Annotated in this window: 46 protein-coding genes and 6 tRNA genes; 39 read left to right on the top strand and 13 right to left on the bottom strand. The window is 41.9% G+C overall.

The features are described from left to right. Positions 1-137 precede the first annotated feature (137 nt). The 3 genes from BIZ38_RS16965 to BIZ38_RS16955 all read right to left on the bottom strand — a co-directional run bounded on the left by BIZ38_RS16965 (position 138) and on the right by BIZ38_RS16955 (position 2,924). Positions 138-1,943: a DEAD/DEAH box helicase gene (locus tag BIZ38_RS16965; protein ID WP_187490803.1), complete on the bottom strand. Its 1,806-nt coding sequence runs from the start codon at positions 1,941-1,943 to the stop codon at positions 138-140. Positions 1,944-2,090: 147 nt separating this feature from the next. Further along, positions 2,091-2,354, bottom strand: a complete 264-nt coding sequence (locus BIZ38_RS16960; protein WP_054553185.1) for a GrxA family glutaredoxin — start codon at positions 2,352-2,354, stop codon at positions 2,091-2,093. Between the two features lie 111 nt (positions 2,355-2,465). Beyond that, the gene (locus BIZ38_RS16955; RefSeq protein WP_262387621.1) at positions 2,466-2,924 is read right to left on the bottom strand and encodes a TlpA family protein disulfide reductase; all 459 of its coding nucleotides are present in this window, start codon (positions 2,922-2,924) and stop codon (positions 2,466-2,468) included. A 329-nt stretch (positions 2,925-3,253) separates the two neighbouring features. Between BIZ38_RS16955 and BIZ38_RS16950 the strand changes: the two genes are divergently transcribed. Beyond that, complete coding sequence (locus BIZ38_RS16950; protein WP_054562102.1) at positions 3,254-3,700, top strand: Hsp20 family protein; 447 nt, start codon at positions 3,254-3,256, stop codon at positions 3,698-3,700. A 39-nt stretch (positions 3,701-3,739) separates the two neighbouring features. Here BIZ38_RS16950 and BIZ38_RS16945 read toward each other — a convergent pair whose 3' ends face one another. The 4 genes from BIZ38_RS16945 to BIZ38_RS16930 form a co-directional block, all read right to left on the bottom strand. Then, positions 3,740-4,264, bottom strand: a complete 525-nt coding sequence (locus BIZ38_RS16945; RefSeq protein ID WP_187490801.1) for a hypothetical protein — start codon at positions 4,262-4,264, stop codon at positions 3,740-3,742. Then, on the bottom strand, positions 4,261-5,427 hold the full coding sequence (locus BIZ38_RS16940; RefSeq protein WP_262387620.1) for a peptidylprolyl isomerase: 1,167 nt from the start codon (positions 5,425-5,427) through the stop codon (positions 4,261-4,263). The genes BIZ38_RS16945 and BIZ38_RS16940 overlap by 4 nt, the downstream gene beginning before the upstream one ends. Positions 5,428-5,444: 17 nt before the next feature. After that, a complete protein-coding gene (locus tag BIZ38_RS16935; protein WP_187490800.1) occupies positions 5,445-6,458 on the bottom strand; it encodes a phospholipase in 1,014 nt (337 codons plus the stop codon). Positions 6,459-6,575: 117 nt separating this feature from the next. Further along, on the bottom strand, positions 6,576-8,126 hold the full coding sequence (locus tag BIZ38_RS16930) for a cryptochrome/photolyase family protein (protein WP_138598990.1): 1,551 nt from the start codon (positions 8,124-8,126) through the stop codon (positions 6,576-6,578). Positions 8,127-8,231: 105 nt separating this feature from the next. On the opposite strand from BIZ38_RS16930, the gene BIZ38_RS16925 reads away from it, so the two are divergent. After that, positions 8,232-9,023, top strand: a complete 792-nt coding sequence (locus BIZ38_RS16925) for a DUF4124 domain-containing protein (RefSeq protein ID WP_187490799.1) — start codon at positions 8,232-8,234, stop codon at positions 9,021-9,023. Here BIZ38_RS16925 and BIZ38_RS16920 read toward each other — a convergent pair. Beyond that, the gene (locus tag BIZ38_RS16920) at positions 9,014-9,478 is read right to left on the bottom strand and encodes a hypothetical protein (protein ID WP_187490798.1); all 465 of its coding nucleotides are present in this window, start codon (positions 9,476-9,478) and stop codon (positions 9,014-9,016) included. The genes BIZ38_RS16925 and BIZ38_RS16920 overlap by 10 nt on opposite strands. A 243-nt stretch (positions 9,479-9,721) precedes the next feature. Between BIZ38_RS16920 and BIZ38_RS16915 the strand changes: the two genes are divergently transcribed. From BIZ38_RS16915 to purF, 22 genes are all read left to right on the top strand, one after another. Next, a tRNA-Met gene (locus tag BIZ38_RS16915) sits at positions 9,722-9,798 on the top strand. Between the two features lie 289 nt (positions 9,799-10,087). Then, a complete protein-coding gene (rimP, locus tag BIZ38_RS16910) occupies positions 10,088-10,543 on the top strand; it encodes a ribosome maturation factor RimP (protein WP_054553177.1) in 456 nt (151 codons plus the stop codon). 38 nt (positions 10,544-10,581) lie between these two features. Further along, complete coding sequence (gene nusA / locus BIZ38_RS16905; protein WP_054553176.1) at positions 10,582-12,081, top strand: transcription termination factor NusA; 1,500 nt, start codon at positions 10,582-10,584, stop codon at positions 12,079-12,081. A 25-nt stretch (positions 12,082-12,106) separates the two neighbouring features. Further along, positions 12,107-14,764, top strand: coding sequence for a translation initiation factor IF-2 (infB, locus tag BIZ38_RS16900; protein WP_054553175.1), 2,658 nt, complete (start codon positions 12,107-12,109; stop codon positions 14,762-14,764). 110 nt (positions 14,765-14,874) lie between these two features. Next, positions 14,875-15,279, top strand: coding sequence for a 30S ribosome-binding factor RbfA (gene rbfA / locus BIZ38_RS16895; protein WP_054553174.1), 405 nt, complete (start codon positions 14,875-14,877; stop codon positions 15,277-15,279). Then, complete coding sequence (truB, locus tag BIZ38_RS16890; RefSeq protein ID WP_187490797.1) at positions 15,279-16,223, top strand: tRNA pseudouridine(55) synthase TruB; 945 nt, start codon at positions 15,279-15,281, stop codon at positions 16,221-16,223. The genes rbfA and truB overlap by 1 nt, the downstream gene beginning before the upstream one ends. Positions 16,224-16,333: 110 nt before the next feature. Then, complete coding sequence (gene rpsO / locus BIZ38_RS16885) at positions 16,334-16,603, top strand: 30S ribosomal protein S15 (protein WP_054553172.1); 270 nt, start codon at positions 16,334-16,336, stop codon at positions 16,601-16,603. 242 nt (positions 16,604-16,845) lie between these two features. Beyond that, a complete protein-coding gene (gene pnp / locus BIZ38_RS16880) occupies positions 16,846-18,975 on the top strand; it encodes a polyribonucleotide nucleotidyltransferase (RefSeq protein WP_054562096.1) in 2,130 nt (709 codons plus the stop codon). 128 nt (positions 18,976-19,103) lie between these two features. Continuing rightward, positions 19,104-19,982, top strand: a complete 879-nt coding sequence (gene nlpI / locus BIZ38_RS16875) for a lipoprotein NlpI (protein WP_054553170.1) — start codon at positions 19,104-19,106, stop codon at positions 19,980-19,982. Further along, complete coding sequence (locus BIZ38_RS16870) at positions 19,966-21,168, top strand: hypothetical protein (RefSeq protein WP_187490796.1); 1,203 nt, start codon at positions 19,966-19,968, stop codon at positions 21,166-21,168. Before nlpI ends, BIZ38_RS16870 begins: the two co-directional genes overlap by 17 nt. Before the next feature lie 210 nt (positions 21,169-21,378). Beyond that, complete coding sequence (locus tag BIZ38_RS16865; protein WP_054553168.1) at positions 21,379-24,171, top strand: monovalent cation/H+ antiporter subunit A; 2,793 nt, start codon at positions 21,379-21,381, stop codon at positions 24,169-24,171. Next, on the top strand, positions 24,171-24,515 hold the full coding sequence (locus tag BIZ38_RS16860; RefSeq protein WP_054553167.1) for a Na+/H+ antiporter subunit C: 345 nt from the start codon (positions 24,171-24,173) through the stop codon (positions 24,513-24,515). The genes BIZ38_RS16865 and BIZ38_RS16860 overlap by 1 nt, the downstream gene beginning before the upstream one ends. After that, positions 24,512-26,029, top strand: a complete 1,518-nt coding sequence (locus tag BIZ38_RS16855; RefSeq protein ID WP_138598983.1) for a monovalent cation/H+ antiporter subunit D — start codon at positions 24,512-24,514, stop codon at positions 26,027-26,029. Before BIZ38_RS16860 ends, BIZ38_RS16855 begins: the two co-directional genes overlap by 4 nt. Then, complete coding sequence (locus tag BIZ38_RS16850; RefSeq protein WP_054553165.1) at positions 26,029-26,565, top strand: Na+/H+ antiporter subunit E; 537 nt, start codon at positions 26,029-26,031, stop codon at positions 26,563-26,565. Before BIZ38_RS16855 ends, BIZ38_RS16850 begins: the two co-directional genes overlap by 1 nt. Then, positions 26,559-26,828: a K+/H+ antiporter subunit F gene (locus BIZ38_RS16845; protein ID WP_054553164.1), complete on the top strand. Its 270-nt coding sequence runs from the start codon at positions 26,559-26,561 to the stop codon at positions 26,826-26,828. Before BIZ38_RS16850 ends, BIZ38_RS16845 begins: the two co-directional genes overlap by 7 nt. An 8-nt stretch (positions 26,829-26,836) precedes the next feature. Continuing rightward, a complete protein-coding gene (locus BIZ38_RS16840; RefSeq protein ID WP_054553163.1) occupies positions 26,837-27,169 on the top strand; it encodes a Na+/H+ antiporter subunit G in 333 nt (110 codons plus the stop codon). A gap of 141 nt (positions 27,170-27,310) precedes the next feature. Beyond that, positions 27,311-28,105, top strand: coding sequence for a tRNA pseudouridine(38-40) synthase TruA (gene truA, locus BIZ38_RS16835; protein WP_138619867.1), 795 nt, complete (start codon positions 27,311-27,313; stop codon positions 28,103-28,105). 158 nt (positions 28,106-28,263) lie between these two features. Next, on the top strand, positions 28,264-29,139 hold the full coding sequence (gene accD / locus BIZ38_RS16830; protein ID WP_054553161.1) for an acetyl-CoA carboxylase, carboxyltransferase subunit beta: 876 nt from the start codon (positions 28,264-28,266) through the stop codon (positions 29,137-29,139). Between the two features lie 25 nt (positions 29,140-29,164). Beyond that, the gene (folC, locus tag BIZ38_RS16825) at positions 29,165-30,430 is read left to right on the top strand and encodes a bifunctional tetrahydrofolate synthase/dihydrofolate synthase (protein ID WP_054553160.1); all 1,266 of its coding nucleotides are present in this window, start codon (positions 29,165-29,167) and stop codon (positions 30,428-30,430) included. 11 nt (positions 30,431-30,441) lie between these two features. Further along, complete coding sequence (locus BIZ38_RS16820; protein ID WP_187490795.1) at positions 30,442-31,095, top strand: SPOR domain-containing protein; 654 nt, start codon at positions 30,442-30,444, stop codon at positions 31,093-31,095. Positions 31,096-31,156: 61 nt separating this feature from the next. Next, positions 31,157-31,651 carry a CvpA family protein gene (locus BIZ38_RS16815; RefSeq protein WP_036969851.1) on the top strand — a complete coding sequence of 165 codons (495 nt, stop codon included), beginning with the start codon at positions 31,157-31,159 and terminating at the stop codon, positions 31,649-31,651. Positions 31,652-31,669: 18 nt separating this feature from the next. Then, the gene (gene purF / locus BIZ38_RS16810) at positions 31,670-33,196 is read left to right on the top strand and encodes an amidophosphoribosyltransferase (RefSeq protein ID WP_054553158.1); all 1,527 of its coding nucleotides are present in this window, start codon (positions 31,670-31,672) and stop codon (positions 33,194-33,196) included. A gap of 82 nt (positions 33,197-33,278) precedes the next feature. Here the strand turns inward: purF and BIZ38_RS16805 are convergent, their stop codons facing one another. Continuing rightward, positions 33,279-33,878 (bottom strand): Yip1 family protein, encoded by a 600-nt coding sequence (locus tag BIZ38_RS16805; protein ID WP_187490794.1) that lies wholly within the window; start codon positions 33,876-33,878, stop codon positions 33,279-33,281. Between the two features lie 230 nt (positions 33,879-34,108). Here BIZ38_RS16805 and miaE point away from each other — a divergent pair, with 230 nt between their 5' ends. After that, on the top strand, positions 34,109-34,867 hold the full coding sequence (gene miaE / locus BIZ38_RS16800; protein ID WP_138599049.1) for a tRNA isopentenyl-2-thiomethyl-A-37 hydroxylase MiaE: 759 nt from the start codon (positions 34,109-34,111) through the stop codon (positions 34,865-34,867). Between the two features lie 72 nt (positions 34,868-34,939). Here the strand turns inward: miaE and BIZ38_RS16795 are convergent, their stop codons facing one another. From BIZ38_RS16795 to BIZ38_RS16785, 3 genes are read right to left on the bottom strand one after another with little or no spacing between them, the layout of a single operon-like run. Then, positions 34,940-35,731, bottom strand: coding sequence for a transporter substrate-binding domain-containing protein (locus BIZ38_RS16795; protein ID WP_138619870.1), 792 nt, complete (start codon positions 35,729-35,731; stop codon positions 34,940-34,942). 51 nt (positions 35,732-35,782) lie between these two features. Further along, positions 35,783-36,517, bottom strand: coding sequence for a UDP-2,3-diacylglucosamine diphosphatase (locus BIZ38_RS16790; protein ID WP_187490793.1), 735 nt, complete (start codon positions 36,515-36,517; stop codon positions 35,783-35,785). Positions 36,518-36,572: 55 nt separating this feature from the next. Next, positions 36,573-37,064 carry a peptidylprolyl isomerase gene (locus BIZ38_RS16785; RefSeq protein WP_054553154.1) on the bottom strand — a complete coding sequence of 164 codons (492 nt, stop codon included), beginning with the start codon at positions 37,062-37,064 and terminating at the stop codon, positions 36,573-36,575. A 177-nt stretch (positions 37,065-37,241) separates the two neighbouring features. On the opposite strand from BIZ38_RS16785, the gene cysS reads away from it, so the two are divergent. Then, positions 37,242-38,621, top strand: coding sequence for a cysteine--tRNA ligase (gene cysS, locus BIZ38_RS16780; RefSeq protein WP_054553153.1), 1,380 nt, complete (start codon positions 37,242-37,244; stop codon positions 38,619-38,621). A gap of 137 nt (positions 38,622-38,758) precedes the next feature. Then, positions 38,759-39,643, top strand: a complete 885-nt coding sequence (locus BIZ38_RS16775; protein ID WP_054553152.1) for a DMT family transporter — start codon at positions 38,759-38,761, stop codon at positions 39,641-39,643. Between the two features lie 50 nt (positions 39,644-39,693). On the opposite strand, the gene folD is transcribed toward BIZ38_RS16775, so the two are convergent. Further along, complete coding sequence (folD, locus tag BIZ38_RS16770; protein WP_054553151.1) at positions 39,694-40,548, bottom strand: bifunctional methylenetetrahydrofolate dehydrogenase/methenyltetrahydrofolate cyclohydrolase FolD; 855 nt, start codon at positions 40,546-40,548, stop codon at positions 39,694-39,696. 341 nt (positions 40,549-40,889) lie between these two features. Between folD and BIZ38_RS16765 the strand changes: the two genes are divergently transcribed. The 12 genes from BIZ38_RS16765 (at position 40,890) to BIZ38_RS16710 (ending at position 51,043) form a co-directional block, all read left to right on the top strand. Beyond that, positions 40,890-40,966, top strand: a tRNA-Pro gene (locus BIZ38_RS16765). A gap of 50 nt (positions 40,967-41,016) precedes the next feature. Next, a tRNA-Arg gene (locus BIZ38_RS16760) sits at positions 41,017-41,093 on the top strand. A gap of 23 nt (positions 41,094-41,116) precedes the next feature. Beyond that, positions 41,117-41,192 (top strand) — tRNA-His (locus BIZ38_RS16755). A gap of 16 nt (positions 41,193-41,208) precedes the next feature. After that, positions 41,209-41,285 (top strand) — tRNA-Pro (locus tag BIZ38_RS16750). 123 nt (positions 41,286-41,408) lie between these two features. After that, positions 41,409-41,485 (top strand) — tRNA-Pro (locus BIZ38_RS16745). Positions 41,486-41,895: 410 nt separating this feature from the next. Beyond that, on the top strand, positions 41,896-43,200 hold the full coding sequence (tig, locus tag BIZ38_RS16740) for a trigger factor (RefSeq protein WP_054553149.1): 1,305 nt from the start codon (positions 41,896-41,898) through the stop codon (positions 43,198-43,200). 272 nt (positions 43,201-43,472) lie between these two features. Beyond that, positions 43,473-44,090 carry an ATP-dependent Clp endopeptidase proteolytic subunit ClpP gene (clpP, locus tag BIZ38_RS16735; protein WP_054553148.1) on the top strand — a complete coding sequence of 206 codons (618 nt, stop codon included), beginning with the start codon at positions 43,473-43,475 and terminating at the stop codon, positions 44,088-44,090. A gap of 135 nt (positions 44,091-44,225) precedes the next feature. Then, complete coding sequence (gene clpX / locus BIZ38_RS16730; protein ID WP_054553147.1) at positions 44,226-45,509, top strand: ATP-dependent protease ATP-binding subunit ClpX; 1,284 nt, start codon at positions 44,226-44,228, stop codon at positions 45,507-45,509. Between the two features lie 143 nt (positions 45,510-45,652). Continuing rightward, on the top strand, positions 45,653-48,013 hold the full coding sequence (lon, locus tag BIZ38_RS16725; protein WP_054553146.1) for an endopeptidase La: 2,361 nt from the start codon (positions 45,653-45,655) through the stop codon (positions 48,011-48,013). A gap of 197 nt (positions 48,014-48,210) precedes the next feature. Continuing rightward, positions 48,211-48,501 carry an HU family DNA-binding protein gene (locus tag BIZ38_RS16720; protein WP_175580427.1) on the top strand — a complete coding sequence of 97 codons (291 nt, stop codon included), beginning with the start codon at positions 48,211-48,213 and terminating at the stop codon, positions 48,499-48,501. 158 nt (positions 48,502-48,659) lie between these two features. Further along, complete coding sequence (gene ppiD / locus BIZ38_RS16715) at positions 48,660-50,561, top strand: peptidylprolyl isomerase (RefSeq protein WP_054553145.1); 1,902 nt, start codon at positions 48,660-48,662, stop codon at positions 50,559-50,561. An 83-nt stretch (positions 50,562-50,644) separates the two neighbouring features. Further along, positions 50,645-51,043 carry a GNAT family N-acetyltransferase gene (locus BIZ38_RS16710; RefSeq protein WP_054553144.1) on the top strand — a complete coding sequence of 133 codons (399 nt, stop codon included), beginning with the start codon at positions 50,645-50,647 and terminating at the stop codon, positions 51,041-51,043. Positions 51,044-51,180 lie beyond the last annotated feature (137 nt).

The raw sequence follows: 51,180 nt of genomic DNA, 5'->3' as shown, positions 1-51,180 counted from the left end.
CAACTCAGTAAGAAGGCATGGCACCCTAGGGTATAAAAGTCCCATGCAGTACGAACAAGTTAATTAAACCCCGTGTCTACTTTATCGGGGTCAGATCATATTGCTTACAGCTTACAGCTTACAGCTTACAGCTTCAATTAGTTCGCAGTGAAGCTCACAGGACGACGCTCTTTACGAGGGCCACCACGTTTTTCACCACGGTCTTTGAAGTTACGCTTCTTATCACCACGATCACCACTTGGGCGCTCAGAGCGAGGAGCCGCAGGACCTTGGTCTTGCGTTAGCGTCATATTCATAGGACGTTTACAGATAAATACCTTTTGGAAGTGGTCAAGCACATCTTTTGGCATGTTCTGTGGTAACTGTACCGTACTGTGATTGTCATGTAAGCGAATATCACCAATGAACTTGCTTGAGATATCAGCTTCGTTAGCAATCGCACCAACGATATTTTTAACTTGTACACCGTGCTCACGACCTACTTCGATACGGTAAGTATCCATAGGACCCATGTTACGGCTGTTGCGCTCACGCGGCTCACGAGGTTTACGCTCGCGTCCTTGGCGGTCGCCACGATCACCACGGTCATTGCGACGACGCTCATTGCGTTCGCCACGTGGTTGAACTTTAACTTCTTCAACCTTGATTGGTGATTGTTGCTGCGCTAAACAAAGTAATGCACCTGCTAAGTCTTCAGTACTTAGCTCAAGTTTCTCTGCCATGTTAGCAGCAACTTGATTAAAGAAAGTGATGTCTTTGTTTTCAAGAGCAATTGTAAGCTTGTCTTGAAGCGCTTTAATACGCTTTTCTTCAACAACTTTAGCTGTTGGTAAATCAACTTGTGCGATATCAGATTTCGTATGACGAATGATATTTTTAAGTAAATAACGCTCGTTATGTTTTACGAAAAGAATCGCTTTACCTTGACGACCCGCACGACCAGTACGGCCAATACGGTGAACGTAGGCTTCTGAATCTTGTGGAATATCGTAGTTAATTACTAAGCTTAAACGGTCTACATCAAGACCACGTGCAGCAACGTCTGTTGCAATAACGATATCAACTAGGCCGTTTTTCAAACGATCTACTGTACGTTCACGTGCTTGTTGGTTCATGTCACCATTAAGTGGTGCCGCAGAGAAACCTTCGCGCTCAAGTAATTCAGCTAACTGTACCGTGTCGTTACGTGTACGTACGAAAACAATTGCACCATCGTATTGTTCTGCTTCTAAGAAGCGAACGATTGCTTTGTTTTTGTGTACGTGTGCATTCCAAAATACTTGCTCAACCGTTGATACAGTTGAGTTACGCGCAGAAATATGAACTTGCTCAGGCTCATTCATGTACTTGCTGCTGATATTTTGAATTTGCTTAGGCATGGTCGCCGAGAAAAGACATGTTTGCTTTTCACGTGGCGTTTTCTCCATGATGCTTTCTACATCATCAATGAAGCCCATGCGTAACATTTCGTCTGCTTCATCAAGAACAAGGGCTTGTAAGCTCTCAAACTTGATTGTGCCACGGTTAATGTGGTCAATTAAGCGACCCGGCGTTGCAACAATGATTTGCGCGCCACGACGAAGTGCACTTAGTTGGATGCTATAGCTTTGGCCACCATAAAGGGCTAAAACTTCAACACCACGAGTATGCTTAGCATATTGTTCGAATGCCTCAGCTACTTGGATCGCAAGTTCACGCGTAGGCGTTAAAACAAGGATCTGTGGCTGCTTCACAGACGGGTCAATATTATTTAGTAACGGCAGTGCAAATGCTGCTGTTTTACCTGTACCCGTTTGCGCTAGTCCCAGTACGTCCTTTCTTTCTAGCAATAACGGTATACATTGAGCTTGGATTTCAGATGGAGTCTTGTAACCCAACTCTTCAACTGCTTTAAGGATTGCAGGAGAAAGATTTAGAGATTCAAACGTGACTGGTTCTGACATTAATACGCCTCAACGAATTTAAAGAGGCGCGCATTGTATAGGAAATACAATGCAATTGCTTGTATAAATTACAACTAATTTGTATGTGGTTGATGTTGGTCATAATTTAATCAGTTTAAAATTACCAAAATCAACCACGTTTACAATTTATTGATATAACCCTAAATTTTCTTTAGCGTATGCTTCGAATTCAGTGAAGCCACCAATGTGGGCTTGGTCAATAAAAATCTGTGGTACGGTTGGGCAAGGTTTGCCTGCAGACTGTTCTAAATCTGCTTTGCTGATGCCTTCTTTAATGATGTCGATATAACGGTATTTAAAATCGTCACGCTCATTTGCTAGTTTTTCAGCAACGTCTTTTGCACGAACACAGTATGGGCAGCCTTCACGGCCAAAAATTACAGTTAACATATCGCTCTCCTCGATGGTTTATCTGGTTATCATCTTAACGGATTAAACGAATAAAAACAGCGCATAAAATCGATTGCACTATTCTGTTTTTTCTCACTAAAAGCGATTGAGCTAATCTAGAGTTCGCATTCTAAGGCCAAGTTCTGTTGAGTAACCCATAGAATGCGCAGTAATGGCCAACTGCTCATTAATAACATAATAAGTTGGGTAGGCACTGATTTTATAATCTTGACCTGTACTTTTACTGCCAAGTAGCACCGGCATTGTTAATTCGAGTGAATCAGTAAACTGTTTTACTTCAGTAATGTTTTGGTAATCAAGGGCAATTGCTATGGCATTTAACTTACCTTGCTGATGAGCCTTTTCTAAATTTGGCATACTGTAACGACAAATTGAGCACCAAGGCGCAAAGAAATACACCACTGTTTGCTTTCCTTGTAATTGTGCAATGGTCATCCGCTCTGTTGGGTCTTTTAGCGTGGCTAAATTAAAATAGGGGGCAGGAGTTTTATCAGTTGAGAGTAAATTACGTTGCTGAAATGCGGTCACGGCATACACAACGACTGCCATTAACACGACATTTTTTAGCACACTGATAAATTTTTTTAAAAAAGTTGGATTTTTTTTCATTGTTATTTTGTACGTTGTTAGCCCTTTTAAATCAACTTATTCAGACCTGTTTGAGGGGGTTAAAATTTCAATTAACTTAAAAAAATTGCAATTTTTTTTGCTAAAAATCTTGAAAAGATTTTACCCGCCCATAAATAGTTTAGTGAGGACGCCTGATGGGTCCCAAACAAACTAAAGTAATTGAAATATATAGTATTAATTTAACTTTGTTAGCACTGGTTCAATAGAAGAGTACTAACAAAATATCGCTTAAATATGAGGATATAATTATGCGTACAGTAGACTTATCACCACTTTATCGTTCATTCATCGGTTTCGATCATTTAGCATCATTAATGGATGCGGCAGCTCGCACAGACAAGCAGCCAAGTTTTCCTCCGTACAACATCGAAGCACTCGATAAAGACAAATATCGTATCACTATGGCTGTAGCAGGTTTTAGTGACAGTGAATTGACCATCGAGTCAGAAAACAACACATTGAAAGTCAGCGGTACTAAAGCTGATAAACAAGATAATGCTGAACGTAAGTTCATTCACCAAGGCATTGCAGAGCGTAACTTTGAGCGTAAGTTCCAATTAGGTGACCACGTTAAAGTGCTTGGCGCTGACCTTGAAAATGGCTTACTAAGTATCGATTTAGAGCGTGAAATTCCAGAAGCTTTAAAACCACGTAAAATTGAAATCGGTAATGGTAAATTACTCGAAAACAAGTAATTACCAACAGCATTGTTTCCCCTAGTTAGTTTTGCCGCCTCATTTGAGGCGGCTTTTTTCGTTATGTTTAGCAACTAATTCCGCTTGCATCGTCTTTAAAGCCGCAATTTTATCTTCGGCTTCATTAAGCTTATCTTCTGACAATCCCGCTTGCTTACCACGTTCTAAAAGGGATTCGAGAGTAGCAATTTTACTTTCTGCGGCATCAATAAAGCGAAGTTCTAATTCAGTTTGTTGTGTTTGATGGTATGCCTGATACGCTTTATGGTCATTAAGATCACCTGTAAACCGCTTCGTCTGCTGGGGCTGCTTTGCAATGGGTGGAAAGTAATCGGGAGTTGTGATTGCCGCATTTGTAACGGCCTCATCGATTGTTTCACTGGCAATTAAAGTTGGCTTTACGTGCATACTGGTCATTGCTTGTTGATTACGAACATCTTTTTTCTCAACCTCAACGGGCAGCAGTGCTTTTTCAGCAGGCACTAAAGCAATATGTTTTGATTGCACATGCATAATAACCGCAGCACTAAAAAGCACACAAAGTGCTAAAGCTAGCCATTTCATAACTTAATCCCATGCGCTTTTTGCCACGCTAACCAACTCTGTTGGTAGTTAATTATGGCTTTTTCAACCGCGATGGCCTTTTTGGCTTGATAGCGGACCGTTTCGTCATTTGCGTCAAAGTAGCCAAACGCATGATCATAGCTCATTACTACCACCCAAAAACCATTCGGTGAGCGTATTACCTCACTTAACTGTTGAGGCTTTTGTGTGAATGCTAATTGTACTGCCCAATTTCGTTTATGCTCTCGGGTTAAGTAGTTATTATATTGAGCGTAAATATCGGGCTGATTTAATTGCTTTAGTGCGTGTTGTATTGAGCTTGTTTCAGCTTGCTTTTTAAATGCTAAAGCCGCTTCTCTATCGGTAAATTCGCCGCCATGGGCCTTAACCGATTTTAGATAATGAAATCTTTCTTTGTGTTGTTGGTAATATTGCTGGATTTCAGCGTCAGTAACCTTGTTCTCTAAGCGAGTTAACACAGGGCTCTCTACATGCATAATACCTTTTACCCCTAACCAGCTTTGAATCGAAGGCCTTAGGATATCGCCCTTGGCTATAGAATAAAGATGGGGTATCGAAATTTGCTGTGTTTGTATGACCGCATCAGCTTGCTTTAAATGCAAAAGAAATTGTCGATGTTTTAAAACTTCGGTTTTGAACAGTTCGCTATCTCCTTGATGCAAACGAAAGCGAGTCTGCATAGAAAGAGGTGCAATAAATTCGTACAGCGTCATTGAGTTTTCAAACAAATCGAGTTTAATATCATTGAACTGTTTGATTTGGGCATCACTGTACTGACCATCCAGCGGATATAGCCCTAAGTTGGTTTTCAGCCAGTGTTTATCAAATGGTTCAAGCCCAGTTGTAGCTGGTTTACCGGTGAGATTTAACTGATGAATAAACAGATTATCTAAGTAGCGCATTACATGGTAATGAGTTGAAAAGCCAACACTCGCTTGGCGCTCTACAAGCTCAGGCATGTTTTTCTGTGCGTACTTAAGTAAAAATTGATTTTCGTAAAGGCGTTCACGTGTTTGCTGTTTGCTAATATCAGGGCTTTGTTCTTTGTAGACCTGCCACATGAGATCAATTTCAGATTCTGTGTATTGATTAAACGCAGCAACTGCTAGGTTGCTAAAAAGCAAACCTAGCAGTGCTGTCAAAATGTAAAGCCCACGCATTATCGAGCAACCATGGCATGATTAAGTAGGTGAACCACCATTGCAATTGCATGGGGAACCACTTGTTTTGCAGTATCGAGTCGGTCGTAATGATCTTTTGAATTTAACACGATCCCACCTTGTGCATACGAAAATGCACCGCCTTGGGTTAACAAAGGGCGTACATCAGTTGATTGTGTATCTAATGCAGCAAAGGTTGCCATGGCTTGTGAAACGAGTGCTGGATCGTTGAGGTTTTCTTGGTCGTAGTAGTCATTCACCCAACTTTCCCAGCTTGAGTGATTTAGATCGGAGGTTGTCCAAGTATGATGAGGTTGGAGTAAATCGGTGGTGTGAAATACAAAACCTAAAATCTGTGGATTACCGCTTTGTAAGTAACTTTGATACCAGTATTGCCCTAAGTTATCGATAGGTTGGAATGGCATTTCCTCAAAGTCATCATACATGCCGTAACTTGATTGGCTATCTATACGGTAATGGGCTTCAGTAACGCCATAGCTATTATATTTTGAAGAGTCAGCATTGAACCAGCCTGTTTCACCACCTTTACCATCATCAAGGTAATCACCTTTGAGCCACGTTGCGGCAAGATTATCAACAGCTCCCCATACTGTTAGTTTTTGATAGTTGTAGCCGCCAAAGTCGTTGCCATGTTGATCAGCACCTTGGGTGTGATTTTGAAAGTGCCAATAACTGGTGTATTTCACAATACTTTCTGCAGCACCCCAAACTGGTGCTTGTACGCAAGAACCTGTAATAGCACCACAAAAAAACGTGTCCTCAAAATCATCGACGTCATAGGCTGCTTGCCCAAGTAGCTCGCCAAGCTGAGCGACAGTCATATTATTTTGCTGAGCATAGCTGACTAACGCAGCGTATTGTGTTGTGCTTGGGTGTTGTTGCATGTAGTTAACGGCATCAATCACGATACGTTTGTGGGTTTCTTGACTAAACGCATGTACGTTACTGCTGCATGCAACTAAAAACGCTGCGCTAATAAGTGTTTTTTTCATTGTGTCCTCAAAGTGTTATTTAATATGCAGCGCTATTAAAAAAGAGCGTGATTACACTAGAGTGACAAAATAATTAAACATTTAATTAACAAGTTTACCCAATATGGTACTTTGTCATTACAGTTTTTCTAAATTATCCAAGCACCAATTAGCACGTTTAAGAGTTGCTTGCTGAACAGATTCATCTTGCTTATACCAGTTGTTATAAATCATACCGATACGAGGGTTTTGTGATAGCTGCTGTTCATGTTCTAACATAAAATGCCAATATAGGCTGTTGAATGGGCAAGCATCCTCAGTGGTTTTTTCTTTAATGTTGTAGCTACAGTGTTTGCAATAATCACTCATTTTGTTGATGTAATTTCCACTGGCAGCATAAGGTTTAGTGGCAATTAATCCCCCGTCAGCAAATTGGCTCATTCCCCGAGTGTTGGGCATTTCTACCCATTCTATGGCATCGATATAAATACCTAAATACCATTCATCTACTTCACTAGGCTTAATAGCGGTTAATAAGCAAAAGTTACCCGTGATCATCAAACGTTGTATGTGGTGTGCATAAGCCGTTTGCAGGCTTTGTGTAATGGCATGGTGCATACAATTCATGTTTGTTTTGCCGTGCCAAAAATAGTCGGGTAGGGCACGCTTTGCATTTAAGGCATTTTTGCTGGCGTAATCAGGCATATTTTGCCAATAAATACCACGTACATACTCGCGCCAACCGAGAATTTGCCGAATAAAACCTTCAACTTGAGCAATATCAATAGGTTGCTTATCAAAGCTAGTTAACACTTGTTCGATGACCTGCATCGGGTGCAGCATTTTCGTATTAAGAGCAAACGATAAACGGCTGTGATACAAAGACCATTGGTACTGGGACTGGCATGTCATGGCATCTTGAAACTGACCAAAATGCACCAGTAAATGGTCGCAAAAAAAATCAAGTAACTGCTTTGCTTCAGCGCGCGTGGTTGGCCAAATTAAGGTATCGCTGCACTCACCAAAGGTATTTATTTTGTGCTTTTCTATCCGTTTAAGGATGTGGCTAACATCGTGACCGAAGCACAAAGGTTCGGGAATTTCTTTAAGATCGCTTGGTTTTAACTTGTTTCTATTTTGCTGATCAAAATTCCATTTGCCTCCACGAGGTTGGTTATCATCGTCCATTAAAATATTAAAACGTTTGCGCATAGCACGATAAAAAAACTCCATTTTTACCGGTTTATTTGGCTTAAAGTGCTGGTCAATATCGTTAAAAGGTAACAAGAAGTGTTCCGAATCAACTGCATTGACATTAAATTCGCTCTGCTGTGAAAAATCAGCAAGTTGCTTTTTAAGGCGGTATTCGTCTGGATATTGATACTCAATATTTTGGCATTGATACTGCTTCGCTAAGCGGGTGAGCAATTCAGGTAGCGTGGCATCATCTTCTGTATTATCAAGTGTTAAATGCAGGCAGTTCAAGTTGGCATTTTTGAGTGCTGTAGCAAAGTTTTCCATTGCAGCAAAAAAAGCGGTCACTTTTTGCAAATGATGCTTTACATAGTCTGTTTCTTGTTTCAATTCGGCAATCACGTACAGCGTGTCTGGTTGTGATTTATTTTTAAACCAGCTATGACTTGCATTAAGTTGATCGCCAAAGATAAATCTCAGGGTGGCATATTGCACTTCTAAAAACCTTAGTGGATCATAATTGAATTAACTACGAAACAAACTAGGAGATAGATCGATAAAGTTAGTGTATAAATAAGGTATAACTATGGAAGGCAAACAATGAAATCTAACAGTATTAATACTCATATTATTTGGGCTACATGTTTATTTATAAGCACTGCGGCGAGTGCATCAGTGTATCAGTGCGAAAAAAATGGTGTGGTTGAGTTTAGTCAGTTGCCATGTGGGGAAGATGCTAAATTAATAACAATAAAAGAGCAAAACCCTTTCCTATCCAATGCTGTACAAGGAAAAAGTACTGAGTCAGTATATTCTCAAACGACTGGTCAAGTTGATAGCTATATCAGGACCAAACAAATAGCAGCAGAAATAGCTGAGCATAATAATAAAATAGATACCTTTAAGCTTCGTATGAATAATGAAATTGCAGCATTAAATAATCAGTCCGATGCGCAGTTACAAAACTTAGTTGGTGCAAAAAAACAAGCCGCTATTGCAAAGCAAATGAGTGCTGTATCTGAGCGTTATGCTGTTCTTATTGACAATGAACAGCGTAGTATTGACAGACTAATCGCCGAAAATAACAGAATAAACAATAGTTTCAATGAACTATCAAATAACGATGAGGTTGATAGCTTTATTCGTAGCAAACAAATCATGCAACAAATCTCTGAGCATGAAAATAAGATCGATACTTATAACGAACAACTAAACCAACAGATTAGCCTACTAGAAAAGCAAGTTAGTCATAGACCAAATAACTTAGCTGACGCAAATAGTGATCAAGCTTTAGTTGATAAAATGAGTGCGTTGACAAGCCGCTTCAATACACTTATCTCTGTTGAGCAAAGGCAAATTGATAGACTTCGAAATGAACTGAGTCAATTGTGAGCTTTATAAACCAAGCGTCTTGTTTTAATAGAAACCACGGTAGAGTGTGAAAATAAGTAACTTTTCACAATATTAGAAAAAATACGAATAGCCAGCTCCCAAGCTTGTTGCTGATGGCTATTGTAGGTCTTGATAAAGAGTAGACGAGTCTCAATAAAAGCCTCACAAAGAATATCAATATCTTTTGACGCTACGTTTAAAAAGCTCAGGTTATTCGCTAAATAATGAATAAACGGCGTGACTTGCTGTAAGTCATCAAGGTGACTTACTACTTTGTTGAGCGCACAGTAAAGAATATAGCTGCGCTTAGTTATGCTGTCTTGCTCAGGCACTGTCATGGTTAACTGACGAGCATTAAGAATGCGATGATATGCGCTTGTAAACTGATGGAAATCTGGTTTTAGCAATTCAATATCTTGTAGTAACAGTCTTTTTTGAAATGAAGATAGACTCATAGTAAATCGCTTAATAGCCAAGGCTATAGGTTATTCTTATTATATGACTAAATATAGACGAGAATTTTCAGTTATGGGAAATTTTATGACAAGGTTGTCATAAAATTTTTAGGCAAAAAATAGTCTAACTAATTCATGTAGGAAGGTTGCTAATTGAGCGCTACATGCTTATAATAGCCGCCATTGAATTGAGGTGTTTAGCACTCGATTAAATGATATTAAGTAACTTTTAATATCTATTGGCGCGGGATGGAGCAGCCTGGTAGCTCGTCGGGCTCATAACCCGAAGGTCGTCGGTTCAAATCCGGCTCCCGCAACCAAATACATGCTAAGGCATTGTAAGTGTACTTAGTATGCACAGTAATTTTTACTGTATGAAGTCGCGCATTCTGGTAATGCGCGTTTTGCGTTTAGGCTATCTAGTTTAATTTAGTCAGGTGACTGACTCGCAACCAAGCTTGGCCCTAGGCCACACAGTTTTATGCTTTAGGTGTGACGCCCCGCTTGGTTCGGGGCGTTGTTGTATCTGCTTGGCGGTGATTTTAAATCATTATTAAACTCAGTATTTCAGGGCTATATGCCCTTTTTTTGTTTGTATGGAGGATTTTCGTGACAAAACTTGAGCAAGATTTAGTAGCCATGCTCTCACCGGCCGTTGAAATGTTAGGCTTTGAGTTACATGGTCTTGAGTTTGTGCAAGCTGGTCGCCACTCTACATTACGTGTTTATATCGATCACGATGCAGGGATTACGGTTGACAATTGTGCCGACGTTAGTCGTCAAGTTAGCGCAATTTTAGACGTCGAAGACCCAATTACAAATGAATATGATTTGGAAGTTTCGTCTCCTGGTGTTGATCGTCCATTATTCAAACAAGATCACTACGAGAAGGCGCAAGGAGAAGAAGTACGCGTGCGTACTAAGCTTCCGCAAGATGGTCGTCGTAACTTTAAAGGCGATTTAGTATCAGTTAGCAGTGATATGATCACACTTTCAGCAGATGGCACTGAGCATATGATTATGATCAGTAACATTGAACGTGCGAACATCATCGCAAAGTTTTAATTCGAGTGCGAAGGAATAGGGCAAGCGAGGCATAACCCATGGCAAAAGAAATATTATTGGTTGCTGAAGCCGTCTCCAATGAGAAAGCGGTTCCAAAAGAAAAGATTTTTGAAGCGTTAGAGTTCGCATTAGCGACTGCGACAAAGAAAAAACACGATGGCGAAATTGAAGTTCGCGTATCAATCGATCGTAAAACAGGTGATTACGACACATTCCGTCGTTGGAAGATTGCTGAAGTTCTTGAAGATGGTTCTTTAGAAAACCCTTACAGCGAAATCACACTTGAAGCGGCACAGGTTGAAGACGAAAGCCTACAATTAGGCGATTACGTTGAAGAACAAATTGAGTCAATCAAGTTTGACCGTATTACAACACAAATGGCTAAGCAAGTTATCGTACAAAAAGTACGTGAAGCTGAGCGTGCATTAGTGGTTGAAGAATACAAAGATCAACAAGGCGAATTAGTAACAGGTGTTGTTAAAAAAGCAACCCGTGATGCTATCGTACTTGACCTAGGTAACAATGCTGAAGCGGTTATCTACCGTGATGATATGTTACCGCGTGAGAACTTCCGCCCGGGTGACCGTATCCGTGGTCTTCTTTATGAAGTTAAGCCTGAAGCTCGTGGCGCGCAGTTATTTGTAACGCGTTCTAAGCCAGAAATGCTAATGGAACTTTTCCGCATTGAGGTGCCAGAGATTGGCGAAGAGATGATTGAACTACGTGCAGCTGCACGTGATCCAGGCTCTCGTGCAAAAATCGCGGTAAAATCTAACGACAAACGTATCGACCCAGTAGGTGCGTGTGTTGGTATGCGTGGTGCACGTGTACAAGCAGTTTCAACTGAGCTTGGTGGTGAGCGTGTTGATATCGTTCTTTACGATGACAACCCAGCGCAATTCGTTATCAATGCAATGGCGCCAGCAGAAGTTGCGTCAATCGTAATGGACGAAGATACACACTCAATGGATATCGCTGTTGAAGCCGATAACCTAGCACAAGCAATCGGTCGTAATGGTCAAAACGTTCGTCTTGCTAGCCAGTTAACTGGTTGGGAATTAAACGTAATGACCGTTGATGACATGCGTGCGAAGAACGAAGCTGAATCAGATAAGCTAATCAACTTATTCACTGAGTACCTAGATATCGATGATGAGTTTGCAACATTACTTATCAACGAAGGTTTCTCGACACTTGAAGAAGTGGCTTACGTACCAGCATCAGAATTCTTAGAAATTGACGGTTTAGATGAAGAAACAGTTGATATCTTACGTTCACGTGCAAAAGACGCATTAACAACGAAAGCGCTTAAAACTGAAGAAAGCTTAGAAGGTGCAGAACCTGCAGAAGACCTACTAGCACTTGAAGGTTTAGAGCGTCACCTTGCATTTGTTATGGCAAGTAAAGGTGTAGTAACACTTGAAGACTTAGCTGAGCAAGGCATTGATGAGTTAGTAGACATCACTGAACTTTCAGAAGAAGAAGCTGGCAAGCTAATTATGGCTGCGCGTAACATTTGTTGGTTCGCAGACGAGTAATTTATTAACGGAGGTATTACACACTATGGCAGAAGTAAATGTTGAAAAACTAGCCGGAGATATTGGTACAACTGTTGATAAATTACTACAGCAGCTAGAACAAGCCGGTATTTCTAAAAAAGCAGGTGATATGGTAACTGAGTCTGAAAAGTCGACGTTATTAGATCACTTGAGCAAGCAGCACGGCGGCACGGGCTCAGAAGGCCCAGCTCGCATGACTTTGCAACGTAAAAGCAAAAGTACGCTAAGCGTAACTGGCTCTACAGGTAAAGCGAAGTCTGTGCAAGTTGAAGTACGTAAAACACGTACTTACGTTAAGAAAAGCGCCATTGAGCAACAGCAAGAAGAAGAGCGTTTAGCTGCAGAAGAAGCTGCACGTAAAGCAGCAGAGCTTAAAGCCCAGCAAGAAGCTGAAGAGCTTAAAGCGAAACAAGAGGCAGAGCGCAAAGCGAAAGAAGAAGCTGAGCGTAAAGCCAAAGAAGAGGCTAAACGTAAAGCTGAAGCTGAGCGTAAAGCGAAACAGAAGCAGATGACCCCAGAGCAAAGTGCTAAGTCTGAACAAGATCGCGCCGAAGCTGAGCGTCTGCAAAAAGAAGCAGAAGAGGCCGCATTGAGAAAAGCTGAAGAAGAAGCGAAACGTCAAGCAGAAGAGGCAAGAAAGCTAGCTGAAGAAAATGAAGCTCGCTGGAAAAAGGAAGAAGAAGAGCGTAAGCAGCGTGAAGAAAACGCTGATCACCACCTTACGACTTCTACTTACGCACGTGAAGCAGAAGATGAATCTGATGCACGTGAAGAGCAAAGCGCTCGTCGTAAGAAAAAGAAAAAAGGACCTCAAAAAGAGAAACAGCCTACAGGTCCTAAAGGCAAGAAAGGTAAGCTGAAAGCACCAACGTCTTTACAACATGGTTTCCAAAAACCAACAGCAGACGTGAAAAACGAAGTTCGTATCAGTGAAACAATCACTGTTGCTGAGCTTGCATCACGTATGGCTGTTAAAGGTGCTGAAGTTGTTAAAACGATGATGAAGATGGGTGACATGGTTACCATCAACCAAGTGATCGACCAAGAAACAGCACAACTTGTAGCTGAAGAAATGGGTCACAAGGTTATTATCGTTAAAGAAAACGAATTAGAAGAGAAAGTACTAAGCGATCGTAGCGAAGAAGGTAAAGCAATTCCTCGTGCGCCGGTTGTAACGGTAATGGGTCACGTTGACCACGGTAAAACGTCAACACTTGACTACATTCGTTCAGCAAAAGTTGCTTCAGGTGAGGCAGGTGGTATTACACAGCACATTGGTGCATACCACGTTGAAACAAATGGTCACATGATCACGTTCTTAGATACTCCGGGCCACGCCGCGTTTACATCAATGCGTGCTCGTGGTGCTAAAGCAACGGATATCGTAATCCTAGTCGTTGCTGCGGATGATGGTGTAATGCCACAAACTAAAGAAGCGGTTCAGCACGCCCGTGCTGCAGGCGTTCCTTTAATCATCGCAGTAAACAAGATGGATAAAGAAGGCATCGACCCAGATCGCGTTAAGAACGAACTAGCACAATTAGACGTTATCCCAGAAGAGTGGGGTGGTGACACGCAATTCGTTCATATCTCAGCAAAAACAGGTTTAGGTATTGATGACCTACTTGAAGCAGTACTAATGCAAGCTGAAATCCTAGAGCTAACTGCACCAGCTGAAGGTATGGCTGCAGGTGTTGTAATTGAATCACGACTTGATAAAGGCCGTGGTCCAGTTGCGTCAATCCTAGTTCAGTCTGGTACGCTTAACCAAGGTGATATCGTACTATGTGGTCTTGAATATGGCCGTGTACGTGCGATGAAAGATGAGAACGGTAAAGATATCAAGTCTGCGGGTCCGTCTATCCCAGTTGAGATTTTAGGTCTGTCTGGTATCCCTGCTGCTGGTGATGAAGCAACAGTAGTTAAAGATGAGCGTAAAGCGCGTGAAGTAGCACTTTACCGTCAAGGTAAGTTCCGTGAAGTGAAGCTTGCTCGTCAACAAAAAGCGAAGCTTGAAAACATGTTTACGAACATGGCTGAAGGCGATGTATCAGAAGTTAACATCGTTCTTAAAGCTGACGTACAAGGTTCAATTGAAGCAATCGCTGATTCATTAACTAAGCTTTCTACCGATGAAGTTAAAGTGAAGATTGTTGGTTCAGGTGTAGGTGGTATCACTGAAACTGATGCAACGCTTGCAGCGGCGTCAAACGCAATCGTTGTTGGCTTTAACGTACGTGCTGATGCATCAGCTCGTAAAGTAATTGAGTCAGAAAACTTAGACTTACGTTACTACAGCGTAATCTACAGCCTGATTGAAGAAGTTAAACAAGCGATGTCAGGTATGCTTGCACCAGAATTCAAGCAAGAGATCATTGGTCTTGCTGAAGTTCGTGACGTGTTCAAGTCACCGAAGATTGGTGCAATCGCAGGCTGTATGGTTACTGAAGGTATCGTTAAGCGTAGCGCGCCTATCCGTGTACTTCGTGATAACGTGGTTATCTATGAAGGTGAACTTGAGTCACTACGTCGCTTTAAAGATGACGTTCAAGAAGTACGTAACGGTATGGAATGTGGTATCGGCGTTAAGAACTACAACGATGTTAAAGTTGGCGACCAAATCGAGGTATTCGAGACGGTTGAAGTACAACGTTCACTTTAATTTCGTTTAAGTCACTATTTTAAATGGGGGCCTAGCCCCCATTTGTGTATTCGTAATTAAATTAACTTATTCTTTAACATCAATAAGTTATTATTTTAGAGTGAAATGAAATGAGAGAATTTTCTCGCACTGATCGTGTTGCACAGCAAATTCAAAAAGAGATTGCTGTTATTCTTCAACGCGAAATCAAAGATCCACGCTTAGGCATGGTGACAGTGTCTGCGGTTGAGGTATCTCGCGATTTATCTTACGCAAAAGTATTTATCACAGTGTTTAATACTGACGATGAAGATAAAGCCAAGCAAAGCGCTAAGATCTTAAATGAAGCAACGGGTTATATTCGTTCTTTATTAGGTAAACGCATTCGTGCGCGCATCATGCCTGAGTTACGTTTTGTGATCGATAACTCGCTTATGGAAGGTATGCGTATTTCAAACTTGGTTGACTCAGTTATTCGTGAAGACAATGCCAAGCATGTAGACGAAGATGACAGCGAAGAAGGCACTAAAGACTAATGGCTAGACGCAGTAAAGGTCGTGCTATTGACGGCATCTTATTACTTAATAAGCCGCAAGGTATTTCATCAAACAAAGCATTGCAGCAAGCAAAGGGAATTTACTTTGCACAAAAAGCAGGCCACACCGGTGCGCTTGATCCGCTCGCGACGGGTATGCTGCCTATTTGTTTTGGTGAAGCGACTAAGTTTACCCAGTTCTTGCTTGATACTGACAAAACCTATGTTGTACGCGCCAAACTTGGTGAGCGAACCACGACCTCTGATTCAGATGGTGAAGTGGTTGAAACGCGTGACGTATCGGTCACCCGTGAACAATTAGCTGAGCAAATTGCCAGTTTCTTAGGTGAGTCGGATCAATATCCTTCGATGTACTCTGCGCTTAAATACCAAGGTCAGCCTTTGTATAAATATGCCCGCGAAGGTATTGAAGTGCCGCGTAAGTGTCGAAAAATTAATGTATTTAGTTTAACGCTTGATGAGTTTGATGAAGCTAATAACGAAGTACAAATGACGGCACACGTCTCTAAAGGCACTTATATTCGTACTATTGTTGACGACTTAGGTGAAAAACTTGGCTGTGGTGCGCATGTCATCATGTTACATCGCAGTGCTGTTGGCCACTATCCAAGTGAAAAAATGGTTACTCTTGAGCAACTTGAAGAAAAGCTACAGCAGTCAAAAGCAGACGATGTTGCGCCTTCAAGCTACCTCGATGAGCTACTACTGCCAATGGATACTGCTTTGGTTGATTTACCTGTGATTGAGATCACTCAAGAGCAGGGAGTGGCATTTAGTCATGGTCAAACAGTGGTGATTGGTAAGCCTGTACCAGATGGTGTGGTAAAGGTAATGGCTGATGGGGTGTTCATTGGTACTGGTGAGCGTCATAAAGACGGCCACTTAAAATCAAAGCGCGGCTTATCAAATCAACTGCCTGAGTAAAGATTACCTTGTAGTTATGAGCAAAGCTGGGTAGAATACGCCCCGCTCAATCGTTTTGGCTGAATTAGTGATCGGCTAAAACACAATTTAAATTAATTTTTGGAGTTACTATGTCACTAAGCAATCAAGAAAAAGTTGAAATCATCGCTAAATTTGCACGCGCTGAAGGCGACACTGGTTCACCTGAAGTACAAGTTGCACTTCTAACTTTCGATATCAACAAGCTTCAAGGTCACTTTGCTAGCCACAAGCACGACTTCCACTCACGTCGTGGTCTTCTTCGCAAAGTAAGCCAACGCCGTAAACTGCTTGACTACCTTAAAGGTAAAGACATTGCACGTTACACTGCGTTAATCCAAGAGCTTGGCCTACGTCGCTAAGAACTAGATTACGAGAAAAGGGGCTATTTAGCCCCTTTTTTTGTGCGCGCATGAAAGGTATACTAGCGCACACCTAGGTAGTGGATACTGCTTAGATATTAAAAAACATCATTGCCAATTGTAGTACTTAATCGTGTTTTCATAAGCACAATTAAGTACTGTAATTGGTACTTTGATGGACTATTTTTTACCAATTCGGAGCATAGCTCTGAGTTGCTTTTACATTTAAAGGACATTTTTAAGTGCAAGCAATTATTAAAGAATTTCAACTAGGCCAACACACTGTGACCCTAGAAACAGGTGCTATCGCTCGTCAAGCTGACGGCGCAGTACTAGCAAGCATTGGCGATACTTCAGTATTAGTTACTGTTGTTGGTAAGCGTGATGCACAACCAGGTCAAGACTTCTTCCCACTAACAGTTAACTACCAAGAGCGTATGTACGCTGCGGGTCGTATCCCTGGTGGTTTCCTTAAGCGTGAAGGTCGTCCTAACGATGGCGAAACACTTATCGCTCGTCTAATCGACCGTCCAATCCGTCCACTTTTCCCAGACGGCTTCGTAAACGAAGTACAAGTAATCGCGACAGTTGTTTCTGTTAACCCAGAAATCCAACCTGACATGGTTGCTATGATCGGTACTTCAGCAGCACTTGCTATCTCTGGTATCCCATTCAATGGTCCTATCGGTGCATCACGTGTTGGTTTCATCAACGGTGAATACGTACTTAACCCAACACTAGCTGAGCTTGAAGAAAGCCAATTAGACCTAGTTGTTGCTGGTACTGATAACGCAGTACTTATGGTTGAATCAGAAGCTGAAACACTATCTGAAGACGTAATGTTAGGTGCGGTTGTTTATGGTCATGAGCAATCTCAAGCTATCATCAACGCAATCAACGAGTTCAAAGCTGAAGCGGGTAAACCAGCTTGGGATTGGACTGCACCAGAGAAAAACGTAACACTTGCTGAGAAAATCTCTGCAATTGCTGCTGATAAAGTAGGTGAAGCATACCGCATCACTGACAAAGTAGCGCGTAAAGAAGCACTAGGTGCAGCGAAAGAAGAAGTGGTTGCTACATTAACAGCTGAACTTGCTGAAGGCGAAGAGCTAGATACGCAAGAAGTTGGTAAACTATTCGGTTCTTTAGAAAAAGAAATCGTTCGTGGCCGTATCATCGCTGGTGAAAAACGTATCGATGGTCGTGAACCAGATATGGTTCGTGCACTAGACGTAATGACGGGTGTTTTACCACGTACTCACGGTTCTGCAATCTTCACGCGTGGTGAGACGCAAGCACTTGTAACTGCAACGCTTGGTACTGAGCGTGATTCACAGTTAATCGACGACTTAACAGGTACTAACAAGCATCACTTCATGCTTCACTACAACTTCCCTCCGTTCTGCGTAGGTGAAACAGGTTTTGTAGGCTCTCCTAAGCGTCGTGAAATTGGTCACGGTAACCTAGCTAAGCGTGGTATCGCTGCGGTACTACCTACACTTACTGACTTCCCATACTCAATCCGTGTTGTTTCAGAAATCACTGAATCAAACGGTTCATCGTCTATGGCATCAGTATGTGGTACATCACTAGCACTTATGAATGCAGGTGTACCAATCAAAGCATCTGTTGCTGGTATCGCGATGGGTCTAGTTAAAGAAGGCGACGATTTCGTTGTTCTTTCAGATATCTTAGGTGATGAAGATCACTTAGGTGACATGGACTTTAAAGTAGCAGGTACTTCAAACGGTATCACTGCACTACAAATGGATATCAAGATCGAAGGTATCACTAAAGAAATCATGCAAATCGCCCTTAAACAAGCGAAAGCAGCACGTCTACACATCTTAGGTGTTATGGACGAAGCGATTGCAGCACCTTCTGAAGAGTTATCTCAATTCGCACCACGCATCTACACTATGCAAATCCCTGCGAAGAAAATTGCTGAAGTTATCGGTAAGGGTGGCGCAACTATCCGTCAACTTACTGAAGAAACGGGCACAACGATTGAAATCGAAGATGACGGTACAATCAAGATCGCTGCCACTGACGGCATTAGCGCAAACGATGCAATCAAGCGTATCGAGCAATTAACTGCTGAACTAGAAGTAGGTACTATCTACACTGGTAAAGTTGTACGTATCGTTGATTTTGGTGCGTTCGTTAATATCCTTCCGGGTAAAGACGGTCTAGTGCACATTTCACAAATCAGCACAGAGCGTGTTAACAACGTAACTGACCACCTAAGCGAAGGCCAAGAAGTTAAAGTTAAAGTTCTTGAAGTAGATCGCCAAGGTCGTGTACGTCTAAGCATCAAAGAAGCTATGGAACCAGCTGCTGAAGAAAAAGCAGAAGAGTCTAAAGACGCTTAATGATGATTGAATAACCAGTTATTTGCTGGATATAAGAAAAAGGGGCTGTTTAGCCCCTTTTTTTATGCTTTAATGAAACCTATCCGCTTCGCCTTTGTCTACAGAGAATTCAGGTATTAAGGAATTTAATGATTTTTAAACACTTAGCATTGACCGCTGTGGCTATTTTTTCTTTAAGTGCATGTCAAACAACTTCACAACCTGAGTCAGTCCCTATTGTTAATGTGCCTTTTACTGCACCATTAGCACCTGATTTTCGTAACGAAATTACGATTGCTCGCTATTCTGAACTACTAAATCGTGCTGATTTAAGTGCAGAGCAACAAGCCAAACTTTATTACGATCGCGGTGTATTATTTGACAGCTTAGGTATGTCGACCTTGGCGCGTATTGACTTTAACCGTGCAATTAAGCTCAAACCAGACCTAGCAGAAGTGTATAACTTCTTAGGCATTCATCACACACTAATGCAGCAGTATGAACAAGCTTATGAGTTCTTCGATTCGGCACTTGAGCTTAACGAGCAACACGAGTATGCCTATTTAAATCGTGGTATTGCCCTTTACTATGGCGACCGTCCATCACTTGCACAAGATGATTTACAGCAGTTTTTAAATCGTTCGCCAAGCGATCCTTATCGTGTGCTATGGCTTTATTTAGCTCAATCAGAAGCTGATAAAGCGCAGGCCTTAGTTGATTTAAAAGCTAACTCGCAGGGTGTTGATGAGTCGCAATGGGGTTACCAACTATTAGCACTTTATTTAGGTGACATTAGTGAGTTTGAGTTTTTATCTGGCATTATTGAAGGTGTAACTTCAGAGCAAGAGTATGCGCACCGCTTATGCGAAGCTTATTTCTACCTAGCTAAAATGCATCAAGCGGCGGGTGATAACTACCTTGCTGCCGATTACTTTAGACTTGCACTTGCCACCAATGTGCATGAGTTTGTTGAATACAAATATGCCCGTTTAGAGCTTGAGTTAATGGCTGGTGAAAACGCAAGCTAAGGTTTTTTTTACTGTTATTCTATTGCTGAGCTTGGGTTTTGTTTCAAGCTCAGTGTCTCGTTTTATTCCCGCTTACGCTTTTTACGCAAATACCACTCCTTCACAAGCAACGGCTATCTATCACTTGGCGCCCAGCGCCATTAATTTGCAGCATTTAGTGCTGCGCAACTCACAGCTTCGCCAGTTAGCAAAGCTAAATGATAGTAATGCTGCGTATCAGCTTGCGCTCAGATTTTTGCAGCAACTAGATTACAACGCAGCAAAATTATGGTGGCAGCCTTACTTTGCTAAATTCACTTCAGCGCAGCAACAAACCTTAGCGGAGCAGCTAGTTAGAGCAAACCAGTGGCTCGATATAAGTTACCTAGGTAAAGCTGGCAAGTTACCTGACGGAGATGCTAAGCAAGCTTGGCTGTTGCAGCAACAAATGCCGCCAGCTCAAATTGACCCAGCTTATGCGCAGCAACAGCAATTAGCCTTATCAACATCAAGTGTACAGGCAAGCAGTCAGTGCCAATTTAATGTTTTAATGATGACAGATCATTACAAGGGCATTGATACTTTAAAGCAGTATAAGCAGCAATATAGTAAAGCGCCTGAGCCTGCAAAAGGCAGCTTTTGTTTTACTGAGGTTGTTTATGTTGCCGATAAGTTTAGCTGTGATGGCAACGATGGGGCGCTTGAATGTAACTGGCAAAATGCGGCTGAGTATTCATGGCCTGAAGGTTTTGACTTTATTGTGATGATGTCAAAACAAGGGGCTGCTAATGTTCGCGGTGGCATTATGCATATAAACTCATCGCAATCTTACGCGGTATTTCTTCATGAGCTAATGCATTTTAATGGTTTTGAAGATGAATATGTTTTAGCAGAGCAAAAACAACAGTGGCTTTGTAAGCAACAGGGGCTAGTTGCGCCAAATCTATTTATTGCCAATGAGGTTTCTCCGCCAAAAGGGTGGCAAAAAAGTATCGCTTGTGGCAACAAAAAAGCCTATAAACCAAGCCCTAACTGGTCGATTATGCAGTACCAAACTATGAGCCTGTCTGAGCAATACCGAGAACTTTGGCAAAAACAAATTAACCAGCCCTTAACAAAGCCGATTCGGTTTTCTGAATATTTTGCCTTTTTAGGCTTAAAGCCAGTGTTTACAACAGCTTCCAAAGAGCATAAATTTTCTGACTAATCGTCTATTTATTGCTATTTTAGTATGCAAAGTGGTTAAATGTTGTGCGAATAGGTGTGTCTCCTATAGACAAAATAGCACCTGATCAGTATAACTATACGCATTGTAAGCTTTTTTTAAGCCAACTTTTAACCATCCAAATGAACAGTACGCAACTAATTAAAACTAGAGCGGTATTGATATTCTTATGACACTAAAAGGCTCCTAATTATGACTTTGCTCTGGATACCCCTGTTATCCTTAATCGGCAGTGTTATTTCATCCTGCACTTCAAAACTAACACGTAACCAAAGCACTGCTTTGACCATGTTAGCGCCTTTGATTGCCCTTGGAATTGTATTTTCGTATACCCCTGCAGTCTTTTCTGGCGAAACAATTCGCTACACTGCTGAGTGGATCCCTCTTTTAAACATGCAAGTCTCGTTTCGACTTGATGGTTTAACGTTACTCTTTCTATATATGATCTTGGGTATCGGTACCCTGGTGATTTTTTATGCGCGTTATTACTTGAGTAGTAGCGACTCAATGCCAAAGCTATACTGCTATTTAATGCTATTTATGACCGCAATGGTCGGCATCGTGATGTCGAATAATGTGATCCAGCTGTGGTTTTTCTGGGAGCTCACCAGTATTAGCTCGTTCTTATTGATTAGCTATTGGTGGCATAAGTCAGAAGCTCGCAAAGGCGCACGCATGGCACTTGCTATTACCGGTGCCGGTGGTCTTGCGTTACTAGCAGGTTTATTACTGATTGGTGATATTGTTGGTAGCTATAATCTTGATGTTATCTTAGCAAGCAAAGCGCTTATTCAATCTCATGCACTTTATGAAGCAGCGCTGGTATTAGTGCTTTTAGGTGCATTTACTAAATCTGCACAATTTCCATTTCATTTTTGGTTACCCCATGCGATGGCGGCACCGACACCGGTCAGTGCCTACTTGCACTCTGCAACCATGGTTAAAGCAGGTATCTTTTTATTAGCGCGTTTTTATCCAGCGCTATCAGGCACAGATACTTGGTTTATCTTAGTGGCAATGACGGGTCTGGCGACTTTATTGGTTGGCGCTTACATCGCGTTATTTAAGCATGATTTAAAAGGCTTGCTGGCTTATTCAACAATCAGCCATCTAGGTTTAATTACATTACTCTTAGGCTTAGATACTGAGCTTGCTACAGTGGCTGCTATCTTCCACATCATTAACCACGCAACCTTTAAAGCGTCGTTATTTATGGCAACGGGTATCATTGACCATGAAACTGGCACCCGTGATATGCGTAAACTTAATGGTATGTGGCGATTTATGCCGTATACCGCCACACTTGCTATGGTGGCAGCGGCAGCCATGGCGGGCGTGCCACTGTTAAATGGTTTCTTATCGAAAGAGATGTTCTTTGCCGAAACACTACATCAGCAAGTGCTTGGCTCCATGTCGTGGTTAATACCAGTATTAGCGACGATTGCTGGTGCACTCTCTGTTGCGTATTCAGCACGCTTTATTCACGACGTGTTTTTCAATGGCGACCCAATCGATTTGCCAAAACAGCCTCATGAGCCACCGCGTTATATGCGTGTACCAATCGAAATTTTGGTTGTGCTATGTTTACTCGTTGGTATGTTCCCGCACTTTGCAGTAAGCGATATTTTAGCTGCGGCGTCTTATGCTGTGCTTGGTGATGCAGCCCCAGATTATAAGCTATCAGTATGGCATGGCTTTAACTTACCACTGTTGATGAGCTTTATTGCAACAAGCGTGGGTGTGATGATTTATGTGCAGCGTAAGCATCTGTTCCATTTCCAAGCGTCATTACCAACTCTTAATGCTAAAAAAGGCTTTGAGCGTGGCTTATATAGCTTAATTAAGTGGTCACAAGAAAAGATTAAACGTATCGAAAATGGCTCGTTACAGCGCTATGCCTTTGTAATGATTGCGGTGGTGCTCATGTGTGCGGGCTGGCCTTTATTTGAAATGCGCCAGTTAGCAGGAGCAAGCGAGTTAACGCCAATCGATTTCCACAATGCTATTGGTGCTGGCTTACTAATAATAGGTGCGTTGGCAACGGTTATTTGGCACCGCTCACGAATGATATCTTTGATTATGATTTCAATCGTAGGCCTGATGGTGTCTGTTGCATTTACTCGATTCTCTGCGCCAGATTTAGCGCTAACTCAGTTAACGGTTGAAGTTGTCACCGTAATGCTACTGATGCTTGCACTGTTCTTTTTACCACAGCGTACTCCGAAAGAATCAAGCTCACTGCGTATTCTGCGAGACTTGGGTATCTCATCGGCAATTGGTGTGGTCGTGGCGAGTATTTGTTATGCGCTTCTAACAAGACCACTTGAGTCAATTTCTGACTTCTTTGTTGCTAATGCAAAAACTGGCGGTGGTGGTACTAACGTTGTAAACGTTATCCTCGTTGACTTCAGGGGTTTTGATACCCTAGGTGAGATTACCGTATTGGGTATTGCTGCGTTAGGTATTTATAAGCTTCTTATTAACTTGCCGCTGTTTATGCCAGCAAGTGATAGTGAAGGGCGCCCATGGGCAAGAGAGCGTTACCCAATTCTACTGTCGAGCATTTCACAAAGTTTGTTACCACTAGCATTACTTGTGTCTGCGTATATTTTCTTACGTGGTCATAACTTACCAGGTGGTGGCTTTATTGCAGGACTGGTTACCGCAATTGCATTTATTTTGCAATATATGGCTAATGGTTCGCACTGGATTGCAGACAGATTTGACGTAAATTATCGTAAGATTATTGCGTCAGGTATTGCTATTGCATTGTTTACAGGTATTGGAAGTTGGTTCTTTGAACGTCCATTCCTAACAACCTGGTTTGATTATTTTGATATTCCGCTAGTCGGCAAGACAGAACTTGCTAGTGCTATCGTATTTGATTTAGGTGTGTATTTAACTGTTGTAGGTGCAACGCTGATGATTTTAGCAAGTTTAGGTAAATTAACTGCTGATACACCCAAGCAAGAGGTAAATATTTAATGGAAGTATTGTACGCATCATGCGTCGGCGTGCTGGTTGCATGCGGAATTTACTTAATATTGCGGGCTCGTACCTTCCCGGTGGTACTCGGCCTGACTATGTTGTCGTATGCAGTTAACCTGTTTTTATTCTCTTCAGGTCGTTTAACTATTAACAAAGCGGCTGTACTTGGTACAGGTAGTGAGTATGCCGATCCACTCCCTCAAGCATTGGTTTTAACCGCCATTGTAATTGGCTTTGCGATGACCGCTTTTGTGGTTATTTTAGCGATTCGTGGCCGTGCTGACTTGGGTAATGACCATGTTGATGGCCATCTTGTTAAATCATCGAAGGAGCAAAAATGATTCAGCATTTAGCTTCTTTACCGATTTTAATTCCGATGTTGGCAGGCGTTATTTTACTCATGCCGCCATGTGGAAAAAACTTACATATCCGCCGTGTTTCGTCGGTTATTTTGTCGATTGTTACACTCTTGGTCAGTGCTTATTTATTATTTCACGTAAATAGTACTGCACCGCTTGTTTACGCAATTGGTGATTGGTCTGCACCATTTGGTATTGTGCTGGTTGCCGATAGGCTAGCAACGCTACTAGTGCTACTTACCAGTTTCCTTGGTGCGGTCGTAGTGCTTTATAGCTGTGCAGGTGATGATAAAAAAGGGAGCTTTTTCCATCCGTTAGTGCACTTTTTAGTGTTAGGTGTAAATGGTGCCTTTTTAACGGGCGATGTATTTAACCTGTTCGTATTTTTTGAAGTGCTGTTGATTGCTTCGTATTCATTATTGATGCATGCCGGCAATAAACATAGCACCCGAGCTGCACTGCAATACGTCATTTTAAACCTGATTGGTTCAAGCGTATTTTTGATTGCGCTGGGTGTACTTTATGGTGTGCTAGGCACATTGAACATTGCTGATTTAGCGCAAAAAGTACCACAGCTGACGGGTGACGATGTTTACCTTGCTAAAATAGGCGGCTTGCTGTTAATCGTGGTATTTGCGTTAAAAGGCGCGTTATTACCGTTACATTTATGGCTACCGAATACCTACGCCAGTGCAATGCCATTAGTTGCTGCATTATTCGCGATTATGACCAAAGTCGGTGTGTATGCCATGCTGCGCGTGTATACCGTAATATTTGGTGATAATGCTGGTGAGCTTGCTCATATGGCACAGCCTTGGTTATGGGGCTTAGCACTAGCGACCATCGTAATGGGTGGTATTGGTGTATTAGCGAGTCAAGATTTTAGAAAGCTTATTGCGAATCTGGTGGTTGTATCTGTCGGTACTTTAGTGGCATTGGTTGCGATTCAAAATGTTGCTGCAACCGCGGCATTACTTTACTACTTAGTGCATTCAACCATTATTTGCGCTGCACTATTCTTAATTGCGGATTTAATTGCTCAGCAACGTGGTAAAGTTGCCGACCGGTTAGTCGCAGGGCGCGCCGTTGCACAGCCATATTTACTTGGTACTTGTTTTGTAGTGGCTGCGCTTGCTGTTGTGGGTATGCCACCGTTATCTGGCTTTGTCGGCAAAGTATGGATTTTAAAGAGCACGCTAGATAGCGAAAAAGCCATGTTGTTTTGGCCAATATATCTAGTTTCAAGTTTAGCGTTATTAGTGGCGGTTTCACGAGCCGGTACCAGCTTATTTTGGGATCACACCCATAAAGATAGTGAAGCAATTGAAGGCACTAAAGCACATCCTGTTAAAGTAATAGCTGTAGTTGCATTACTTGCGTGTTCACCTTTAATGGTTGTGTTTGCAGGACCGATTTCAGACTATATGTTAGCAACATCAGAGCAGTTGTTTGATATCAACACTAGCATCAACGCTGTATTACAAGGAGGCCAATAATGCGTTTAGAAGCTCGCTTTCGTTGGTTGCCAACACCATTTCGCAGTGTTTTATTATTCATTGTATGGCTGTTGTTAAATAACAGTGTGTCGCCAGGACACCTGTTTTTAGCTGCATTTTTTGCCATTACTATTCCGTGGATCACATTCCCATTTCGTGATCCTCAGCCGCTTATTGTTAGGCCAGGTCTTGCGTTTAGGCACTTATTGTTAGTGCTGTACGATATTGTGACTGCTAACTTACAAGTAGCCCTGTTGATCCTTGGGCCAACGAAAAAGTTACGCCCAGGTTTTATCAAAGTACCGTTGGATTTAAGCCATGAAATGCCAATCACTATTTTGGCCAGCACAGTATCTTTAACACCAGGTACAGTGAGTGCAGAGGTTTATCCTATTCCTGAATCACTCGAAGAGGGCGAAGAAATTCAGCAGCGCTACTTATTGATTCATGTACTCGATTTAGCTGATGAACAAGCGTTAATTAATACTATTAAGCAGCGCTACGAAGCACCGCTTAAGGAGATTTTTCGATGCTAGATACCGTTTTTCTAATTGTTTTTGCAATGATAGCCATATCTTTATTGTTAAACCTATGGCGTTTAATTGTTGGGCCGTCGGTACCTGATCGTATATTGGCTTTAGATACTATGTTCATAAATACCATTGCTTTAATTATTCTTTATGGCATGAGCATGGGCACCGATTTATATTTTGAAGCCGCATTATTAATCGCCATGCTTGGCTTTGTGAGCACTGTAGCTGTATGTAAATACCTGCTGCGTGGCGATATTATTGAATAAGGTAGCAAATGATGAGTGAATGGATTGTATCAATCTTATTATTAATTGGTGGTTGCTTTATTCTTATAGGTTCAATCGGACTTGTGAAAATGCCTGACTTTTTTATGCGCCTGCACGGTCCAACTAAAGCAACAACGCTTGGCATGGCATCACTGCTAATTGCTGCCATGGTGTATTTTAGCTACACCCACGATGGCATCAGTGTGAAAGAAATTTTGATTTCAATTTTCTTACTGATCACCGCACCTATTAGCGGCTATATGCTGATCAAATCAGCCATCCACCATAAGCTTCGTGCTAAAGATGGCACCAAGGGCCTCGATAACATCGAAGAAGATTAATACTAGCTCGCAACAATAGTTAAGCGAGTTGGTGTGATATCTGAGTAACCAGAACAATGTGATCTACGACAGTGGCTTTTATTGCGCTCGTAGATCGCATAAAATGCCCCGTCATTTAGTACAGTAGGTAAATAGAGCATTATGCGAGTAGCACTTGGAGTAGAGTACAACGGCGCGCGTTACAGTGGTTGGCAACGTCAATCACACGTCAATAGCGTACAACAAGAAGTAGAAACGGCGTTGTCGCGTATTTGTAATCATCCAGTCGAAATTGTTTGTGCAGGCCGCACCGATGCGGGTGTACATGGCACTGGGCAGGTGATCCATTTTGATACTCACGCTGAGCGTGAAATGGTCGCGTTTACGATGGGTATGAATACCTTACTGCCAAAAGATATTGCTATTCGCTTTGCCAAGCCTGTAAGCGAAGACTTTCACGCTCGTTTTAGTGCCACAGCGCGTCGTTATCGCTATGTGATTTATAATTACACCTATCGCGGCGCTATCATGAGTGAAGGGGTGACCCATTTTCATCACCCATTAGACGAAACTAAAATGCAAGAAGCCTGTCAGTATTTAATAGGTGAGCATGACTTTACTTCGTTTAGAGCACTACACTGCCAAGCAAATACAGCAAATCGTACTATTCACCATTTATCGGTAAAACGCCAAGGTGATTATGTGATCATTGATATCAAAGCCAATGCGTTTTTACATCACATGGTACGAAACATTACCGGGTGTTTGATGGACATAGGTTTACATAAGCATGAACCTGTGTGGTTAAAAGAATTACTTGATTTAAAAGAGCGCGCTAAGGCAAGTGCAACAGCAAAAGCCGCTGGCCTTTACTTAGTTGACGTGGATTACCCTGAACATTTTGGCATTCCTAAAACACCATTAGGGCCTTTGTTTTTACCTGATTCAGACGGTTAGACTTTAGTGGACTACTACTAAGACCAGTTTTTTATATCGTCTGCGGGTAATTCATGTTTTAATTGAAAAAATCTGTCTGTTTATTTGTTATCAGAAACACAAGCGAGTGTTTCCAATTAAACAGACTGCGACACAGAACAGCATTAAGAGAGTTGCAAATGAGTTGGTTAGAAAAAATCTTACCTAAAACGACTAAATCGTCAGGTCGTAAAGAAATCCCAGAAGGGGTTTGGGCTAAGTGTACAGACTGTGATTCAATTTTATATAAAGCAGAATTAGAAAAAGCACTCAACGTGTGTCCTAAGTGTGATCACCACATGCGTTTAAGTGGCCGTAAACGTCTTGAAAACTTTTTAGATGATGCTGACCGCCAAGAAATTGGTGCAGAGCACGAACCAAAAGACGTATTAAAGTTTAAAGATTCTAAAAAATACTCTGACCGTATTACCCAAGCACAAAAAGCAAGCGGCGAAAAAGACGCACTTGTAGCTATGAAAGGCCGCCTAAAAGGCATTCCTGTTGCTGCTGTTGCTTTTGAGTTCTCGTTTATGGGTGGTTCAATGGCGTCAGTAGTAGGTGCTCGTTTTGTTGAAGCTGTAGATCAATGCTTAGAGCACAACATGCCACTTATTTGTTTCTCTGCATCAGGTGGTGCACGTATGCAAGAAGCACTTATGTCGTTAATGCAAATGGCTAAAACAAGTGCTGCACTTGCAAAAATGAGCGAAAAAGGCTTACCGTTTATTTCAGTATTAACTGATCCAACAATGGGTGGTGTATCTGCATCACTGGCAATGCTTGGTGATGTAAACGTTGCTGAACCTAAAGCGCTAATCGGTTTTGCGGGTCCTCGTGTAATTGAGCAAACAGTACGTGAAACGCTTCCTGAAGGTTTCCAACGCAGTGAATTCTTGCTAGAGCATGGTGCAATCGACATGATTGTAGACCGCCGTGAAATGCGTGACACCCTTGCACGTATCTTAGCGAAATTTATGAACTTGCCTTCTACTGAACAAGAGCATAGAGTAGCGTAAATTTCAGCTTAACTGATTAAACGCTATGACAGAAATCCTTCCTAGCCAATCATCAAGCCTTGATGATTGGCTTTGTTATTTAGAAAGTGTCCATCCTGCTAATATCGAAATGGGTTTAGAGCGCGTAGAACGCGTTGCTAACCAAGTCGGCTTACTCGATACATCAAGCAAAATAATCCTCATTGCAGGCACCAACGGTAAAGGGACCACAGCCCGTTGCCTAGAAAGCTTATTACTTGCACAGGGTTACAGCGTCGGTACTTATGCTTCGCCGCATCTTATTCGTTATAACGAGCGCGTACGCATTAATGGCCAAGAGCTTGACGATCAATTCCATGTTGATGCTTTCGATATGCTTGAAAAAGGCCGTGGTGACACGCAGCTTACTTATTTTGAGTACGGTACCCTAGGTGCACTGGCTATTTTCAAACGTCACGCCGTTGATTATGTGCTGTTAGAAGTGGGGCTGGGTGGCCGTTTTGATGCGACTAATATCGTGAATCCGCATGCTTGTGTGATCACCACCATAGATTTAGACCATAAAGAATACCTAGGTGATACTCGAGAACTTGTTGGTTACGATAAAGCCGGTATTTTCCGTACCAACACACCAGCTATTGTTGGCGATTTAGCGATTCCGCATACAGTGACTGATTATGGTAATGAAATTAACGCTGATATGGTGTTATCAGGCCGTGACTTCATATTCACAGAAGACAGTGAAGGCTTTAACTGGCAGTACCAAGGTAAAGATTGGCGCTTAGCTAAGCCTGCTATCCCTTGTCAAAATGCAGCAACCGCGTTGACCTTACTTGCAAAGCTTGAGCTACTACCAAGCGAGCAACAAGTGCGTGATTGCTTAGCGAATCTGACTGTAGAAGGGCGCTTTCAGCAGTTAAGTGAGCAGCCGCTTATTTTTACCGATGTTGCGCATAACCCTGAGTCAGCTCGATATTTGGCACGCAAATTAAGCGTGTATAAAGATCAAGGGTTTAAAATTCATGCATTAGTCGCTATGCTTGCAGATAAAGATAAGGTGGCTGCTATGTCAGCCGTGGCAAATGTTGTTGACCAGTGGTCGTTAGCAAGCTTAGATTGTTTCCGTGGCGATAAAGTTGAGAATCTTGCTAAAGCACTAGCCGAAACCACATCAACAGCGCCTAGTACGCACTATGAGAGTGTTGAAACTGCGCTAGATACGTTATTACCAAATGTTGATGAAAACACGTTAGTGATTGTGTTCGGCTCGTTTATAACTGTGGCTGCAGCCATCAATTACTTTAAAAAATAGAGAGGAAATCGGTGAACGCAGGGTTTATTAATCGCTTAGTAGGCACCACGATTGTGGTTGTGGCGGCTATTGTCTTCATTCCAAACATTTTGGATGGTGAGAAGGTTCATTATAAAGAAGGCTTTAAAGCTATTCCTGAACGCCCTGAGTTCACTACGATAGACTTGCAAGAGGTGATTGATAATAAAGTCGCCTCTGCCGAGCAACCTTCGCAAATTCCGGTTGAAGATACGCAAGCAAACGACGCTGATCTTGTCGCAAATGAAACCCAGCAAATTGATACTGCGCCGCAAATGGTTGAAGCTTCTATCGATGAGCCGGTAATTAACAAAGCTGAGCCAAAAGTTGCAGTGCAAGAGCCTGCCAAGCCAGTCGCTAAAGCCCCTGAGCCAACCCGTAAGCCAGAAGAAAACCTCACACAAATGGCTTATGTTATTCAACTGGGTAGTTTTTCTCACGCACCTAATGTGAAATCACTGCAAGAAAAATTAAAAGCGAATGGTTTCAAAACCTTTACGCGTCCAATCAAAACCCCGAACGGCACACTGACAAAAGTCTTTGTAGGTCCTTCACTTAGCAAGAAAGAGTTAGAAAGTAAGCTTCCTGAGTTAAAGCAGTTAACCAAGTTAAACGGCAAAGTTACTCAGTTTGAAATTACAAAATGATCTGGTATTTTGAGTATACCTCTTATAGAATGCGCCCCAAATTAACGACTAGTTGGTTCTTATGATCTGGGTTGATTACGCCATACTTGGCATTATTGCACTATCCACTATCATCGGCTTAATACGTGGCTTTGTAAAAGAAGCAATGTCATTAGCTGTATGGGCTGGCGCATTTATCATCTCTAGTTTGTTTTACCAATATTTAGCATCCTTCCTAACAAGTATTTCAGAACCCCTTTTAAGAAATGCAGCCGCAATAGCCATATTATTCTTTGCGACACTCCTGTTGGGTGGGTTACTAAACTATATTTTAGGTGAACTTGTACAACGTACTGGTTTATCTGGCACAGACCGTGTTTTCGGCATAGTGTTTGGTGCTCTTCGTGGCGTGTTGGTCGTAAGCGCGTTACTCTTCTTTCTTGATGCTTTTACCGGTGCACCTAATACGCATTGGTGGGGCAACTCTATTTTGATTCCAGAATTTGGCTTTGTTGTTGAGTGGTTCTTCTCGTACCTCGAAAACAACTCGAGCTTTTTAAATTCTGTAAACCGTTAATCGGCGAGGATAAATTTAATGTGTGGTATCGTTGGCATAGTCGGAACTTCTCCTGTTAATCAGGCGTTATATGACGGCTTAACTGTTTTGCAACACCGCGGTCAAGATGCAGCTGGCATCATTACCATTGAAAACAACACGTTTAGCTTACGTAAAGCCAATGGCCTTGTAAAAGATGTATTTCATACCCGTCATATGAAACGTCTGCAAGGTACAATTGGTATTGGCCATGTTCGCTACCCGACAGCTGGTTCTTCTAGCTCGTCTGAAGCGCAACCTTTCTATGTTAACTCGCCATTTGGTATCGCACTTGCGCACAATGGTAACTTAACGAACGCAGAAGCATTAAAGCAGCAATTATTTTCAGAAGCTCGCCGTCATGTTAATACAACATCTGACTCTGAAATTTTACTTAACATCGTGGCACATGAGTTAAGCAAATCTAATAAGCTAAAACTTGATGCTGAAGATATCTTCACTGCGATTACTGAAGTGAATAATAAAGTAACCGGTGGTTATGCAACGATTGCAATGATCATCGGTCACGGTATTGTTGCGTTTCGTGATCCGAACGGTATTCGCCCATTAGTATTTGGTAAGCGTGAAACTGCAAATGGTACTGAGTACATGTTTGCATCAGAAAGCGTTGCTTTAAAAACAGATGGCTTTGAGTTTGTTCGTGACGTTGCACCAGGTGAAGCAATTTACGTAACTGAAGATGGTCAACTTTTCTCACAAGCGTGTGCTGAAAAAGCAACTTACTCGCCGTGTATCTTTGAGTTTGTTTACTTTGCACGCCCAGATTCAACAATTGACCGTATGTCTGTTTATGCAACACGTGTAAACATGGGTACTAAGTTAGGTGAGAAAATCGCACGTGAATGGGCTGACAAAGACATCGACGTGGTTATTCCAATTCCAGAAACATCATGTGACGTAGCACTTGAGATTGCATCAGCCCTTAACCTGCCATACCGCCAAGGTTTTGTTAAAAACCGCTACATTGGCCGTACGTTTATCATGCCAGGTCAAGAAATGCGTAAGAAGTCAGTTCGTCAAAAACTGAATGCCATTGACCGTGAGTTCAAAGGTAAAAACGTATTACTTGTTGATGACTCTATTGTTCGTGGTACAACGTCAGCGCAAATCGTTGAAATGGCCCGAGAGTCAGGTGCGAAGAACGTTTACTTCGCGTCAGCAGCGCCAGAGATTCGTTTCCCGAACGTCTATGGTATCGACATGCCATCGGCAGCTGAGCTAATTGCTCATGGCCGTGAAGTTGAAGATATCAACGCCAGCATTGGTGCAGATGGTCTTATCTATCAATCGTTAGATGACTTAATCTCAGCAGTAAGCCAAGAAAACCCAGAAATCACCCGTTTTGAAACATCAGTATTTGATGGTCAATACATCACCGGTGATATCGACCAAGACTACTTAAACCACATTGACCGTTTACGTAATGACTCAGCGAAATCAACCCGTGAAAATGCGATGTCAGCAAGTTTAGAGTTACATAACCAAGAAGAAAACAGCGCTGATTAATCAGCCTTGATTTGATTGGTATAAAAAAGGAGCTTCACAGCTCCTTTTTTGTTTATGGAAAGAAAGGAAAATAACAATGAACTCAAGTAAACATAGGGTGGACAATTCCGTTAGTCCATAAAATAGCTGTCGCAGCTAAAATAATTACCAATAAAATCAGCCCGCACGTGACTACTGAACTGGCATAGATAAAACCTCGCTCTTCAGGAATATGCATTAAAATTGGCACTCCTGTATAGAGCAAGTAAACTGAGTAGGCCAGTGCTACAAGACCTACACACACCACAAACCATAGCTCAGGTAAGAATGCCGCAAATGAAGACATAAATACTGGCGTGGCAGTATACGCAGCAAGTTCTAGGGTTTGTGTAAAGGTGGGTTTTGCACCAAAGGTCACTGCCATCCAATGAGCTAAGTATGCAAGTGCAAACACGCCCGCAATTAGTGCAAAGTACATCGCAACCGCGATAAGTAATGCACTATCATGGGTTAGATATACCGCTTCATCTGCGCCAATACTCCAGCCCAAATAAACTGATGAATAGTAGCCCATGAGTGAAGGGATACAAGCAATTAATAAAATGTGCGATAAGCTATAGCGCAAGCTTTCGTGACGGTTATCAATTGTCTGCCATTCTTCGAGTGGGTGAGCGTATAAGCCCCATAAGTGGTTTAGAATCATAATTATTGCCCCTGTAAAAAAGGAATATGAGCTGCTTTATTTTTGTACAGCTTTGATTAAGTTATGGTTCAGTAATTAAATCTTGTCAAGAAGCTGAAATAATCGATATAGCCGATTAAATGTAACTCTTTAGTGCATATAGAAAATTACTTTGCACTGATGTGGGTCATGGAATGCGGGCTAATTTATGTGATAAAATCGAATTAAGATTTTTGATGAGAAGTTATTCAGTGCCTTATTCTGATTTATTAGCGCCCATTCATTCTTTTTTAAAGTGCGAAACGCCTGATGAGTGGATTGCTGCGGCAACCAAAAAAGAAAACTTAGATGTGGTTTTAATTGATCACCTAATTTGTGAATTAAAAGCAGCTCAGTCTGCGATGTTTTTAATTCGTAAGTATGCAGTTGATAAAGAAAGTAGTGATGCGTTGCTTGAGTGGTTAAAACCCTTTGAAACGCTTGTTTATAAGCGTGAAGGTGATTGGCGAGAGCTTGCAGATAAAAACAAGCTGACTAAATCAATGATCCCAAAATCGAATTCACCTTACGGGCAAGACCTTATCGATAAAATGGTGATGCTTATAAAAGAAGAGCTTCATCACTTTTATCAAGTGCTTGAGATCATGGATGAATACGGCATTGAATATAAAAGCATTACCCCATGTCGTTATGCCAAAGGAATGCTGCGCCATGTAAAAACTTACGAGCCTGATGCTTTGGTAGATAAATTAATTATCGGTGCTTACATCGAAGCCCGCTCATGCGAGCGTTTTGCTAAATTAGCCCCGCATGTTGATAAGCGCTTAGGTGACTTTTATATTTCACTACTGCGCTCTGAAGCGCGTCATTACCAAGACTATTTATCTCTTGCACAAGAAATCAGTGAGTTTGATATCACGGAGCGTGTTGAATTTTTTGGTCTGCTTGAAGCTGAGCTTATATCAACTCCTGACGAAGACTTTAAATTTCATAGTGGTGTGCCAGCTTAGGTAAGCTTTTTTGAGTACCTATGTATCACAAGTAAGCTCAGTTCCTTAAAATTTGAATTCTTATTACCGCAACTAGCGCAGGTTTCTGCTTAATAATTGAGTTAATTGACGAGTTTGCTCGTCAGTAAACTCATAGCTTTGGAGAATCTCTTCTAGTTCACCTGAAGCCACAATCGCTTTTAGACCTAAATGTAAGCTACGTTGAAATTGCTTTGCTTGGGGATGATGTTTGTCGCTGATCACGTGTAAATTTTGCGTAGCTAAAGTCGGGGTAATATATTCAACTTCTACTTGCTTTGCTTGTTGTAACCGCTCGCTGTTGCTGAGCCAATACAAAGCGACCTCTTTTGTGCCTGCAACTAAATCAACGCGGCCATGTTTTAGTAGTAATAAGCTATCAATTAAGCTATCAGTGGTTGTTACAGTAAGCTCTGGGTGTTGTTCAAACTCTGGGCTAACTGCATAGTCTTCTCCTTTACTAATCGTATAGGGTTTTAGTGAATATAGTGAGCCAGTAAAAGTTATCTCGCTGCCTGCGCGTTTAAAAAGTACTGTGTGAGCTGTCGCAAGAGGTTGTGAATAAATAAAGCTTCGCGTTCTTAACTCAGTATAATAAGCTCCGAGTACTGCCACACGTCTATGTCGTTTTGCCAGTTTTAATGCTCGAGCCCATTGAGTATATTCGATAGAGGCTTTTTGATTTTGTGTTTTCAGTGCTGCGATGATCACTTCATGAAGCCAGCCAGGCTTGTGTTGTTCACCAATAAAATAGGGGGGGAATGGTTCAGTGACCAATTGCCAAGTTTGGCAGTGGACTGAAAAGCTGAACAGTAAACAGCAACAGAAAAGGCTTAATCGGTTCATAAACAGAGAAGGTATTTAACATTACTGTTTACAGCATAGTTAAAAATACGCTTATTTAAAGGGCGTATGGACTAGTTTTTGTTTTTCAGGAGTAGCTCTTAAGTATGAACCTTGTTCATACCAGTCACCCAGTACAGTGCGGGTTAGTGTTTTACCATTTTGATTATAGTGATGCACATTAGGGCGGTGGGTATGACCGTGGATCATATTAGCAACCTGATGCTTTTCAAACATGGCTAAAACCGCATCTTCTGTCACATCTAAAATCTCTAATGCTTTGCCAGCTTGGCTTTGTTTTGATTTTTCGCGGGCGTTGCGGGCAATTTTTTTACGATACCAAAGCGGCATAGCAAGCATTAATTTTGGCCACCACCAACCACGGCTTTTTTTACGAAACTTTTGATATTCAATATCTTGAGTGCACATTTCATCACCGTGCAAGATAACGGTTGGAGTACCGTATAAATCAATAACAACTTGCTCAGGCAATAACGTCATACTCGCGCTTTTTGCATAGTCTTCTCGCATAATGAAATCGCGATTACCATGGATAAAAAACACCTCAGTACCACTTTCACTGACTTGGCTTAAACGTGCGGCAACACTCTTTGAAAGGTCAGTTTGATAGTCATCACCGACCCATACTTCAAAAAAATCACCCAAAATATACAGCGCATCAACGTCATCATTAATAATCTTGTTATCAAGAAAATCAAAAAATGCCGCAGTGATGTCTGGGCGGTTTTCTGTTAAGTGGAGATCGGCAATAAAATAACTTTGTTTCATGGTTACTCGCAAAAAAGCGGGCAACAGGCCCGCTCAAAAAGACTAAACGATTAAATTAGCTAACCGTTACTTTTTCGATGATGACATCTTCAAGAGGTACGTCTTGGTGGAAGCCAGCGCTGCCAGTAGCAACACCTTTGATTTTGTTTACCACGTCCATACCTTCAACAACTTCTGCGAACACGCAGTAGCCCCAGCCTTGTGATGTTTCACTGCTGAAGTTTAAGAAGTCATTGTCGTTAACGTTAATGAAGAACTGCGCAGTTGCTGAGTGTGGATCCGGCGTACGTGCCATTGCTAATGTGCCCACTTTATTTGCAAGGCCGTTGTTTGCTTCATTTTCGATAGGGTTGTTTACTTCTTTTTGAACCATACCCGGCTCAAAACCACCGCCTTGTACCATAAAACCATCGATTACACGGTGGAAGATAGTACCGTTGTAAAAGCCAGCGCTGGCATACTCTAAGAAGTTTTTAACTGTGTTTGGTGCATCGCTTTCGTGCATCTTGATAGTGATGTCACCAAAGTTTGTGTGTAGTACAACCATGAGGTTTCCTATATCAGGTTTAATAATGGGGCTATTTTATAGTAGTTGTGTTTGATTAACAAAGAGCTTGTTTAAAACGATTAACAAACTGCTTATTCAATTGATAAAGCGCTAGAGCAGCGGCTTTGCAAGTGTTACCATAGAGAATCTCGAAACACCGTTAAGGACATTTTATAAATGGTACAAATTTACAACACACTTACGCGACAAAAAGAGCAGTTTAAACCCCTTGTTGATGGCAAAATCGACATGTACGTGTGTGGTATCACCATTTATGATTACTGTCACATTGGTCACGCTCGTACTTTCGTTGGTTTTGACGTGATTGTGCGTTACCTACGCCACATCGGTTACGATTTAAAATACGTTCGTAACATCACTGATGTTGACGACAAAATCATTAAACGTGCTAACGAAAATGGTGAGTCAATTAATGATTTAACGACTCGTATGACCAAAGCCATGCATGAAGATTTCGACAGCTTAAATATGCTGCGTCCAGATGTTGAGCCTACAGTAACAAACCATATGGATGAAATCATCGCGATGGTTGAGCGTCTAATTGCCAAAGGCCATGCGTATGTTGCTGCAGATGGTGATGTATTGTTTGACGTATCAACCTTTGAGCAATACGGTGCTTTATCACAACAAGACCTAACCATGCTACAGGCTGGTTCACGTGTTGAAGTTGCACAAGATAAGCAAGATCCACTTGATTTCGTGCTTTGGAAAAAAGCCAAGCCAGAAGAGCCGTCATGGTCTTCACCATGGGGTGAGGGTCGTCCTGGTTGGCATATCGAATGTTCAGCAATGAGCTCTAAGCACTTAGGCGAACATTTTGATATTCACGGTGGTGGTTCAGATTTACAGTTCCCGCACCATGAAAACGAAATTGCTCAGTCATGCTGTGCAAATAACGGCAAGTACGTGAATACGTGGATCCACACAGGGATGGTACAGGTTAATAAAGAGAAGATGTCTAAGTCATTAAACAACTTCTTTACCGTACGTGACGTATTAAAAGAGTACGATGCTGAATCAGTTCGTTATTTCTTAATATCAGGTCATTACCGTAGCCAGCTTAACTATTCGCAAGAAAACCTTGAGCAAGCACGTTCGTCACTTGAACGTATCTACACTGCACTGCGCGGGGTAACGCCAATCGAATGCGATTTAGCTAGCAATGAATATGTGGCTAAATTCAGAAAAGCGATGGATGATGACTTCAACACACCAGAAGCACTACCCGTGTTATTTGAACTAGCAAAAGAGCTAAACCGTGTTAAAGACAGCGATGCAGAGCAAGCTGGTAAGCTCGCTTATGTACTACGCAGTGTTGCAGAGGTATTAGGGGTAGCACAACAAGATCCAGAAGCCTTTTTACAAGGTGGCCAAGCTGATGATGAAGTAGCACACATCGAAGCGTTAATAGCAAAACGTAATGAAGCCCGCGCAAACAAAGATTGGGCGGCAGCTGATGAAGCCCGCGATGCATTGAATGCACTTGGTGTGGTACTCGAAGATTCTGCTGGTAAAACAACGTGGCGTAAAGCCTAAGTATCCATCGAAAGATAACTCATTAAAAAAGGTTGCCAACGAGGCAACCTTTTTTGTTTTTAACTCGATACAGCTATTGACCTCAACTTTACTTGAGGTTTTACCTTGTCATCTCTTCGTATTAACAAGGACAGACATTGAATATTTTATTTGCCATGATCCCCGCCTTTTTATGGGGCACCACCTATGCCGTGACCAAATATGCCACACCTGATTGGCCGCCACTTTTATTAGGCGCATTGCGTGCACTACCTGCAGGGTTGTTACTTTTATTACTTAAACCTAGTTTGCCAACCCGTTCGCAGTGGCCAAGTTTGTTAACGCTAGGTGCTGTGAATATCGCGTTGTTTTTTGCCTTTATTTTTATCATGGCAGTAAACCTTCCTGCAGCTATAGCTGGGGTAGGGATGGTGTCTGTGCCGGTTGTGGCTTTGATATATGCTTGGCTTACTAAAGGACAGCGCCCTGCAAAAATTCAAGCATTCTGTGCTATGGCGCTGGTGGTATTGGCATGGTTGTTGTTTGACCCAGCACACGTGTCATTAAATGTATTGGGAGTGGCTGCTTTATTTGGGGCCTTACTGACTATTGTGATTGGTAGCACCTTGGTACAGAGTTTGTCGGTGCATATTCATTGGTGGGTTGTGCTTACCTGGCAGTTAATCATTGGCGGCACTATTTTATTATTGGCTGCGTTTATTGATGGCAGTTTACTTCACCCAGAACAATACCAAGTGGTATTTGAGCCTATCTCAGCGCTGCAATATTCGGCATTATTTTGGTTAATCGTGCCCAATACTGCCATCGCTTATATTCTGTATGTTTGGTTATTAGGACGCATGACTGTAGCTGAGTTTTCATTCGGAACGATAGCTAACCCAATTGCGGGAATCGTATGCGCTGTTCTACTCATAAACGAACAATATCAAGACTGGCAATACCTATTGATGTTTATGATGATTGTGTTTTCAGTGCTCCCCCAGATGTTAAAGCTCAGACTGTTCAAACTACAAAAAACTTAAAATCAAAAAAGGCTGCCAATTGGCAGCCTTTTGCAATAATTTAGCTCTTCTTAGCTGTGGTACTTTTCACACGCTTCAAGGGTGTTTTCGATTAAGCTTGCCACAGTCATTGGACCAACACCACCTGGTACTGGTGTAATGAAATGTGCTTTTTGTTCAGCGATATCGTATTCAACATCACCAACAAGCTTGCCAGATTCAAGGCGGTTAATACCTACATCGATTACGATAGCACCTTCTTTAACCCAATCACCCGGAATAAACTCAGGTTTACCCACCGCTACAACTAATAAATCGGCGCGGCGAACATGCGTTTCTAAATCTTGAGTAAACTTATGACACACCGTTGTTGTACAGCCTGCAAGTAAAAGCTCAAGTGACATAGGACGACCAACAATGTTTGATGCACCAACAACAACTGCGTGCATACCTTTGTAGCGAACACCTGTTGAGTCAAGTAGGGTGATAATCCCTTTTGGCGTACAAGGGCGAAGTGCCGGCATACGCTGAGCTAAACGACCAATGTTATAAGGGTGGAAACCATCAACATCTTTATGTGGTGTGATGCGTTCAAGAATTTTTTCAGCATCAAGACCTTGTGGTAAAGGTAACTGTACTAAGATACCGTCTACTTCTTTGTCTTCGTTTAGTTGATCTATTAATGCAAGTAAGTCTTGCTCAGTTGTGTCGCCAGGTAAATCGTAAGACTTAGATACAAAGCCGACTTCTTCACATGCTTTACGTTTAGAACCAACATACACTTGGCTAGCTGGATCTTGACCAACTAACACAACTGCTAGTCCTGGAGCGCGTAATCCATTCGCTACACGCTCTGCAACTCGCTCTGCTACATTGCTGCGTACTTGTTTAGCTATTGCCTTACCATCGATGATGTTTGCCGTCATGGGTGACCTTTAATTGGGGTTAGTTAACTTGATACTGATACATCTAAATATGATTATCCAATAAAGGGGGCGTGGATACACAAATCATGTTTGTTTGATCATATTTATTTATGCTGCGTATTTTCGCAGAAAAGCATCATAGCGCCAAGATGCAATCTTATATAAAGCGCTACTTTATAAAAAAGAGTTCAAATTTTAGCTTATATTTGCAATATTTAACCATTATGAACTAAAAGTGACCGATTGAATTATTTTCTTAAAAAAATGTTTGACCTGACTCGGTCAAATCACTATTATGCACCCCGTTGTTAACGAGGTCACTCGCAAACAACAGTAAGCATCGGCGATTAGCGCAGTTTGGTAGCGCACTTGGTTTGGGTCCAAGGGGTCGCAGGTTCAAATCCTGCATCGCCGACCACTTCTTCTTTAAGAAGCGGCGCTTACAGGCAAACTTATGAAGTTTTCGATGCGCCCGTAGCTCAGCTGGATAGAGCAACGCCCTTCTAAGGCGTTGGTCGAAGGTTCGAATCCTTCCGGGTGCGCCATTTGAAAATATGTAAATGCCGTGGTGATTGTAGCTCAGTTGGTAGAGCCCCGGATTGTGATTCCGGTTGTCGTGGGTTCGAGCCCCATCAGTCACCCCAATTTACTCTAAGATATCGGCGATTAGCGCAGTTTGGTAGCGCACTTGGTTTGGGTCCAAGGGGTCGCAGGTTCAAATCCTGCATCGCCGACCACTTTTAGAAAGTTCAAGGTCAAAGAACGATTGGTTTGGGTATATCCAATTCAGTCGAAGGTGTAAATTTTGCATCGCCGACCACTTATTAAGTGGTATTTATTTTCAAAACTTCTCTCAGTATCGGCGATTAGCGCAGTTTGGTAGCGCACTTGGTTTGGGTCCAAGGGGTCGCAGGTTCAAATCCTGCATCGCCGACCACTTTTAAAGAATTATGGTCAAAGAACGATTGGTTTGGGTATATCCAATTCAGTCTCAGGTTCAAATCCTGCATCGCCGAACACTTCTAAATTTCTAAATACATCCTTTAATTCAGCTTAATTCTCCTTTGTTAATTTATTGCGTTCGTTTTTTACGCACTTAAACGCTGATTGCTGCTATATAAGCCAAATAATTGCCCCCCAGACTCGACTATCATAAATATTAGGTTATAATGCCGCGTCTATTGTTTAACATAGTGCCCATAGGGGCAAAGCAGCAATGGTATCTCATGGTTACAATGCGCCGTTTTAAGTTGAAATTTTCAGCGTTAAAACTTGCTATCACTCATGGAGATCACCTTGTTTGTAAGGAAGGCGAACAGTCGCCAAAATTGAAGATTGAGGTAAATCATGCAAGTTTCTGTTGAGACGACTCAAGGCCTTGAGCGCCGTCTGACCATCACCGTTCCTGCAGAGAACGTTGAGACTGAAGTAAAAAAACGCTTACAACAACTGTCTAAAACCCAGCGTATCGATGGTTTCCGTCCTGGTAAAGTACCAGCGTCTATCATCAACAAGCGTTACGGTGCTGCAGTACGTCAAGAAGTTGCTGGCGAATTAATGCAACGCAACTACATCGAAGCAATCGTTTCTGAAAAAATTAACCCAGCTGGTTCACCTACTTTCGCTCCTAAAGCGTTAGAAGCTGGTAAAGATTTAGAGTTCGATGCAACTTTCGAAGTTTACCCAGAAGTTGAAATCCAAGGTTTAGATAAAATCGCTGTTGAAAAGCCAGCTGTATCTGTAACTGACGAAGACCTAGCTAACATGCTAGAAACTCTACGTAAGCAACACGCTTCTTGGGCTGAAGTTGACGCAGCTGCTGGCGAGAACGATCGTGTAACTATCGACTTCGTTGGTTCTATCGAAGGCGAAGAGTTCGAAGGCGGTAAAGCTGAAGACTTCCCACTAGAACTTGGTCAAGGTCGTATGATCCCAGGTTTCGAAGACAACATCGTTGGCAAAAAAGCGGGCGAAGAAGTTGTTGCTGAAGTAACTTTCCCTGAAGAGTACCACGCTGAAAACCTTAAAGGTAAAGCAGCTACTTTCGCAATCACTGTTAAGAAAGTTGAAACTCAAGAGCTTCCTGAGCTTAACGACGAGTTCGCAACTAAATTCGGTGTAGCTGAAGGCGGTGTTGACGCTCTTAAAGAAGAAGTTAAAAAGAACATGACACGTGAGCTTGACCAAGCAGTTAAAGCTAACGTTAAAGATCAAGCTATCAAAGGTCTTTTAGCTAACAACGAAATCGAAGTGCCAAAAGCGCTAGTAGATCAAGAAATTGATGCACTACGTCAGCAAGCTGCACAACGTTTCGGTGGCGACGCTAAAAACATGCCTGAGCTTCCAGCTGAATTATTCCACGAGCAAGCTGTAACTCGCGTTAAGACTGGCCTATTACTAGGTGAAGTAATTAAAGCGAACGAGCTTAAAGTTGACGACGCTAAAGTTGAAGAGTTAATCGCAACTGTAGCTTCTGCATACGAAGATCCAACTGAAGTAGTAGAGTACTACAAAGCAAACGATCAGCTTATGCAGCAAATGCGCAACGTAGCGATGGAAGAGCAAGCAGTTGAAGCTATCCTAGCTAAAGCAAACGTGACTGACGTTGAAAAAGCATTCGACGACATCATGAATCCACAGCAAGGTGCTTAATAAGTCATTGACTTAAGCTCTCGCTAGCGATTAAATGGCTCGTGTTACCCTGTATTTATACAGCGTACTCGGGCCATTTTAGTTTGTGGTATCAGTTTCAAAAAACCAACAATACTGATGTTATTTCAGAACTTTTTTCGACGAGGATTGAATTTGTTCTGATAAGTTCCTATATAGTTATAAAGATTGAATAGACAGCTTAATTTACATTAGTATAAATGTGCTTTCCTTATAGTAAGGATGAGTCGCAGCGGATAAGGAATTAAATAAGAATGAATAGCGGTATGATAGACCCTCTAAACGCACTAGTCCCTATGGTTGTCGAACAAACAGCTAAAGGTGAGCGCTCATATGATATTTACTCACGTCTTTTAAAAGAGCGCATTATTTTCTTAACTGGCCAAGTAGAAGATAACATGGCTAATTTGATTCTTGCGCAAATGCTGTTTTTAGAATCAGAAAACCCAGAAAAAGATATTTATCTTTATATCAATTCGCCAGGCGGTTCTGTGACTGCGGGTATGGCAATTTACGATACAATGAATTTTATCAAGCCTGATGTAAGCACAATTTGTGTTGGCCAAGCGGCAAGCATGGGTGCATTTTTGCTATCAGGTGGTGCTAAAGGTAAGCGTTTTTGTTTACCTAACTCACGTGTAATGATCCACCAACCATTAGGTGGTTTCCAAGGTCAGGCATCTGACTTTGAAATTCATGCCCGTGAAATCTTATCAATTAAAGATAAGCTAAACCGTTTAATGGCTGAACATACTGGCCAGCCACTCGATGTGGTTTCTCGTGATACCGATCGCGACAACTTCATGAGCGCAAGCGAAGCGGTTGAATACGGCCTAGTTGATTCAGTATTTTCAAGCCGCGAATCGAAGTAATCTGAATAGCTAATAATAACGTATTGTTAGCTATCACCCTTTACTATGCGAAAACTAATATTCTTTGATATAGTTAAACATAGTGAATTAGCAGTGGCCTAGTGCTACTGCCAACGTAATAAATGAGGTAGCTGAATGTCTGACACTCCTACAGACGGCGACAAAAGTAATAAATTGTTATACTGCTCTTTCTGCGGCAAAAGCCAGCACGAAGTTCGCAAACTAATTGCTGGTCCTTCAGTATATATTTGCGATGAATGTGTTGAGCTGTGTAACGATATTATCAGGGAAGAAATCAAAGACATTGCGCCGAAGCATAATGCGTCTGATAAACTGCCTGTGCCGAAAGAAATTCGTAATCACTTAGATGATTACGTGATTGGCCAAGACCACGCGAAAAAAGTGCTGTCGGTTGCGGTATACAATCACTATAAACGTTTACGCAATCAAACAATCAATGCGGATATTGAGCTTGGTAAGAGTAATATTCTACTAATCGGTCCTACAGGTAGTGGTAAAACATTACTTGCTGAAACCATGGCTCGTTTACTTGATGTACCATTCACGATGGCCGATGCAACGACACTAACTGAAGCAGGTTATGTAGGTGAAGACGTTGAAAACATCATTCAAAAGCTACTGCAAAAATGTGATTACGACGTAGAAAAAGCACAACGTGGTATTGTTTACATCGATGAAATCGACAAGATTTCTCGTAAATCTGACAATCCATCGATCACCCGTGACGTATCGGGCGAAGGTGTACAACAAGCCTTACTTAAGCTAATTGAAGGGACGGTTGCATCTGTGCCACCACAAGGCGGCCGTAAGCATCCACAGCAAGAATTCTTGCAAGTTGATACATCTAAGATCCTATTTATCTGTGGCGGTGCGTTTGCTGGCCTAGATAAAGTGATTGAACAACGCAGCCATAAAAATACCGGTATTGGTTTTGGTGCTGAAGTTAAGCAATCATCAGGTAGCCGTAGCTTAAGTGAAACATTTAAAGATGTTGAACCAGAAGATTTAGTGAAATACGGTTTAATCCCTGAGTTCATCGGTCGTCTTCCGGTTGTTGCGACACTTACAGAGCTAGATGAAGCAGCGCTTATTCAAATTCTTAGCGAACCAAAAAATGCATTAACTAAACAGTTCTCTGCATTGTTTGCGATGGAAGATGTTGAGCTTGAGTTCCGCGAAGATGCACTTAGCGCAATTGCTCATAAAGCAATGGAGCGTAAGACTGGTGCTCGTGGCTTACGTTCAATCGTTGAAGGCGTATTACTTGATACTATGTATGAATTACCTTCGATGGATGATGTTAGCAAAGTGGTTATTGATGAAACCGTTATTAAAGGTGAGTCAGACCCAATTTTGATTTACCAAAGCGGTAACCAAGACAAAGCTGCATCAGAATAAAGCTGTAATAGTTTAAAAGTTAAGCAGTTGAACACGAAAAAGGAGCCAAAGGCTCCTTTTTTTATAAATATGTTGAACTTTCCCTTACATATCCCCATATACTTGAGTAATCTTTAAAATAAATGAAGTGCGAAGAGAATATAATGACGCTTGAGAGAACAGATCGAGTCGAAATCCCCGTGTTGGCACTGCGCGATGTAGTGGTTTATCCACACATGGTGATCCCGCTATTTGTTGGTCGTGAAAAATCAATAAAATGCCTAGAAGCGGCGATGGACAAGGACAAACAAATTTTCCTAGTGGCGCAAAAAGACGCCTCTGTTGATGATCCGCAGCAAGATGATATCTACCGTGTTGGCACCATTGCCACAGTACTTCAGTTATTAAAGTTACCTGATGGCACCGTTAAAGTGCTTGTTGAAGGCACACAACGTGCAAGCGTTGAAACGTTTTTAGATAACGATGATTTCTTTGTGGCTGAAGCACAGTTCATCGAATCAAGCCATATCGACGAGCAAGAACAAGATATCTTTATTCGCAGCGCAATTAGCCAATTTGAAGGCTATGTAAAGCTTAATAAGAAGATCCCACCTGAAGTACTTACTTCTGTGTCTGGCATTGATGAAGCTGCGCGTCTTGCTGATACCATGGCAGCACACATGCCGCTTAAGGTACCTGAAAAGCAAAAAGTGCTTGAGATTGCCGATGTGACTGAGCGTCTTGAATACTTAATGGCGCTGATGGAAGGCGAGATTGACTTACTGCAAGTTGAGAAAAAAATCCGTACTCGCGTGAAAAAGCAGATGGAAAAGTCGCAGCGTGAGTATTATCTCAACGAGCAAATGAAAGCGATTCAAAAAGAGCTTGGCGAACTTGATGATGTACCCGATGAATTCGAAGCAATTAAAAAACGCATCGAAGAGTCTGGTATGCCTAAAGAAGCGCAAGAGAAAGCAAACGCTGAGTTATCTAAATTAAAAATGATGTCGCCGATGTCGGCGGAAGCAACCGTCGTGCGCTCGTATATTGATACGCTAATCAATGTACCTTGGAAAAAACGCTCTAAGGTGAAAAAAGACTTAGCTGGCGCACAAAAGATTTTAGATAGTGATCATTACGGCTTAGATAAAGTTAAAGAGCGTATTATTGAGTATCTAGCGGTGCAACAACGCACTAATAAGCTTAAAGGCCCAATTTTATGTTTAGTCGGTCCTCCTGGTGTAGGTAAGACTTCACTTGGTCAGTCAATCGCACGCTCTACAGGTCGTAAATATGTGCGTATGGCATTAGGTGGCGTTCGTGATGAAGCGGAAATCCGCGGTCACCGTCGTACTTATATTGGTTCTATGCCTGGTAAGTTAATCCAGAATATGACTAAAGTTGGTGTAAAGAACCCATTATTCTTATTAGATGAAATCGATAAGATGTCATCAGATATGCGTGGCGACCCTGCATCAGCATTACTTGAAGTACTTGATCCTGAGCAAAACAGCCATTTTGCTGATCACTACTTAGAAGTTGATTACGACCTATCTGACGTGATGTTTGTGGCAACATCAAATAGCTTTAATATCCCAGGTCCGTTATTAGACCGTATGGAAGTTATTCGCCTTTCGGGTTACACCGAAGACGAGAAGCTAAACATTGCTAAACAGCACTTGATTCCAAAACAAGTTAAGCGCAATGGTTTAAAAGAGCATGAAGTTGAAATTGCTGACAGCGCAATTATTGGCATTATCCGCTACTACACACGTGAAGCGGGCGTTCGTAACTTAGAGCGTGAAGTGTCAAAACTATGCCGTAAAGCAGTTAAAAACATCCTGCTTGATAAAGACACTAAAAAGGTCCTTATCGACGATAACAACCTTGAAGAGTTCTTAGGCGTACAACGCTTTGATTATGGTAAAGCTGAAGACGGTGACCGTATTGGCCAAGTAACGGGTCTTGCGTGGACTGAAGTAGGTGGTGATTTACTGACTATTGAATCAGCAGCTGTACCAGGTAAAGGCAAGCTAACTTACACAGGTTCGCTTGGTGATGTAATGCAAGAGTCAATTCAGGCTGCGATGACGGTTGTTCGTAATCGTGCTGAAAAACTTCGCATTAATAGCGACTTCTATGAGAAACGTGACATTCATGTTCACGTGCCAGAAGGTGCAACACCAAAAGATGGCCCAAGTGCTGGTATTGCCATGGTAACTGGTTTGGTATCGAGCTTAACGGGTAATCCAGTGCGCTCAGATGTAGCAATGACAGGTGAAATCACATTACGTGGTGAAGTATTACCAATTGGTGGCTTAAAAGAAAAGCTACTGGCAGCGCATCGTGGTGGAATTAAAACCGTAATTATTCCAAAAATTAACGAACGTGACTTAAAAGAGATCCCAGACAACGTATTAGAGGGCCTTGAAATTCACCCAGTTACATGGATTGATGACGTTTTAAAACTGGCTTTGAAGCACCCAGTAGAGAGTTTTTCTGTCGAAACTGAAAAAAACCAGTAAAAAACCGCAAAAAAGTGCATTTAGGGGCTTTTCAAATACAAAGGGTATGATAAGTTAAGCACTAGTTTTCAAGCCTAGGCCTTATGTGGCCTAGGGTTGAGAAAAATATAATAAACTGAGCATAAACTTAATTTGCTCATAAATTTTCAAAACAGTGATGTTATTTTTTATAAAAACAATCGCTCTTGATAATAACAATGAAAGAGGATGATATTGTGAATAAATCTCAATTAATCGATCAAATCGCAGCTGACGCTGACATTTCTAAAGCGGCTGCAGGTCGTGCACTAGATTCATTCATCGAGGCTGTTTCAGGCGCTCTTAAAGATGGCGATTCAGTAGCGCTAGTTGGCTTTGGTACTTTCTCTGTACGTGAGCGTGCAGCGCGTTCAGGTCGTAACCCGCAAACTGGTGAGACTATCCAGATTGCTGCAGCAAACATTCCTTCTTTCAAAGCAGGTAAAGCGCTGAAAGACGCAGTAAACTAATCATTAAAGATTAGTTGGTGAGAGATACCTAATCACACTTAAATTGAATTTAGGTAACTTATCACCAGTTACTTCAAGTGAAAAAGCGTATCTGGTAAGATACGCTTTTTTTACATGAGCAGGGTTAATTTGTACCTGATCAGAATAGAGATAGATAAATGCTTGAGAAAATCAGAGAAGGTTCGCAGGGACCTGCAGCCAAAATTATATTAGGCGCGGTGATTTTATCTTTTGCTTTAGCTGGGATCGGTGGTTATTTAGGACAAACCACAGAGCAACCCGTTGCAGAAGTAAATGGAGTTAAAATTAGCCAAACCGAATTCAGCCGTGCATACCAAAACGAACGTAACCGTTTAGAACAACAATTTGGTGAATACTTTGCACAAATCGCTGCTGATCCAAATTACATGGCACAAATTCGCCAAGGCGTAATCGACCGTTTAGTACAACAAGAATTGCAAACTCAACTAGCGGCAGAATTAGGTCTTCGTGTAAGCGACGAAAGTGTTCGTAAAGCAATTTTAGAAATGCCTTACTTCCAAGTAGGCGGCCAGTTTAGCAACGACCGCTACTTACAAGTTATTCGTCAAATGAATTTCCAACCAGATGCTTTCCGTGAATATTTACGTGAAGACATGACACGCAGCCAATTAGTGGGTGCAGTAGCTGGTACTGATTTCATCTTAGAAAATGAATTAAACAACAGCGTTGCTCTACAACAGCAAACGCGCAGTATTGATTACTTAGTTGTTGCTAAAGAATCATTACAAGCTGGTATCGAAGTAACAGAGCAAGAAATTGCTGATTACTATGAGTTGAATCAACCGCAATTCTTAGCACCAGAGCAAGTGTCTGTAAGCTACATTGACTTAAATGCAGCGAGCTTAACGCTTGATTCAAGTGTTTCAGAAGAAGATATCAAAGCTTACTATGATCAAAACAGTGCCCAATATGTTGAGCCTGAAAAACGTCGTGTATCGCACATCTTAATTGATAACAGCGAAGACGATGATGCAGCAAAAGCGAAAGCTGAAGAGCTACTAACGCAGTTACAAAACGGTGCTGATTTTGCTGAGCTAGCTGAGTCATCTTCTGATGATGTAGTGAGTGCAGAAATGGGCGGTGATCTAGACTGGATTGAACGTGACATGATGGACCCTGCGTTTGAAGATGCAACTTATGCTCTTGAAAACAAAGGCGACATTTCTGACGTTGTAGAATCAGAGTTTGGTTATCACATCATCAAACTTACTGATATTCAAACACAGCAAGTTAAACCATATGCTGACGTAAAAGATGAGCTTCGCGCTGAACTTGAGCGTACTAAGAAAATTAATGCGTTCTATGAAAAGCAAACTCAAATGGGTGAGCTTGCGTTCGAAATTTCAGATACTTTAATTGATGCAGCAGAAGCAGCAGGCGTTGAAGTGCAGAAAACAGAACTTGTGACTCGCAATGCATTACCTGAGCCGCTAAACAACCCACAAGTTGTTACTGCTATTTTCTCACCTGAAGTGTTAGAAGATCGCATGAACTCAGAAGTAATTGAAGTAGGTGATGAACATGCTGTTGTTGTTCGTGTAAACGATCACAAAGCTGCGACTACGAAAGCACTAGCAGATGTGTCTGAGCAAATTAAAGCGACGTTAGTTTCACAAAAAGCATCTGAGCTTGCTAAAGAAAAAGCACGCACACTTTACGCTGAGATCGAAGCTGGTAAGAGCCTAAACGAAGTTGCACAAGCTGAAGGCCTAACAGTACGCCAAGAAGCTGCACTTGCTCGTCAAGCTTACACAGTGTCACCAGCTATTGTTCAACAAGCTTTCAAAATGGCTCACCCACAAGGTGCACCAGAGGTTGAAGTTGTTGACCTAAACAATGGCGATGCGGCAATTGTTGCGCTAAAAGCAGTTAATCCAGCGACTGAAGTTGAGATTAATGAGCAACAAAAGCAAAACATCACGATGGCTCAAGTGAATAAAAACTACATGGTATTTATTGCAGCACTAAAAGCACAAGCTGAAGTGCAAGTACCAAAAGCGACTCAAGCTGCTGAATAATTAGCAAACTGAGTTAAATAAAAGGCGCCTACTGGCGCCTTTTTTGTTAACGTTAAAGGTAATGCAAGTTATAAGGAGCTTTTATGGAGTACAGTCTAATAGAGCAGCTACCAAGCGCAGAAGAATACTGTGATATGCGCCTTAAAGCTGGCTTATCAGCACGTTCATTAGCGGCTGCAAAGGCGGGGTTACCAAACTCTCTTTATGCTATTTGTATTCGTAAAAACGATGAGTTGATTGGCATGGGCCGCGTTATTGGTGATGGCGGCTGTAATTTTGAAGTGGTTGATATTGCTGTATCACCTGAATATCAAGGGCAAGGGTTAGGGCGTGTCATTATGGAACATGTTGACCGCTACATCGAATCTGCCGCTTATGAAGGTAGTTACGTCACTATGGTCGCTGACAAACCTGGCTTTTACGAAAAGCTTGGCTACAAGTTTGTCGCACCACAAAGCCAAGGGATGTATAAAAAGTTTTGATAAGAGTAAAGCTGCAAGGGGAGTGATCGAATCACTCAGTAGGAGATGTATGGACTCCTCCCCCAAATAGGGTGAGTACGGTATAAAGAGATTGGACAATTACTTTTACCAATAAGGAATCCATACATGTCAAAATT

Origin of the sequence: Pseudoalteromonas sp. BZK2, from assembly GCF_014349195.1 — a bacterium.
In the GTDB taxonomy this organism is placed as follows: Bacteria; Pseudomonadota; Gammaproteobacteria; order Enterobacterales; family Alteromonadaceae; genus Pseudoalteromonas; species Pseudoalteromonas simplex.
The sequence above is the reverse complement of the archived record's forward strand: the minus strand, read 5'-3'. Positions and strand labels throughout refer to the sequence as shown.

What these genes read in the sequence shown, in the direction of transcription:
- accD (WP_054553161.1), top strand. Translation starts at nt 28,264, where the DNA reads ATGAGTTGGTTAGAAAAAATCTTACCTAAAACGACTAAATCGTCAGGT.
- BIZ38_RS16955 (WP_262387621.1), bottom strand. Translation starts at nt 2,924, where the DNA reads ATGGCAGTCGTTGTGTATGCCGTGACCGCATTTCAGCAACGTAATTTA.
- nusA (WP_054553176.1), top strand. Translation starts at nt 10,582, where the DNA reads ATGGCAAAAGAAATATTATTGGTTGCTGAAGCCGTCTCCAATGAGAAA.
- BIZ38_RS16795 (WP_138619870.1), bottom strand. Translation starts at nt 35,731, where the DNA reads ATGAACCGATTAAGCCTTTTCTGTTGCTGTTTACTGTTCAGCTTTTCA.
- BIZ38_RS16840 (WP_054553163.1), top strand. Translation starts at nt 26,837, where the DNA reads ATGATGAGTGAATGGATTGTATCAATCTTATTATTAATTGGTGGTTGC.
- BIZ38_RS16845 (WP_054553164.1), top strand. Translation starts at nt 26,559, where the DNA reads ATGCTAGATACCGTTTTTCTAATTGTTTTTGCAATGATAGCCATATCT.
- BIZ38_RS16855 (WP_138598983.1), top strand. Translation starts at nt 24,512, where the DNA reads ATGATTCAGCATTTAGCTTCTTTACCGATTTTAATTCCGATGTTGGCA.
- BIZ38_RS16935 (WP_187490800.1), bottom strand. Translation starts at nt 6,458, where the DNA reads ATGAAAAAAACACTTATTAGCGCAGCGTTTTTAGTTGCATGCAGCAGT.
- tig (WP_054553149.1), top strand. Translation starts at nt 41,896, where the DNA reads ATGCAAGTTTCTGTTGAGACGACTCAAGGCCTTGAGCGCCGTCTGACC.
- clpP (WP_054553148.1), top strand. Translation starts at nt 43,473, where the DNA reads ATGAATAGCGGTATGATAGACCCTCTAAACGCACTAGTCCCTATGGTT.
- BIZ38_RS16920 (WP_187490798.1), bottom strand. Translation starts at nt 9,478, where the DNA reads ATGAGTCTATCTTCATTTCAAAAAAGACTGTTACTACAAGATATTGAA.
- BIZ38_RS16850 (WP_054553165.1), top strand. Translation starts at nt 26,029, where the DNA reads ATGCGTTTAGAAGCTCGCTTTCGTTGGTTGCCAACACCATTTCGCAGT.
- purF (WP_054553158.1), top strand. Translation starts at nt 31,670, where the DNA reads ATGTGTGGTATCGTTGGCATAGTCGGAACTTCTCCTGTTAATCAGGCG.
- rpsO (WP_054553172.1), top strand. Translation starts at nt 16,334, where the DNA reads ATGTCACTAAGCAATCAAGAAAAAGTTGAAATCATCGCTAAATTTGCA.
- infB (WP_054553175.1), top strand. Translation starts at nt 12,107, where the DNA reads ATGGCAGAAGTAAATGTTGAAAAACTAGCCGGAGATATTGGTACAACT.
- BIZ38_RS16865 (WP_054553168.1), top strand. Translation starts at nt 21,379, where the DNA reads ATGACTTTGCTCTGGATACCCCTGTTATCCTTAATCGGCAGTGTTATT.
- BIZ38_RS16790 (WP_187490793.1), bottom strand. Translation starts at nt 36,517, where the DNA reads ATGAAACAAAGTTATTTTATTGCCGATCTCCACTTAACAGAAAACCGC.
- BIZ38_RS16710 (WP_054553144.1), top strand. Translation starts at nt 50,645, where the DNA reads ATGGAGTACAGTCTAATAGAGCAGCTACCAAGCGCAGAAGAATACTGT.
- rbfA (WP_054553174.1), top strand. Translation starts at nt 14,875, where the DNA reads ATGAGAGAATTTTCTCGCACTGATCGTGTTGCACAGCAAATTCAAAAA.
- BIZ38_RS16925 (WP_187490799.1), top strand. Translation starts at nt 8,232, where the DNA reads ATGAAATCTAACAGTATTAATACTCATATTATTTGGGCTACATGTTTA.
- folD (WP_054553151.1), bottom strand. Translation starts at nt 40,548, where the DNA reads ATGACGGCAAACATCATCGATGGTAAGGCAATAGCTAAACAAGTACGC.
- BIZ38_RS16860 (WP_054553167.1), top strand. Translation starts at nt 24,171, where the DNA reads ATGGAAGTATTGTACGCATCATGCGTCGGCGTGCTGGTTGCATGCGGA.
- clpX (WP_054553147.1), top strand. Translation starts at nt 44,226, where the DNA reads ATGTCTGACACTCCTACAGACGGCGACAAAAGTAATAAATTGTTATAC.
- BIZ38_RS16945 (WP_187490801.1), bottom strand. Translation starts at nt 4,264, where the DNA reads ATGAAATGGCTAGCTTTAGCACTTTGTGTGCTTTTTAGTGCTGCGGTT.
- truA (WP_138619867.1), top strand. Translation starts at nt 27,311, where the DNA reads ATGCGAGTAGCACTTGGAGTAGAGTACAACGGCGCGCGTTACAGTGGT.
- BIZ38_RS16960 (WP_054553185.1), bottom strand. Translation starts at nt 2,354, where the DNA reads ATGTTAACTGTAATTTTTGGCCGTGAAGGCTGCCCATACTGTGTTCGT.
- BIZ38_RS16950 (WP_054562102.1), top strand. Translation starts at nt 3,254, where the DNA reads ATGCGTACAGTAGACTTATCACCACTTTATCGTTCATTCATCGGTTTC.
- BIZ38_RS16805 (WP_187490794.1), bottom strand. Translation starts at nt 33,878, where the DNA reads ATGATTCTAAACCACTTATGGGGCTTATACGCTCACCCACTCGAAGAA.
- nlpI (WP_054553170.1), top strand. Translation starts at nt 19,104, where the DNA reads ATGATTTTTAAACACTTAGCATTGACCGCTGTGGCTATTTTTTCTTTA.
- truB (WP_187490797.1), top strand. Translation starts at nt 15,279, where the DNA reads ATGGCTAGACGCAGTAAAGGTCGTGCTATTGACGGCATCTTATTACTT.
- BIZ38_RS16720 (WP_175580427.1), top strand. Translation starts at nt 48,211, where the DNA reads ATGAAAGAGGATGATATTGTGAATAAATCTCAATTAATCGATCAAATC.
- cysS (WP_054553153.1), top strand. Translation starts at nt 37,242, where the DNA reads ATGGTACAAATTTACAACACACTTACGCGACAAAAAGAGCAGTTTAAA.
- BIZ38_RS16785 (WP_054553154.1), bottom strand. Translation starts at nt 37,064, where the DNA reads ATGGTTGTACTACACACAAACTTTGGTGACATCACTATCAAGATGCAC.
- BIZ38_RS16965 (WP_187490803.1), bottom strand. Translation starts at nt 1,943, where the DNA reads ATGTCAGAACCAGTCACGTTTGAATCTCTAAATCTTTCTCCTGCAATC.
- BIZ38_RS16815 (WP_036969851.1), top strand. Translation starts at nt 31,157, where the DNA reads ATGATCTGGGTTGATTACGCCATACTTGGCATTATTGCACTATCCACT.
- folC (WP_054553160.1), top strand. Translation starts at nt 29,165, where the DNA reads ATGACAGAAATCCTTCCTAGCCAATCATCAAGCCTTGATGATTGGCTT.
- lon (WP_054553146.1), top strand. Translation starts at nt 45,653, where the DNA reads ATGACGCTTGAGAGAACAGATCGAGTCGAAATCCCCGTGTTGGCACTG.
- ppiD (WP_054553145.1), top strand. Translation starts at nt 48,660, where the DNA reads ATGCTTGAGAAAATCAGAGAAGGTTCGCAGGGACCTGCAGCCAAAATT.